A 55,818-nucleotide genomic window follows, 5' to 3' on the forward strand; every position below is an offset into this window, starting at 1 on the left:
CAGCGGCACAAAGAGAACGAAAAAGCTCTGGCCGACAAGCTGAAGGGCATCGATTCCAAAGCCGACGGCAATGGCCCCGGTAATGCCTCTACCGGCGGGGTGAACAGTCCGAGTGCAGGTGGCAAGACGTGGAACCGGCCCGGTTCCAACGTCAACCTGTCCGAGGCAGAGCTGTCGGCCAAGGCGCGTGCCGCGAAGGACAAGTGTCTCGACGGCGATCCGATCGACATGGCCACGGGGGAGATGTTCCTCTCCCAAGACGACTTGGAGCTCCCAGGCGTCCTGGCGCTAACCGTGACCCGCACCCATCTGTCGTCCTACGGGCACGGTCGCTTCTTCGGTCGGCGCTGGACCTCCACCTTTGACGAGCGCCTGGAGCGCGGCAACGGCGGCATCTGGTGGCACCGCACCGACGGCTCCTCACTGATGTTCCCCCGCGAACCGGACATGCTCGGCGACCAGGTCTTCCCTCTCGAAGGCGAGCCCATACCGCTGACCTGCATTCAAGAGGGGAACTCCTACGCGTTCGCCGTCGCCGAACCCCGCACCGGTCTCACCCGACTCTTCGACCCGGCCGCCGACGCGGAGGGCGTGTGGTGGCTGACCGACGTCAGCGACCGCAACGGCAACCACTACAGCATCGACCGCCACGGTGACGGCACCCCGCACGCGATGGTGCACAGTGGCGGCTACCACCTTGAGATCCACTCCGACGACGACTCGGGCAAGCCGTCGAAGCTCTGTCTGCGTCACGAGGGCGGTCTCACCGAGGTTGTCTCCTACGGATACGACAGTGCGGGCAACCTCGACCGGATCACCAACTCCAGTGGCCTGCCGTTCCGTTTGGGGTACGACGCAGAAGATCGCGTAACCAGTTGGACCGACCGCAACGACTCCACTTACCAGTACGTCTACGACGATTCAGGCCGCGTCGTGCAGACCGTCGGGCCGGACGGCTACATGTCCTGCCGACTGGAGTACGACCGCGCCGAGCGCACCACGCGCTACATCGACTCCACCGGCGCCGTCACGACCTACCGCATGAACGAACGCGGTCAGGTCATCGCCGAAACCGACCCCCTGGGAAACACCACCGTCAGCGAGCGGGACCGCCACGACAACCTCCTCTCCCGCACAGATCCACTCGGTAACACCACCCGCTACGAGTGGGACGAGCACCACGCAGGTCTCACCGCTGTCCACTTCGCCGATGGCACCACCGCCCGCACCCACTACAACCGTCTCCACCTTCCCGTGGAGACGGTCCTGTCCGGGGGTGAAGCCTGGCGTCAGGAATACGACGCGCGCGGCAACCGCACCAGCGTCACAGCGCCCGACAACACCACGACCGGCTTCACCTACGACGAACACGGTGCGCTTGCCTCCGTGACCGACGCCCTGGGCGGCGTACGGCGCTTCACCAACGACGCCGCCGGCCTGCCGCTGACCGTCACGGACCCAGCGGAGAACGCGACGACAGTCACGCGCGATGCGTTCGGCCGTGCGGCAGCCCTGACCGATGCCCTCGGCGCGCGCACCGAGTTCGAGTGGACCGTAGAGGGACACCCCAGACGTCGCACTCTGCCGGACGGCAGCGTCGAAACCTGGGAGTGGGACGGCGAAGGGAACTGCCTCTCCCACACCGACCCTGTCGGCGGGGTCACCACCTCCGAGTACACCCACTTCGACCAGCCCGCGGCCCGGACGGGCCCGGACGGCACGCGCTACCAGTTCACATACGACTCCGAACTCCGCCTGGTCCAGGTCCACGACCCGCGGGGCCTGTCGTGGGACTACACCTTCGACCGGTGCGGCCGCCTGGTGGCCGAGTCGGACTTCGACGACCGCGTCCTGACTTACACCCACGACGCCGCAGGCCGTCTGCAGATGCGCACCACACCACTTGGCGAGCGCATCAGCTACGGACACGACGCCATGGGCCGCACGCTGTGCAAGGACGTGGAAGGTCAGCGAACCGAGTACGCCTATGACACTTCCGGGCGTATGGTCCGTGCCGCATCACCCACCTCCACCGTCACGATGGAATGGGACGTATCCGGCCGACTCCTCTCGGAAACCGTCGACGGAGCCACGACCAGGTATCGGTATGACGTACTGGGACGCCGCACTCAGCGCGTCACCCCCACGGGCGCGTGCACCGATCTCGCCTACGACGGCGTAGGGAACCGCACCACCCTGACCGCCTCCGGACACAGCATCGGCTTCCAGCACGATGCGCTCGGCAGAGAGCTGGGCCGCAGCTTCGGGCCGGGGGCGGACCCGGTGACCTTCGCGACGACGTACGACCTCGTCGGTCGGCCCGTCCAGCGCACTTTGGGCAAACGAGACCGCACACTCCGCTCCCGCGCCTACACCTTCCGAGCCGATCACCACCTGACGACCGTCACCGACCAGCTCACCGGCGCCACCCACCGTTACGAACTCGATCCTGGTGGCCGGCCTCTCTCGGTCACCGCTGAGAACTGGTCCGAGTCCTACGCGTACGACGCGGCCGGTAATCAAACGGACGCGAACTGGCCCAACAACGCACCTCACCAGGAAGCCCGCGGCCGACGCACATACGAGGGCACCAGGCTGCTCACCGCCGGACGCATCCGCTACGAGCACGACGCCGCGGGCCGCACCGTCCTGCGGCAGAAGACGCGGCTGTCGAACAAACCCGACACCTGGCGCTACACCTACGATCCGGAAGACCGACTGACCTCGTGCGTCACCCCGGACGGTGCGGTCTGGCGATACGAGTACGACCCACTCGGCCGCCGAACCCGGAAGCAGCGGCTCTCCGACACCGGCGAAGTGGCCGAGGAGATCCGCTTCACCTGGGACGGCACCCGCGTCGCGGAGCAGACCGACAGCCGCACACAGGTAGCGCTCACCTGGGATCACGACGGCCACCGGCCGCTGGCCCAGACCGAGCGCCGGCTCGATCCAAGGAATCAGGAAGAGGTCGACCGCCGGTTCTTCGCCATCGTCACGGACTTGGTCGGTACACCTACCGAACTCGTTGACGAGACCGGCCATATCGCCTGGCACTCCCGAACCACGCTGTGGGGCACCACTGCGTGGAACAGCGGCGCCACCGCCTACATACCCCTGCGGTTTCCCGGGCAGTACGCCGACCTCGAAACCGGTCTGCACTACAACTACCACCGCAATTACGACCCCGATACCGCCCGCTTCACCTCCCCCGACCCCCTGGGTCTGGTTCCCGCGCCCAACCCCGACACCTACGTCCACAATCCACACACCTGGTGCGACCCGCTCGGCCTCGCACCCGCCACCGGAGACGAGAACCAGGGCCTCAAGAAGGAACTGATGGACCTGGGCAAGGCACGGGTGAGCCACGTCCAGGAGGGCCTCGGCGACGACGACACCGTTCCCGGCGCCTACGCAGTGGGCAAGGACCGCACCACCGGTAAGATCTACTACGGTGAGAGCGGGCCGGGAGACGGCCACGAGAAGGCCGTGAACGACGCCATGCCAAGCGAATCCCAGCATCCTTCCGGCCGTCCGCCGGGCGTCTGCGCCGAGCCACGCATGTTCACGAACGCCATCAACGACGGCGCCGACCCCAAGAATCTGGACCTGGTGACGGTCAACCCCAAAGGCAAGAAGTTCAAGATGTGCGACAACTGCAAGACATGGGTTCCCGGCTTCGGAGGAGACGTACTCACGGGATGAACAGCAACCACGAACTACCGGCCGTCCGGGCACTGCAGGAGCGCCTCGCGGGTACCGCACGGATCGAGTCCTACCCACTGGATGTCGAGGAAGCCTGCAAGCAGTACACCGAAGCGGGCTACGACGTCAGCGCAAGGCTGCGTGAGCACCTCCAGACTTACGGAGAGTTGACCGTCACCTGGCCCTTCCGGGCCGGTGAGACTTACCTCAAGGCAGCGGTCGAAGAAGCGCTTGACGTCCCGGACAGAAACGTCCGCATCTACGGCAAGCGCCTCGGGCAGCCGGTCCTCCCGCTGGGCATCGCATTCTCCACCGAGGAAGCAGTCCTGCTGGCGGACAACGGCGACATCCTCTTCGGTGGGGACGCCGGAATGCAGCGCGTGGCCAATGGGTTCGGCACGGCCATTGAGGCGCTCGTAACAGATACCTGGGACAAGACCTTCTTCTAGGTGTTCCCGACGGCTCGATCAGTCGTGGCGAAAAGGTGGGCAGTCGTCACGAGCGACCGCTGGATCGTAGGCGTTCCCCTACCTCTCGGACGCACGAGAACCCACCCGCCGCGGCCGACCTGCCAGGGTGCCGAACCCCACCGACTGGCGCACCTCACGGCCAGCAGCAGTCCGCACCAAGTCCGCAAGACACCCACTCAAGACCGTCGCACCCCATCGCCACCAATCACCAAAAGGCCAGGTCAGCGACCCACAGGTAAGATCCCCGCAGGTCACCGACCCTGCCGATTACTTGGAGACGAAGAAGGCCTGACCTTCGCGTTTCGTCGAACGATCCGGCGAACCCATTCGTCGACGGAGAACACCCGGCATCCGCGCGGAGCCGGGTGTTTTTCGTTGCCGACAACGGGACGTACGTCCGGCTCTGGGCGTACGTGCATCGTGCAGGTACCGTGGCCGGTTCCCCGTCCGGGCGCTCCGCGCGCCCCGCGTCCCCGCACCACCCCATCCCCCGCAGGAGAACCATGACCACCGCCGCCCGCCCCCGACTGCTCTACGTCACCGACCTCGCCTACGAGGCGCGGGGGCGGCGGTACTGCGACGAGGACATCTTCCTGACCTCGCGGCTGCGCGCGGACTTCGGGTTCGACCTCGCGCTCTGTCACCCCGCGGACGCCGCCGCGCTCATGGACTCCTTCGACCTGGTCGTCATACGCAACAGCGGCCCCGTCATCAACTACCTCGCCGCGTACGAGGAGTTCAGGGCCCGCGCGCTCGCCTCCGGGACGCCCGTCTACAACCCGTTGCACGGCCGGGCGGACATGGCGGGCAAGCAGTACCTGCTGGATCTGACCGCCGCCGGGTTCCCCGTGATCCCGACCGTCGACCGCGCCGCGCACCTCGACCGCCTGCCCGAGGCGGCGGAGTACGTGGTGAAGCCCTCGCTCGGCGCCGACTCCATCGGGCTGCGCGTCCTCCCCCGGGCCGAGCTCGCCTCCGCCCTCGGCGACACCGGGTCCGAGTCCGAGTCCGGCTCCGGGCTGCTCGCGCAGCCGCGGATCCCGTTCTCGTACGAGGTGTCCTTCTACTTCGTCGACGACGACTTCCAGTACGCGCTGCGCACCTCCGACGGGGGCGAGCGCTGGAAGCTGCAGCCGTACGAACCCACCGACGCCGACCTGGAGTTCGCCCGGCGGTTCGTCGCCTGGAACACCCTCGACCACGGCATCCAGCGCGTCGACGCGTGCCGTGCTCCCGACGGCGAGCTGCTCCTCGTCGAGCTGGAGGACCTCAATCCGTATCTCTCGCTCGACCTCCTCGACTCCGAGGTGCGCGAGCGGTTCGTGGGGCGGATGGCCCGGTCACTGCGGGAGTGCCTGGCGGCGGCGGCCACCGCGCGTACTCGCTGATCAGTCCGCCCCTGCGCCCGTTTCCCGCTCCCCCAGGCGCGCCGCGCGCCCCCGCAGGTAGCGCGCCTCGGGGGCGCTGAGCGTGCGTCGCGACGCGAGGGCGAAGGCGGCTCGGGCGGCCTCCCGGTCGCCGGCGCGCTCCAGGAGGTGGGCGCGGACGGCGTGCAGCCGGTGGTGGTCGCCCAACGCCCCTTCCAGCGCGGCGAGTTCGCGGAGGCCCGCGTCCGGGCCGTGCACCATGGCGACGGCGACGGCCCGGCCGAGCTGGGCCATCGGCTCCGGGGCGTGCCGCACGAGGATGTCGTACAGGCCGAGGATCTGCGGCCAGTCGGTGTCGGCGGCGTGCTCCGCCTCGTCGTGCAGGGCGGCGATCGCGGCCTGCAACTGGTAGGCGCCGACGGGCGGTTGGGCCAGGGACTCCTCGACCAGCTGCAGGCCCTCGGCGATCGCCGCCCGGTCCCAGCGCGTACGGTCCTGCTCGTCGAGCGGGATCAACTCGCCGTCGGCCCCGGTGCGCGCCGGCGTGCGCGCCTCGGTGAGCAGCATCAGGGCGAGCAGCCCGGTGACCGCCCCTTCCGTGGGCAGCAGCCGGCGCACCGCCCGGGTCAGCCGGATCGCCTCGCGCGCCAGGTCCGCGCGGTGCAGGGCCGCTCCCGAGGTGGCCGTGTAGCCCTCGTTGAAGATCAGGTACAGCACCTGGAGGACGGCCGCGAGCCGCTCGTCCCGGTCCGCGCCCGTCGGCAGCCGGAACCGTACGCCTCTGACCTTCTGTTTCGCCCTGCTGATGCGCTGCCCCATGGTCGCCTCGGGCACCAGGTGCGCGCGGGCGATCTCGGCGGTGGTGAGCCCGCCGACGGCCCGCAGGGTCAGCGCGACCTGCGCGGGCGGGGTGAGTTCGGGGTGGCAGCAGAGGAAGAGCAGGGTGAGCGTGTCGTCCTCGGAGGGCGCGCGGCTCTCGCCGGGCGCGGGCGCGGTGAAGGCGTCGCGGGGCGTGAGCGCGGCCGCGGTCTCCTCCCGCCGGCGGCGCGCCTCCTCGCTGCGCAGCAGGTCCGTGAGGCGCCGGGACGCGACCCGGATCAGCCAGCCGAGCGGATTCTCGGGCGCCCCCTGCCGCGGCCACTGCTCGGCGGCGGCGAGCAGCGCTTCCTGTACGGCCTCCTCGGCGAGGTCGAAGTGCCCGTACCGCCGCACCAGCGCGCCGAGGACCTGCGGCGCGTTCCCACGCAGCAGGTCCTCGACGACTGCGGCCGACGCCAGCTGTGGGTGTGGCTGCGGCTGCGGCTGCGGCTGCGGCTGCGGCTGCGGCTGTGGCGACGCCGGAGAGGACGGCGGCGGCATGGGCTAGAGGTGTCCGCCCGGACGGGCGACTCTCAGCACACGCCGCCCTCGGCATCCTGGATGGGCCTGATGACCACCGGGTAGTCGGGCGCGCCCGCCGGCTGCGGGCACTCCATGATCCGGTGGGCGATCTCGGTGACCCGCTCCAGGCTCTCGCAGTCGAGCACCCAGTACCCGGCGAGCACTTCCTTCGTCTCCCCGTACGGGCCGTCGGTGACGACCGGGCGGCCGTCCTTGTCCCGTCCGACGAACCGCGTCTGCGCCGGTTCCGTGAGCCCCTGCCCGTCGACCATCTCGCCGGACTCGGCGAGGTCGTTGTTGAGGTTCTCCATGAACGAGAACATCGCCTGCAGGTCCTGCTCGCTCCAGGCCGGGCTGTGCTCGTTCGGCTTGCCGCTCATGGCCTCGTAGTCGGCCTGCGCGCCCTGAACCATCACCAGGTACTTCATGGTCTGCTCCTCGCTCGGGCCCCTATGGGGCGGCTGTCACAGGGGACGTCGGAGCGCCCCTCCCGTTCTCGACAGCTCCCGGCGAACTTTTTCGTTCCCGTTCCCGTTCCCGTTCGTGTTCTCGTGCGCGTTCGCCTTCGCGGTCGCGTTGGCGTGCACGGTCGCGTTCGCGTTGGCGGTCGTGTTCACGATCGCGTTGGCGCTGGCGGTCGTGTTCACGATCGCGTTGGCGTTCGCGGGCCCTTGCGCAGGGCTCGCCGGGTCGGATCTTCGGCGGGCCGACGGCTCCGCCGCCGGGTTCACGGGTTGTTCAGCCTGTCGAGGCGCTCGCCGCGGCTGGGCTTCCAGGCCGGCTTCTCGGCCTCGCCCTCGTCCACGCGCGCGGGGCATCCTTCGTGGTGGCACGGGCCCGGACCCCAGCTCGGGACGTACGCCCCGAGTACCTTGCGGCGCTTGACGACCGTCTCCACCGGCTGCTTGCACACCGGGCACACATGCTCGGCACGGCGTGGTTCGACCTGGTCTTCTCCCTTGGCCATACGTCCAGGTTATTCCGGTTCGCCACCCCCGACCAGCCGCCCGCGGACTGCCGTACCCGAACCGCCCCTTGCCGCCGGACCCGGACCACCCCCTTCTGTCGTACGCCGCCTAACGCTTCCTGCTGTACGTCGTGATGACGACGCCGCCGTCGAACGACTTCACCGACTCCAGCGCGAAGTCCCTGATCTCGAACCCCGCCCGGGTGAGCGGCATGCCGGACCCCAGGAAACAGGGGTACGTCTTGATCACCAACTCGTCCATCTCGTCGAGGAGTTGACCGGCCAGGTCGGCGCCGCCGCAGAGCCAGATGTCGAGCCCGTCCTGCCGCTTGAGCTCGCGCACCTTGGCGACGACGTCACCGGCGACGACCTCCACCTCCGGTGCGGGCGCCTCCTCCATGCTGCGCGAGACGACGTACTGCTTCAGATGCGCATACGGGTTGGTGAACCCCTGCGGCAGGCCCACCTCGTAAGTGGCGCGCCCCATGAGGACCGTGTCGTACCGACGGTTCGGCCGGTCGTCGATCCCGAAGTGCCGCCGCGCGAAGGTCGGCAGCGTATCGGGCAACTCCTCCAGGCTGTGCGCCAGGTACTTCTCGTCGATGTACTTCGTGAAGAACTCCGCCTCGCCGTCCACGTCGCCGATGAATCCGTCGATCGAGGTGGCGATCAGGTACGAGAGCTTGCGCAAGGCGACCCCTTGTCCACTCGACTGCTGCCTTCCTCGACAGCCGCCTTCCCCAATTGCACTGCGATCGCAGCACTGCACCCATACTGCTTCAGGTGCAGTGGTTAAGCAAGGTGTTTCTGTCGCCTACCGGGACTCCCGCGGCTCCCGCCACATCGGGAACATGCGTGGCCCGTCCGGGAGTTGGACCGGCTCACCTCTGGGGGCGAAGCCCAGCCGTTCGTAGAGCCCTCTGCTGCGCTCGCTGCTCGCCTCCAGGTACGCGGGCATGCCGGTGCGGTCGCAGCGCTCCAGTACCGAGGTGATCAGTGCCGTGCCGAGCCCCTCGCCCTGCCGCTCCGGGGTCGCCGCGATCAGGAGCAGGTAGTGGTGCGCCCGGTCGTGCGGGTGGACGGCGCCGGTCAATCTGCCGACCAGCTCGGCCCGTTCGTTCTCCGGGTCGGCGATCTCCCGCATGCGCGCCGGGGTGTCGTCCTCCTCTTCCGCCTCTCCCGCCGGCACATGGAGCCAGAGCGCGGCCGCGGCCCCGTCCTCCGTGACGTCGACCCAGCCCTCGCTCAGCGCCACGTCCAGGAAGACCCCCATGAACACGCCGTGCACCTTGCGGCGGTGCGCCTCGTCGGGGAAGACCCAACTGCTCACCGGGTCGTACTGGAACACGTCGTCGAGCAACCGCACCAGGTGTTCCCTGTCGCCCTCGCCCGCCCTGCGCATCGCCACGCCCATCCGCTCCACTCCCCCATCTTCCGCTGCCCATCGAGCCGTTGCAGCGTAGACACCGCTCCCGGGTGACGGGCCGAGCAGCCGACACTCTGGCGCGAACCGACCGGGTCGGGTTCGCGGGGGGGGTGGGTGGGGCCCCTTGCGGACGGGCGCGGGAGCCCGGCGGGCGGGCTCGGCTGTCGGGCCCCTGCGGGCGGGCGCGCCCATTGGGTCTTTGCGGGCGGGCGCGCGCATCGGACCCCTGTGGGTGGGCGCGCGCATTGGACCTCTGCGGGCGGGCGGCCGTGGGCGAGCCGGGCGAGGGCGCGCGCTTCCGCCGGGCGTACGCCGACCGCTTCTCGGCGACGCTCACTCACCCCCTCCCCCGGCGCACCGGGTGCTGCTCACCTCACCGCGCCCCGCCTCCGAGCTCTCACCCCGGCGCGCCCACCTCCCGGCACTCATCTCACTTCGCCCACCTCCCAGTTCGCCTCCACCGCCTTCACCTCCGGCACGTCTCCCTCCACCGCATATCCCTCCAGCGCCTCTCCCTCCACCGCGTCCGCCTCCCGGACTCGCCTCCTCCGTACGCGGGGACGCACCCGCTCAGAATGAGCGCCGCGTCACGAACTCCGCGAGGGCCAGGAGGCCGCCCGCCGCCTCCGGGTCCGGGACCGCGCGGGAGAGTTGGGCCACCGCCTTGGCCATCCGGTCCGCCGCCTGCGCCTGAGCCCAGTCACGGCCGCCCGCGCGGTCGATCGCGTCCGCGGCCTTGCCGACGTCGGCCGGGCCCAACCTCGGGTACAGCTCGGCCAGTTCCTCACCGGCCGCCGTGCCCGAGGTGAGCGCGGCCACCACCGGCAGCGACTTCTTGCCGGCCAGCAGATCCGCGCCGACGGGCTTGCCCGTACGAGCCGGGTCGCCCCAGATCCCGATGACGTCGTCGATCAGCTGGAACGCCAGCCCCGCCTCTCTGCCGAAGGCGTCCATCGCCTCCACCTCGTCGAACCCCGCACCCGCGTACAGCGCACCCAGTGCACAGGCGCATCCGAGCAGCGCGCCCGTCTTCGCCTCCGCCACGCCCAGGCACTCGTCGAGCGTGACCTGGTCGCAGGACCGCTCTTCGAGGGCCGTGTCCACGTGCTGGCCCTCGCAGAGCTCCATCACGCACGAGGCGACCCAGGCGGCCGCGCGTCCCGCAGCGGGATGCTGATCGTCCGCGAGCACCCGCAGGGCCAGCGCCTGCAGGGCGTCACCGGCGAGGATCGCGTCGGCGTCGCCGAACACCGTCCACGCGGTGGGGCGATGTCTGCGCGTGCTGTCACGGTCGATGACGTCGTCGTGCAGAAGCGTGAAGTTGTGGACCAACTCCACTGCCGCGGCCCCCTTCACGGCCGCCGTGGGCGATCCGCCGAGGGCGCGCGCCGCCGCGAGGACGAGCCCCGGCCGGATCGCCTTGCCGCTCTGCCCGGACGCGGGCCGCCCGTCTGCGTACTCCCAGCCGAAGTGGTACGCGACGACCCGCCGCATCGTCCCGGGCAGCGAGTCGACCGCTCTGCGCAGCTCCGGCTCGACGGCCTCCCGGGTGCGGTCGAGCAGCGCCGCCGCTTCCTGACTCCCGGCCCCCAGGTCTGCCTCCGCACCCGCGGCCCGCCCGTCGTGCACGGCCCCGCGGGCCTGAGGGACGGCGCCCCGCATGTCGCCGACGGTGTGGGGTGCCTCGCCCACCGCCAGCAGACGCTCGCTCACTGCCGGCGTCCGATCTCGACGTTCTCCAGGACCCCCAGCGCATCGGGCACCAGGACCGCCGCGGAGTAGTAGGCCGTCACCAGATACGACATGATCGCCTGCTCGTCGATGCCCATGAACCGCACCGAGAGGCCCGGCTCGACCTCGTCCGGGATGCCGGACTGCCGAAGCCCGACGACGCCCGCGTCGTCCTCGCCCGTACGCATGCAGATGATCGAGGTCGTACGGGCCTCGCTGATCGGGATCTTGTTGCACGGGAAGATCGGCACCCCGCGCCAGGAGGGCACCGCCTCGCCCTCCACCTCCACGCTCTCCGGGTACAGGCCGCGCCTGTTGCACTCCCGGCCGAAGGCGGCGATCGCGCGCGGGTGGGCGAGGAACAGCTTCGATCCGCGCCTGCGGCTCAGCAGCTCGTCCATGTCGTCCGGGCTCGGCGCGCCGTCGTGGGGCTGCAGCCGCTCGTCGTACTCGCAGTTGTTGAGGAGGCCGAACTCGCTGTGGTTGACCAGCTCGTGCTCCTGGCGCTCCCGCAACGCCTCCACCGTGAGCCGCAGCTGCTGCTCGGTCTGGTTCATCGGCTGGTTGTAGAGGTCCGCCACGCGCGTGTGGACGCGCAACACGGTCTGGGCGACGCTCAGTTCGTACTCGCGCGGGGCCGGTTCGTAGTCCACGAACGTGCTCGGGATGACCGGCTCGCCGACATGGCCCGCCGAGAGGTCGATCTCCCTCTCGCCGTACTTGTTGGTGCGCTGCTGCGGGATGGCCTGCACGCGCGCGAGGTGGGCGCGCAGCGACTCAGCACGCTCCGCGACCGCCTCGAACTCCCGCCGGGGCAGGACGAGGACGGTGCAGCTCGTCACCGCCCGTGTCGTGTACTCCCAGATCGCCTCCGGGTCGATCACACACGCATCGCCGAAATACGCACCGTCGGCGAGGACGTCGAGCACCGCGTCGTCGCCGTACGGCCCCGTGCCCAGTTTCTCGACGCGGCCGTGGGCCAGCAGATGGACGCCGTCGACCTGGCTGCCGAACGAGGCGAGGGTCTCGCCCGGCGCGAACTCCCGCTGCTCGCACCGGCGGGCCAGCTCGCCGAGCACCTCCTGGTCCTCGTACGCACGCAGCGCGGGCAGCTCGCCCAGCTCGGCGGGGATCACCTGCACCTGGTCCCCGGTCTTGACGAAGGTGACCCGGCCGTCACCGACCGCGTAGCTCAACCGACGGTTCACACGGTACGTACCGCCCTGCACCTGCACCCAGGGCAAGCGCCTGAGGAGCCAGCGCGAGCTGATCTCCTGCATCTGGGGGATCGACTTCGTGGTCGTGGCCAGATTCCGCGCGGCGCCGGTGGCCAGACTCTGTTGAGCCCTGACCTCTTCCGCGCGGATCTCTTCGCCTACCGACATGTTGTGCCCTCTCCATCAGTCGTGGCCCTGCACCGGGCAGGTGTCCGGCTCGATCAACCACCTTTCCATCACGGAGAGTTGCAACGCCATCACACAAACGAGCGGGAATGGATCACCCATCGGCTGGGCACGTGCAGGAAATCCCCCATTCCGCTTGGGCGTTGGGCCGCGCTCGGCCGGACCCGGGCAGGCGCAGGGCAGGCGAGGGGAACTCGAAGATCGCGCCGCCCGTTCAACTCCACGGAACCGAGCCCACGCCGGAACCACCGGCACCACGACAGGAGACGAGCCATGGCAGGCTTCCTGGACCGCGCCAAGGAGCAGGCGCAGCGCGGCATCACACAGGGCAAGCAGAAGCTCGACGAGGCCCAGGCGCAGCGAGCCGGCGGGGACCTCCTGAAGAAGCTGGGCGCCGCCTACTACGCGGAGCGGAACGGCACGGGCGACCCCCGGGCGACGCTGCAGGCCCTGCAGGCAGTGGAGACGCACATCGCGACGCACGGCGACGGCATCCTCCGCAGCTGACCCCTGCCCGACCGACCGCCCCGGCCCGCCCGACGTGCCCGGCCCGTGCAATCGGCGCGACCGGCCTGACCGGCACGACCGGTGTCCGGATCAAGTCGCACGCCACGTCGAAAGTGCTCGAACTACTGGCCCCCGTACCGACGTTCCGGTACAAGCGGGACAACAGGCGGTGCGCATTCGGCCGCCGCCGCGGCCCAAGACGGAGGAGTCATGTCCGACCCCATGTCCGCGGGAACCCTCGTCGACGCGCTCAAGGACGAAGGGCTCACAGTCGTCGAAGTGCGCGAGTGGCGCACCCACAACCGCAACCACAAAGGGCCGTGGGGTCAGGTCCACGGCGTGATGATCCATCACACCGTCACCACCGGCAGCGCCGAGACCGTCCGCCTCTGCTACGACGGCCACGCCTCGCTGCCCGGCCCGCTCTGCCACGGCGTGATCACCAAGGACGGCAGAGTCCACCTGGTGGGCAACGGCCGCGCCAACCACGCCGGCCTCGGCGACGACGAAGTGCTGCGCGCCGTCATCGCCGAACGTCGCCTGCCGCACGACAACGAGGCGAACACCGACGGCAACCGCCACTTCTACGGCTTCGAGTGCGAGAACCGCGGCGACGGCGAGGACCCCTGGCCGAAGGCCCAACTGGAAGCCATCGAGAAGGCAGCCGCAGCGATCTGCCGCCACTACGGCTGGAACGAACGGTCCGTGATCGGACACCTGGAGTGGCAGCCGGGCAAGGTCGACCCGCGTGGCTTCGACATGGACACCATGCGGCAGCGCATCGCCGAACGCCTCAAATAACCCACCACGCGCGCGTGGGAGCCGCCCGCACGCGAAACCACCCACCACGCGCGCGTGCGTGCCCCGCGGCGACAATGGCGAAGTGAACGCTCCCGACCCAACCGACCCAACCGATCAGGCCGATCAGGCCGCCGGGACCGACCCGGCCGACCGAGCCGCCCTGGCCCGACTGCAGCCCCGACTCCCCTCCCCGCTGCAGTGCCTGGACGACGAGCGCTTCACCCGCCACGGCGTCCGCCTGCTCCTCAAGCGCGACGACCTGATCCACCCCGACCTGCCCGGCAACAAGTGGCGAAAGCTCGCCCCCAACCTGCAGGCCACCGCCGGACGCCCCGTCCTGACCTTCGGCGGGGCCTACTCCAACCACCTGCGCGCCACCGCCGCGGCGGGCCGCCTCCTCGGCTTCGCCACCGTCGGCGTCGTCCGGGGCGACGAGCTGGCCCACCGCCCCCTCAACCCGTCCCTCGCCCAGTGCATGGCCGACGGCATGCGGCTGCACTTCATCGACAGATCGATGTATCGCCGCACGAGCGAGCCGCAGGTGCTCGCCGACGTCCTCGCCACGGTCGGCGTCGACCCGCAGCAGGTCCACGTCGTCCCCGAGGGCGGCTCCAACTCCCTTGCCGTACAAGGCTGCACAGCGCTCGGCGCGGAGCTCCGGGACACCGCCGACGTGGCGGCCGTCGCCTGCGGCACCGGCGGCACCCTCGCCGGTCTGGCGGCAGGACTCGCCCCAGGTCAGCGGGCCATCGGCGTCTCCGTGCTGCGGGGCGGCTTCCTCACCGCGGAGGTGGAGCGGCTGCAGCGCGAGACGTTCGGCGCGCGCACCGGCGACTGGCGCCTTGAGGACCGCTTCCACTGCGGCGGATACGCCCGTACGAGCCCCGAACTCGACGCCTTCGCCGAGGACTTCGAGCAGCGCCACGGGCTGCCGCTGGAACGTCACTATGTCGCCAAGTTGCTGTACGCCCTGAAAACCCTCACAGAAGAGGGGGCTTTTCCAGCCGGTACGCGGCTCGCCGCAGTGATCACCGGCCGTCCCTGGGAACCGGCTCAGCCGGCCTCCTCCCGATAGGCGGCCGCCTCTTCGAGATCGAGGCGGCGCAGCAGCGTACGCAGCATCTCGTCGTCGATCCGCCGCTGGTCCCGCAGCTGCACGAAGACGGCGCGCTCGGCGGCGAGGGTCTCGCGGGAGAGCCTGCGGTAGGTGTCGTCCGCGGACTCCCCGGTGATCGGGTTGGCGGCGCCGAGCCGCTCCCACACGGCATTGCGGCGCCGCTCGAGGACCGTGCGCAGCCGGTCGGCGAGCGGCTGCGGAAGGGCGTTGCGCTCGTCCGCGAGCAGCTCCTCCAGGCGCTGCTCGGCCGCCCGTGAGGCCTCGCTCTGCGCCTGCGCCTCGGCGAGCGTCTCGGCCTGCTCGTCCCGCCCCGGCACCTTCAGGACGCGGATGAGGCCCGGCAGGGTGAGGCCCTGCACCACGAGCGTCCCGATGACCGTGGTGAACGTCAGGAACAGCACCAGGTTCCGGCCCGGAAACGGCTCCCCGTCGTCCAGCGTCAGCGGAACGGAGAACGCGATCGCGAGGGACACCACCCCGCGCATCCCGGCCCAGCCCACGATGAGCGGCCCGGTCCAGTCCTGGTCGCCCTCCCGTTCCCTGATCCGCGACGACAGCACGCGCGGCAGATAGGTGGCCGGATAGACCCACACGAACCGCGCCGCGATCACCACGAGGAACAGCGCCACCGCGTACCAGAGCGCCTGCAGACCCTCGTACTCGCCGAGATCCCTGAGGACGACGGGGAGTTGAAGCCCGATGAGGGCGAAGACGGTGGACTCCAGGATGAACGCCACCATCTTCCAGACCGCCGCCTCCTGCAGCCTGGTCGCGAAGTCCACCTGCCAGGACTGGTGCCCCAGATAGAGCGCGACGACCACGACGGCGAGCACCCCGGACGCGTGCACCTCCTCGGCGGCCGCGTAGGCGACGAACGGGATGAGCAGCGACAGCGTGTTCTGCAGCAGCGCCTCTTTGAGGTGCGTGCGCAGCCAGTGCAGCGGGACCATCAGGACCAGGCCGACGCCCACACCGCCGAGCGCCGCGACGGCGAACTCCCCGACCCCGCCCGCCCAGCTGGCGCCCTCGCCGACCGCGGCGGCGAGGGCCACCTTGTAGGCGGTGATCGCGGTGGCGTCGTTCACCAGGGACTCGCCCTGCAGGATCGTGGTGATCCGCGAGGGCAGGCCGACGCGGCGCGCGATGGCCGTCGCGGCGACCGCGTCCGGCGGCGCGATCACCGCACCGAGCAGGAACGCGGCGGTCAACGGCAGGTCGGGCACGAGCAGATGCACCACGTAGCCGACCACCAGCGTCGCGAACAGCACGTAACCGACCGACAGCAGCGCCACAGGACGCCAGTTGGCCCGCAGATCGAGGTACGAGCTCTCCACGCCCGCGGTGTAGAGCAGCGGCGGCAGCAGCAGCGGCAGCACGATCTGCGGGTCGAGTTCGTACTGCGGCACCCCCGGCACGTACGACACCGCGAGGCCGGCGGCGACGAGCAGCAGGGGCGCGGCGACCGGCGTGCGCCGGGCCGCCCCGGCCACCGCGGCACTGCCGGCGACCAACAACAGCAACGGCAAGACATGCATGACTCGGGCTCGTCCCCTTCGGCAGGTCCACTGTCAGAGGTGCGTCGTAACCTGGCCATCATGAACGAGTGCCCGCACGTCCCCCTGCTGCCGCACCCCGAGCCCGCGCCCCTCACCGACACCTGCCCCGAGTGCGAGGCCATCGGCAGTCACCCCGTGCAACTGCGCCTCTGCCTGACGTGCGGGCACGTGGGCTGCTGCGACTCTTCCCCGTTCCAGCACGCCTCGGCCCACTTCAAGGAGACCGGCCACCCGGTGATGCGCACGCTCGAAGAGGGCCAGAACTGGCGCTGGTGCTTCGAGGACGCCCTGATCGTCTGACGGCGACGGACAGTGACGAGCAGCGAGACGACTTCGGACGGTTCGACCGCCCGCCACCTGGGTACGTCAACCCGGCGCGCGCTCTTTCCAATTGGGACCGCGAAACCCCTAGCCACTGTCCGTACCCGTAGGCTTACTATGAGTAAACAGACGGGTCCGGGATCCGCCGGGACAGGGAGCGTGGGAGCGCGATAGCGTCACCTGCTGAACACACAGCGCATCAGCCGTGCGACGCTGTGCCGGACCGCCGCCGAGCGGCGGGCCGAACCCCGAACGTGCTTGTACCACCTTGGAGGTGAGGGTGTCCCAGATCGCAGGCGAGCCCGGGACTCAGGACTTCGTGGAAGTCCGGCTGCCGGCTGCGGGTGCCTACCTGTCGGTGCTGCGGACGGCCACGGCCGGCCTCGCGGCACGCCTTGACTTCACCCTGGACGAGATCGAGGACCTGCGCATCGCGGTCGACGAGGCCTGCGCGATCCTGCTCCAGCAGGCCGTGCCGGGCTCCGTGCTCAGCTGCGTCTTCCGACTCGTCGACGACTCACTCGAGGTCACGGTCTCGGCGCCCACGACCGACGGCCGCGCGCCCGAGCGCGACACCTTCGCTTGGACTGTCCTGTCGGCCCTCGCGGGCAAGGTCGACTCCACTGTCGCCGACGACAAGACGGTCTCGATCAGCCTGTACAAACAGCGCGGCGCGGGACCCGGGCCGGCGTGAGGAACGGGGACGGGCCGGTGCGTGACGAAGAGCGCAGCACAAGGAGTCTGCCCGCCGAGAACACCGACGGCAGCGACGGAGTGCCCAGGGCGCGGCGCGCCCCGGACATCCCCGAGCGACAGGCCAGGCCGCACCCGGAAGAGCCGGGCACGACGGAGTGGGCACAGGCCGATGACAGGAGCGAGCGCCAGGTCGGCGGCGGGCGACGGGCGGGACACATGACAGAGCACGGGCACCACCACGATCCGCAGGACCGCAGCGGCGCGCGGGCGATGTTCATCGAGCTGCGCAAGCTGCCCGACACCAGCCCGGAGTACGCGGAGCTGCGCAACCAGCTGGTCCGCATGCACCTGCCCCTGGTCGAGCACCTGGCCCGCCGCTTCCGCAACCGCGGCGAGCCGCTCGACGACCTGACGCAGGTCGCGACGATCGGCCTGATCAAGTCGGTGGACCGCTTCGACCCGGAGCGCGGCGTCGAGTTCTCCACGTACGCGACGCCCACCGTCGTCGGCGAGATCAAGCGGCACTTCCGCGACAAGGGCTGGGCGGTGCGCGTGCCGCGCCGGCTGCAGGAGCTGCGCCTGTCCCTCACCACCGCGACCGCGGAGCTCTCCCAACAGCACGGCCGCTCCCCCACGGTGCACGAGCTGGCGGAGCGGCTGAGCATCTCCGAGGAGGAGGTCCTGGAGGGCCTGGAGTCGGCCAACGCCTACTCCACGCTGTCCCTGGACGTCCCGGACACGGACGACGAGTCACCGGCGGTGGCGGACACGCTCGGCGCGGAGGACGAGGCGCTGGAGGGCGTCGAGTACCGCGAGTCCCTGAAGCCGCTTCTGGAGGATCTACCGCCGCGCGAGAAGCGCATCCTGCTGCTGCGGTTCTTCGGGAACATGACGCAGTCGCAGATCGCGCAGGAGGTCGGCATCTCGCAGATGCACGTCTCCCGCCTCCTGGCCCGCACGCTCGCGCAGCTGCGCGAGCGCCTGCTCGTCGAGGAGTAGACCGGCCGACAACAGCGCGGGCCCGCCCCGGACCCGCGCATTCCCCCTACGAGACCGCTCGCGGCGAGCGCCTAGGCGGCGTCGCGTCGGCCGATGCCCAGCGCCTGCGTCGTCTCCGGATTCACGAGCAGCACCAGCGAGGTCACCGCCACCACGGCCAGAGCGATGCCGCCGGGGATCGCGACGCTGTTCGTCTGCAGCAGCTGCCAGGCCACCGGCAGCGCCATGATCTGCGTGATGATCGCCGGGCCCCGGCTCCAGCTGCGCAGCTTGAACAGACCGCGCGCGGCGATCAGCGGCAGCAGCGCGAGCGCGATCATCGTCAGGCCGCCGGTCACCGCGGTCTCCTTGCTCCCCGCGCCGCCGGTCAGCCCCTGCACCGCGAGATAGCCGCCCGCGGCGACGAGCACCAGGCCTTCGAGCGCGGCGAGCGCAGCGGCGGCGGTCAGCCGCGGCGGGCGCGGACCTTCGGGCTTCGGGTTCTGCTCAGCACTGCTCACCCTTGCAGGGTAGCCCCGCCCCGCAGTCGCCCCCGGGGCCAGGTCAGAGCAGCGCGCGGACCTCGGTCTGGGTCGTACGGAGAGCGATGGGTACGCTGCTTCGCATGCGTGCACTTCTCGTGGTCAACCCGGCAGCAACCACCACCAGTGCCCGTACCAGGGACGTTCTGATCCATGCGCTCGCCAGTGAGATGAAGCTCGAGGCGGTGACCACGGAGTACCGGGGTCACGCCCGCGACCTGGCCCGGCAGGCGGCGGAGAGCAAGGACGTAGAGATGGTCGTCGCCCTCGGCGGCGACGGCACGGTCAACGAGGTCGTGAACGGCCTGCTGCACAACGGCCCGCGCCTCGAGTCGCTGCCCGGCCTCGCCGTCGTCCCCGGCGGCTCCACCAACGTCTTCGCCCGCGCCCTCGGCCTGCCCAACGACCCGGTCGAGGCCACCGGCGCACTGCTCGACGCCCTGCGCACCGGCAGCGAGCGGACGGTCGGGCTCGGCCTGGCCGCCGGCACCCCGGGCACCGAGGACGAGGGCGTGCCCGAGCGCTGGTTCACGTTCTGCGCCGGCCTCGGCTTCGACGCCAGCGTGATCGGCCGGGTGGAGAAGGAACGCGAGCGCGGCAAGCGTTCGACGCATGCGCTCTACGTACGACAGATGGTGCGGCAGTTCCTCGACGAGCAGAACCGCAGGAACGGCACGATCACTCTGGAGCAGCCCGGCGAGGACCAGATCAACGATCTTGTGCTCGCCATAGTCTGCAATACCTCGCCGTGGACCTACCTGGGCAATCGCCCGGTGTACGCGTCCCCACAAGCCTCCTTCGACGCCGGCCTCGACGTGCTCGGCCTGAGCAAACTGTCGACCCCCGCGATGGCCCGTTACGCGACCCAGCTGCTGACTTCAAGCCCGGAGCGCGGCCCGCACGGAAAGCACGCCGCGACGCTGCACGATCTGACGGACTTCACCTTGCAATCCAAGGCCCCGCTCCCCTTCCAGATGGACGGAGACCACCTGGGACTGCGCACGAGCGTGACGTTCACAGGCGTACGCCGTGCACTGCGTGTGATTGTGTGAGCGGAAGACGCTAAAGTCCTTGCACTCGAACGTTTAGACCAGGATCCACCCCATGGAATGACGGCTGTGACCTAGCCGACACCGAGGAATCAAAAAAAACTTTCCAGAAGGGGTTGTATCCGCAGCCGAGGTTTGCGAATCTCTTCTTGGCGCTCAGGACGGCCCGCAACACCGGCCCCACAGAGAGCCCGAACCCCCTCTCTCACACAGGACCTGCACCGGTTTCATCTGGTGGTTGGCCCTTCCCGTGCGAGGGGATTCGTGAAAGCGTTCACATTCACAAGCAACTTGCACGTAATACCAAGGAGAGGTAGCAGCCATGGACTGGCGTCACAACGCCGTTTGCCGCGAGGAAGACCCCGAGCTCTTCTTCCCCATCGGCAACACCGGTCCTGCGCTGCTGCAGATCGAGGAAGCCAAGGCCGTCTGCCGCCGCTGCCCCGTCGTGGAGCAGTGCCTGCAGTGGGCGCTCGAGTCCGGCCAGGACTCCGGCGTCTGGGGTGGCCTCAGCGAGGACGAGCGTCGCGCGATGAAGCGCCGCGCCGCCCGCAACCGGGCCCGCCAGGCCAGCGCCTGACACCCACGCCCCTAACGAGCCTGAGCCCGGCGGCGCGTACGGCGAGTACGCATCTCCCGCCCCCGAGCCGCAGCGCGCAGTACCCCCCGATGCGCTCAGCAACGTGAGCAGTAAGCCCCGGACCCACCAGAGTCCGGGGCTTACTGCTGTTCGGGCTTCGTACAACCGCTTGTTCGTGCAACCGCCTTACGGGAACGCCGAGTTGAGGCCGCCCCGCCCGGGGGTCGCGCTCGTGATCTGTGTTACTTCTCGCCGTGCACCGGGATGTCGAGGATCACCTGGGTGCCCTTCTCGGGGGCCGGGACCATGTCGAACGTGCCGCCCAACTCGCCCTCCACCAGCGTCCGTACGATCTGCAGGCCGAGGTTGCCGGCGCGGGTCGGGTCGAAGTCGGCGGGCAGGCCCACGCCGTCGTCCTGGACGGTGATCAGCAGGCGGGCGTCCTTGCGGGTGCCGCCGCGGACGGCGGAGACCTCGACCGTGCCGTGATCACCCTCACGGAAGCCGTGCTCCAGGGCGTTCTGCAGGACTTCGGTGAGGACCATCGAGAGGGGCGTGGCGACCTCGGCGTCGAGGATGCCGAAGCGTCCGCTGCGGCGGCCGGTCACCTTGCCCGGGGAGATCTCAGCCACCATCGCCAGGACGCGGTCGGCGATCTCGTCGAACTCCACGCGCTCGTCGAGGTTCTGCGACAGCGTCTCGTGCACGATCGCGATCGAGCCCACGCGGCGCACGGCCTCTTCGAGGGCTTCGCGGCCGCGGTCGGAGTCGATGCGGCGGGCCTGCAGGCGCAGCAGGGCCGCGACGGTCTGCAGGTTGTTCTTCACCCGGTGGTGGATCTCCCGGATGGTGGCGTCCTTGGTGATCAACTCGCGCTCGCGGCGGCGGAGTTCCGTGACGTCGCGCAGCAGTACGAGGGAGCCGATGCGGGTGCCCTTGGGTTTGAGCGGGATGGCGCGGAGCTGGATCACGCCGTCCTCCCCCTCCACCTCCGTCTCGCGCGGGGCCCAGCCGCTGGCCAGCTTGACCAGGGCTTCGTCCACGGGGCCGCGGGACGGCGCGAGTTCGGCGGTGGCCCGGCCGAGGTGGAGGCCGACGAGGTCGGCGGCGAGGCCCAGGCGGTGATACGCGGAGAGGGCGTTGGGCGAGGCGTACTGCACGATGCCTTCGGCGTCCAGGCGGAGCAGGCCGTCGCCCACGCGCGGGGACGCGTCCATGTCGACCTGCTGGCCGGGGAAGGGGAAGGAGCCGGCGGCGATCATCTGGGCGAGGTCGGAGGCGCTCTGCAGGTAGGTGAGCTCCAGGCGGCTGGGCGTGCGCACGGTGAGGAGGTTGGTGTTGCGGGCGATGACGCCGAGGACGCGGCCCTCGCGGCGCACCGGGATCGACTCGACGCGGACCGGGACCTCCTCGCGCCACTCCGGGTCGCCCTCGCGGACGATCCGGCCCTCGTCGAGCGCGGCGTCGAGGAGGGGGCGGCGGCCGCGCGGGACGAGGTGTCCGACCATGTCGTCCTGGTACGACGTCGGGCCGGTGTTGGGGCGCATCTGGGCGACCGAGACATACCGCGTGCCGTCGCGCGTGGGGACCCACAGGACCAGGTCGGCGAAGGAGAGGTCGGAGAGCAGCTGCCACTCCGAGACCAGCAGATGCAGCCACTCGAGGTCGGTGTCGCCGAGGGCTGTGTGCTGGCGTACGAGTTCGTTCATGGAGGGCACGTGTGCGAGCGTACCTTTCGGCACGGACAGTGCGGGTCTCGGTGCTTTCGGCCCTGGGGGGGGGCGGCCCTTGGAGACGGCCCTGAGAACACCCGCGGGCCGCGGCGCCCGAGAGGGACCCTCAACCCTCACCGGCACCGCAGCCCGGAGCTGATCCGGTCGTCGGGTGTGCGGTCCCGTGCGACCGGGAGGCGCCGACGCGGTCAGGGCAGAGAGCGTCGGGCGCCTCAATCCGCTCTCCTGTGCGGGAAGAGCGGAAGCTTTTGAAGCTTTACCTGTTACCCGTGCATTGTGGACTAGACCATTATCCGATGTCCATGCGTAGGCAGAGGTTTGTTCTGGTCTATTTCTCCGAGGTGGCCACCGTTGTTGTCAACTGGTGCGCGATCACTTCGGGTTCGAGTTCGACTTCGAGTCGGGTCGACGGTGGTCAACCGTCTCATGGAGCAGGGGGCCATGCGGCCATCGCGAGTTCGGCCACGCTTTCCAGCTCCTCCTGGCTCGCACCGTCCTTGGCCTGCTGGGACATTCCCTGGAAGACCGCGGCCGTGTAGCGCGCGAGGGCGGCGGCGTCGCAGCCCTCGGGGAGTCTGCCAGACGCCATGTCCGCGCGGATACGGGACTCGAATGCGGCGATGTTGGCATTGCGCCGCTCCCGCAGAGTCTGCTCGACCTCCGGTGTCGTGCAGTTGGTGGCCGCGTGAATGACCAGGCAGCCGTGCGGCCGGCCCGGGGCGGCGAACTCGCCGGCGGCCTCGCGCAGCATCCGGCCGAGGGCGGCGCGGGCGGTCGGCTCCTCCTCCAGGGCTCGGTCGCCGAAGGAGCCGTACGTCTTCACGTACTCCGTGAGGACCTCTTCGAAGAGCGTGCGCTTGTCGCCGAAGGCGGCGTAGAGACTCGGGGGGCCGATGCCCATGGCCCGGGTGAGGTCGGAGACGGACGTGGCTTCGTAACCGCGCTCCCAGAACGTCCAGATCGCCTGGCGCAGGGCCTCCTCGCGGTCGAAGGAGCGGGGGCGGCCGCGCTGCTTCGGGGCGACCGCCGCCGGTTTCGACGGCCGGGTCGCGCCTCGCTCCGCTGCCGGGCTCGCGGGGTTCGTGGGGTTCGCCACCATGGGGGGAATTGTATAGCGGGCATTAGAAAAGGGAGCCGCGGGTGCGCGGATTCGCTGCGGCGGGCGGCCGGGGCCGCCCGAGTAGCCGGTGCGGCGCACGGGGTGTGGAGTGGTGGGGAGAGTGCGCTGATTCCTGGAGCGGGGCCGCACGGCTCTGTTAGATTGGTCTAAACCACTGCGACCCAAGCGTGTGCACCATCCACTACCTCAGATCGGCAGGCCCAGCGTGGAAGTTGTCATCGTCAAGGACGCCGAGGCGGGCGGGGATCTCATCGCGGGGGCCATCGCGGACCTGCTCGTCCGCAAGCCCGACGCGCTGCTCGGCGTGGCCACCGGCTCGACCCCGCTGCCCATCTACGACGCCCTGATCGCCAAGGCGCGGGCCGGCTCCGTGGACGCCTCGCGGGCACGGATCTGCCAGCTCGACGAGTACGTGGGACTGCCCGCGGGGCACCCGGAGTCGTACCGCGCGACGGTCCTTCGCCAGGTGGTCGAGCCGCTGGGGCTGCCCGCCGAGCAGTTCATGGGTCCGGACGGCAGCGCGGCGGACGTGCAGGCGGCGTGCGTGGCGTACGACCGGGCGCTGGCCGAGGCCGGTGGGGTGGACCTGCAGATCCTCGGGATCGGGACCGACGGGCACATCGGGTTCAACGAGCCGTGCTCGTCGCTCGCCTCGCGTACGCGGATCAAGACGCTGACCGAGCAGACGCGGATCGACAACGCGCGGTTCTTCGACGACGACATCGAGCAGGTGCCGCACCACGTGATCACGCAGGGCATCGGGACGATCCTGGATGCGCGGCATCTGGTGCTGCTTGCGACGGGTGAGGGGAAGGCGGAGGCGGTGGCTCAGACCGTGGAGGGGCCGGTGGCTTCGCTGGTGCCGGCTTCGGCGTTGCAGTTGCATCCGCATGCGACGGTTGTGGTGGATGAGGGGGCTGCTTCGAAGTTGAAGCTTGCGGATTATTTTCGGCATGCGTTCGACAACAAGCCGTCCTGGCAAGGGATTTGAGGGGGTCCCCCTCTCCTCTCCCTTCCCCTTCCTGTGCTTTTGGCGCCGGGTCCGTTCGGGCCCGGCGCCTTTTTCTTCCCCTCCCCGCCCCTTCCCGAAAGTCCTGCGGACAGCTCCGGGGGCTCCGCCCCCGGGCCCCCTGCCCGGGGCTGCCGCCCCTGGACCCCGCTTCGGGGGCTGGCCCCCGGGCCCCGTTTCGGGGGCTGGCCCCCCGGACCCCGTTTCGGGCGCTGGCCCCCCGGACCCCCGCTCCTCAAACGTCGGAGGGGCTGAATTTGCCCCCGCCCCTGACATCCCGCAGAGGCTGAATTTTACGGCTGCGGCGGGATTCAGCCCCGGCAGGGGCTGGTCTTTTAGGGGCGCGGGGAACTGCGCGAGCGGCCACGACGGCGCGGCAGCCGAAAGACGGGCGGGGCGAGTGGATGTCAGCCCGTCAGAGCCTCTGCTGCCGCTGTTGCGCAGACTCTTGCTGCTCCGTGGGTGGCGATGTGGATCGCGCCTTGGGGTGGGGACTGGGGGACGCCCATTTCGATCACGATCGTGTCGGGGCGGGCAGCGAGGAGGGCGGTCACGGTGGCCGACATCCACGCGTGGCGGTGGGCGTCGCGGACGACGGCGACGATGCGGCGGTCGCCGGCGGCCGTCAGGATCTCGGCAGGGGCCGAGTCCGTCGTGTAGCTGCCGGTCTCCGTGCCCGGGAGCAGGCGGGTGAGTTCGGCGGCGACGCCCCAGGGGGTCTCGTCGCCGACCGCGATGTTGGCCATGGGCGTCAGCGCGGCCACGTACGGGGGTGAAGTGAGCCTTTCCCGTTCCCCGTTGACGGTGACGGCGAGGGCTCGGCGGGCAGCCGCCTGGCCGATGTCGTGGCCCAGGCCGTTCTCCACGCGTACGGCCGAGGCGGACCACTCCCCCAGGGCGCGGACCCGGGCGGCGGCGTCCGCGAGGCGGTCCTCGGGGAGTTCGCCGGAGCGGACGGCCGTGACGAGGGCGTCGCGCAGGCGCAGGACGGTCTCCTCGTCGGCGAGGCCGCCGCCCACGCAGATCGCGTCGGCGCCCGCGGCGACGGCGAGGACGCTGCCGCGTTCGATGCCGTACGAGGAGGAGATGGCGCGCATTTCCATGCCGTCCGTGACGATCAGGCCGTCGAAGTTCAGCTCCTCGCGGAGCAGGCCCGTGAGGATGCGACGGGAGAGCGTCGCCGGGTGGTCCGGGTCGAGGGCCGGGAGCAGGATGTGGGCGCTCATCACGGCCTTGGTGCCGGCGGCGATCGCGGCGCGGAAGGGGGGCAACTCCCGTTCCCGCAACACCTCTACGGACGCGTCGATACGGGGCATCGAGTGGTGCGAGTCGACGGCCGTGTCGCCGTGGCCGGGGAAGTGCTTGGTGCAGGCAGCGACGCCGGTGGACTGCAGGCCCTCGACGTACGCGGCGGTGTGCCGGGAGACGAGCTCGGGGTCGGCGCCGAAGGACCGTACGCCGATGACCGGGTTGTCGGGGTTGGAGTTGACGTCCGCGGACGGCGCCCAGTTGAGGTTGACGCCGCAGGCGGCGAGGCGGCGGGCGAGCTCGGCGGCGACCGCGCGGGTCAGGTCCGGGTCGTCCACCGCGCCGAGAGCGTGGTTGCCGGGGAAGGAGGAGCCGGAGCGGACCTCCAGGCGGGTGACGTCGCCGCCCTCCTCGTCGATGGCGACCAGGACGTCGTCCCGCTCGGCCCGCAACTGGGCGGTGAGCGCGGCGAGTTGCTCGGGCAAGGCGATGTTGCGGCCGAACAGGCCGACGGAGTGCAGGCCCTCGCCGATACGGCGGAGCAGCCAGTCGGGCGCGCTGGTGCCGACGAAGCCGGGCTGCAGGACGGTCAGGGCGTCCCGGGTGAGCGTGTCGGTGGCGCGGGCGATGGTCGTCATACGGCGTTATCCCTTCACGGCGCCTGCGGTGAGGCCGCTGACGGCCTTGCGCTGCAGGAAGAGGAAGAGGAGCAGGATCGGTACGGCGAAGAGCGAGGAGGCGGCCATGGTGGCGCCCCAGTCGTCGCCGAAGACGGTCTGGAACTTGGAGATCCACAGCGGCAGGGTCTGGGCCTCGGCCTGCTTGTTGAGGATCAGCACCATCGGGAACTCGTTCCAGGCGGTGATGAAGCCGAAGAGCGAGGTGGACATCAGGCCGGGCGCGAGCAGCGGCAGGATCACCTTGACGAAGGCCTGGGGGCGGCTGCAGCCGTCGACCATGGCCGACTCCTCCAGGTCCTTCGGTATCGCCCCGACGAATCCGCGCAGGGTGAGCAGCGTGAAGGGCAGCACCATCATCATGTAGAAGACGGTGAGCGGGATCAGGCTGTTGAGCATGTCGGCGTCGCGGACGATCAGGTAGATCGCGATGACCATGACCTCCCAGGGCGCCATCTGCGCGAGCATGAACGCGACGATGAAGCCGCGCCGCCCCCTGAACCGCATCCGGGCCAGCGCGAACGCCGCGAGCAACCCGATGACCAGGGAGAACAGCACCGCGAGCACGGTCACGGTCACCGAATTCCGTACCAGCGTCCAGAAGTTGTCGGCGGTGACGGCGGTGCGGAAGTGCTCGAAGGTGAAGTCGACGGGGAACCAGACGGGGTCCTCGGCGACGATGTCGCCGGTCGGTTTGAAGGCCGTGGCGAACATCCAGTAGACGGGGAAGACGAAACCGGCGAAGAGGACGACGGCCAGGGCGTTCGGCCACACGCGGCGGAGCGCCGATGCCTTCGACGCAGCAGATCGGGGGCGGCTCACAGCTCGTCCTCCTCTTGCTTGAGCACGATGCGAAGGTAGTACGCAGTCAGGGCGAGCAGGATGACGATGGTGAGCAGCGCGATCGCGGAGCCCATGCCGAAGTGCTGGTTGCCGAAGCCCTCGATGTACGCGTAGACGGGCAGGATCTCGGTGAGCCGGTCGGGGCCGCCCTCGTTGATCGCGAAGACCTGGGTGAAGGCCTTGAAGACCCAGATGACCTCCAGGAACGTGGTCGCGTAGAGGAAGGGCCTGAGGAACGGCACGGTGACCGAGGTGAAGCTCTGCCAGGCGCCGGCGCCGTCGAGTGCGGCGGCCTCGTAGAGCTCCTTGGGGATGGTGGTCGTGGCGGCGTACAGGTTGATCGCGACGAACGGGATGGACTGCCAGACGATCAGCAGGGTGACCACGGCGAAGGTGGAGAACTGGGTGGCGAGCCAGTTGTGGTCGGCCATGGAGTGGAAGCCGAGCCGGTCGAGCACCCAGTTGACGACGCCGTAGCGCTGGGCGAAGAGCCACTTATAGACGGTGACGGCGGCGATCGGCGGCATCGCCCAGGCGAGCACGAGCCCGATGAGCAGGGTGAGCCGCATCCGCTTGCCGAGCCGGGCGAGGAGCAGGCCGACGAGGGTGCCGAGGACCATGATCAGTACGACGTTGGCGCCGGTGAACAGGATGGATCTGCCGGTGACCCGCCAGAAGTCCGAACTGCCGAGCACCTCGGTGTAGTTGGCGACGCCGTTCCACTCGGTGAGGTGCAGGATCAGCTGCCTCATGTTGAGGTTCTGGAACGACAGGAGCGCGTTCTTGACCAGGGGCCAGCCGAGCAGCAGCAGGGTCGCCGCGAGGGCGGGAAGCAGCAGCAGGTAGGGCGCTAGTGCGGTGGTGCGGGCGCGGGGCGCGGTCATGCTCGCCATCTCTTCCGTACGAAAGCGTGTCGGTGCGTGCCGGGGGCTAGGTCGTGTCACGGACACGGCCTGGGCGGGGAGGCCGGTTTCGCCCCCGGCGCGCGGGTCACTGCTTCTGTGCCAGGCGCTTGTTGAACTCGCCCTCGACCTGCCGGGCGGCGGCCGCGTGCGACTTACCGTTCAGGACCGCGGTCATGTACGTCTTGATGGGGTTCGGCGGGTTCTCCACCGCGGCCCACTCGGGGATCAGCGGGGTGGTGCCGCCTGCGGCGACGGCGGGCGCCGCGGCCTCGCCGGCGGGCTGGCCCTTCAGGTTCTCCTGCAGCGACTCCTTGTTGGGGATGACGCCGAGCTCCTTGGAGAGCTGTCCCTCGAACTTGTCGGAGAGCGCGATCTTCAGGAATTCCCGGGCCAGTTCCTGCTTCTCGCTGCCCGCCGCGATCGCAAGGTTGGAGCCGCCGAGGAAGACGCCCTCGGGCTTGTCGGCGCTCTCGCCGGGGATCGTGAAGTAGCCGATGTCCTTCTCGATCTTCGGGTTGGCCTTGATGGCGACGCCGGACTCCCAGCCCATGCCGATGAAGGCGCCGACCTTGCCCTTGGCGAAGACCTCGGCCTGCTGCGGGGTGGCCTCGTCCTTGTCCTTGGGGGCGGTGGAGTACGAGGCGTACTTCTGGTAGATCTCCATGGCCTCGCCGACCTTGGGGTCCGCGAGGTTGGAGACCCACTTGCCGCCCTTCTTCTTCACCAGGTCGGCGCCGGTGCCGATGGTGAGGCCGTCGAAGAAGTACCAGTTCTGGCCGGGCATGTAGACGGGCTCGGCCTTGCCCTCGGCCTTGATCTTGTCGAAGGCGGCGAAGAGTTCGGCGCGGGTCTTGGGGATCTCGGTGACGCCGGCTTCCTTGAAGACCTTCTTGTTGTAGACGACGACGCGGTTGGCGGCGAACCAGGGCGCCGCGTACTGCTTTCCGTCGTAGACGGAGGGCGCGTTGAGCGTCTCGGTCCAGTCGGCGCCGATGGACTTCTTCAGGTCGTCCAGTTCGGCGAGGCCGCCGGTCTGCGCGTACGCCGGGGTCTGGGTGTTGCCGATCTCGAAGACGTCCGGCGGGTTCTCCTCGGAGAGCGCGGTGGTCAGCTTCTGCTGGATGCCGTTCCACTGCTGGATCTCGAACTTGAGCTCGGCGCCCGTCTTCTTCTCGAAGGCGGCCTCGACGTCCTTGGTCCAGCCGTCGGGCGTGGAGCCGTCCATGGCCCACACGGTCAGGGTCTCCCCCTGGAAACCGTCCGCCCCCGAGCCCTTGCCGTCGTCCGAGCCACAGGCGGCGACGGACACCAACAGGCCCGCTGCACCGATCGCGGCTATGAGCTTGCGCTTCACGTACCCCTCCTCAAGATGCCACCAACCCCCCACCCACCAAGGCGACATGGCAGTGCACTGTTCGTGGGACCGGGACCTGGTCTTTAATGGTGTAGACCAGTACGGGGAGCTTGGCCTAGACCTTTAGGGGTGTCAAGGGTGTATAAGAGGGGTCCCACATCCCGTTACCTGACCGACACCTGAGGGAGAGCGACCGGTCCCGGCCGGGGCGTGCCACCATGTGAGCCGCGAAAGACGGAGGAGCCGGTGACGGCAGCAGCACAGGAGCCGCAGCAGGGCGCCGCGCGGAAGGCGTCCGCGCAGGGCCGCGGCCGGGAGACGGGTGGGCGAGCGATGGCGACCGAGGCGGGCAGCACGCCGAGCGCGACGGGAACGGAGGCGGCCGAGCCGCAGGGACCGACCCGCACCGCGCGCGTGCCCAAGTACTACCGCCTCAAGAAGCATCTGCTCGACATGACGGAGACGCTGCCGCCCGGCACGCCCGTGCCGCCCGAGCGCACGCTCGCCGCGGAGTTCGACACCTCGCGGACCACCGTGCGCCAGGCGCTGCAGGAGCTCGTCGTCGAGGGCCGCCTGGAGCGGATCCAGGGCAAGGGCACCTTCGTCGCCAAGCCGAAGGTCTCCCAGACGCTCCAACTCACCTCGTACACCGAGGACATGAGGGCGCAGGGCCTCGAACCCGCCTCGCAGCTCCTGGACATCGGGTACGTCACGGCCGACGACCGGCTCGCCGAGCTGCTCGACATCGCCGCCGGCGGCCGGGTCCTTCGCATCCAGCGGCTGCGCCTCGCCAACGGCGAGCCGATGGCCATCGAGACCACGCACCTGTCCGCGAAGCGCTTCCCCGCGCTGCGCCGCTCCCTCGCCAAGTACAGCTCGCTCTACACCGCACTCGACGAGGTCTACGACGTCCACCTGGCCGAGGCCGAGGAGACCATCGAGACCTCGCTCGCCACCCCGACCGAGGCGGCGCTGCTCGGCACGGACGTCGGCCTGCCGATGCTGATGCTGTCGCGGCACTCCCTGGACGCGTCCGGTAAGCCGGTGGAGTGGGTGCGCTCGGTGTACCGGGGCGACCGCTACAAGTTCGTGGCCCGGCTCCAACGCCCCTGACACACCTGCGCGTTGGGCCTTTCCGTACCCCTCCTGCCCACCGGTCGGCCAGATTTGTGGCCGTACCGATATGCGGACAGGGGGTGACTCATGGCGAGACGGTCACCTAGATTTCCTGCGCATTGACACGTAGTAACAGGGTGATCTAGGGGACGGAGCCCACCATGCCGGAGTCGGCGCCCGCCGAGGCGCGGAGCACGCGAAGAATCACACCCAAGTCGGCCGTCGTCTGGACGCTGGTCGCACTCGTCGGCGCCGCGGGCTGGACCATGCTCGCCCTGGCGCGCGACGAGGAGATCTCCGCGGCCTGGATGCTCGCCGCCGCGCTCGGCTCGTACGCCATCGCGTACCGCTTCTACGCGAAGTTCATCGCCAACCGGGTCCTGAAGGTCGACAAGACCCGGGCCACCCCGGCCGAACGCCTCAACAACGGCGTGGACTTCCACCCGACCGACCGGCGCGTGCTGTTCGGGCACCACTTCGCCGCGATCGCCGGCGCCGGTCCGCTCGTCGGGCCCGTGCTCGCCGCGCAGATGGGCTACCTGCCGGGCACGATCTGGATCGTCGCGGGCGTGATCTTCGCCGGCGCCGTCCAGGACATGGTCACCCTGTTCTTCTCCACCCGCCGCAACGGCCGTTCGCTCGGCCAGATGGCGCGGGACGAGATCGGGCCGTTCGGCGGCGCCGCGGCCCTGGTCGCGGTCTTCGTCATCATGATCATTCTGCTCGCGGTGCTCGCCCTGGTGATCGTGAACGCCCTCGCGCACTCGCCGTGGGGTGTCTTCTCCATCGCGATGACCATCCCGATCGCCCTGTTCATGGGCTTCTACCTGCGCATCCTGCGGCCCGGCCGGGTCACCGAGGTCTCCGTCATCGGTGTCGCGCTGCTGCTGCTCGCCATCGTCTCCGGCAGCTGGGTCGCGGACTCCTCGCTCGCCGAGACGTTCACCCTGGAGCCGGGCACCCTGGTCATCTGGATGGTCGTCTACGGCTTCCTGGCCTCGGTCCTCCCGGTGTGGATGCTGCTCGCGCCGCGCGACTACCTGTCGACGTTCATGAAGGTCGGCACCATCGTGCTGCTCGCCCTCGGCGTCGTCATCGCGCTGCCCAGCCTGAAGATGCCCGCCGTCACCGAGTTCGCGACCAGCGGCACCGGGCCGGTCTTCGCCGGCTCGCTCTTCCCGTTCGTCTTCATCACCATCGCCTGCGGCGCGCTCTCCGGCTTCCACGCCCTGGTCTCCTCCGGCACGACGCCGAAGATGATCCAGAAGGAGACGCAGGTCCGCCTCGTCGGCTACGGCTCCATGCTCACCGAGTCGTTCGTGGCGATCATGGCGGTCATCGCGGCGTGCATCATCGAGCCGGGCCTGTACTTCGCGGTCAACTCGCCCGCGGGCTTCCTCGGCACCACCGTCGAGTCGGCCTCGCAGGCGGTCAACGGACTCGGATTCTCCATCTCCGCCGAGGAGTTGACGGCCGCGGCCAAGGCCGTCGAGGAGCCGTCGCTGCTCTCCAAGACCGGTGGCGCGCCGACCTTCGCGCTCGGCATGTCGGAGATCTTCTCCGCGGTGATCGGCGGTGCCGGGCTCAAGGCCTTCTGGTACCACTTCGCGATCATGTTCGAGGCGCTGTTCATCCTCACCACCGTCGACGCGGGCACCCGCGTGGGCCGGTTCATGCTGCAGGACACCCTCGGCAACGTCTACAAGCCGCTGCGCGACGTCAGCTGGAAGCCGGGCGTCTGGATCACCAGTGCGCTCGTCGTCGGCGGCTGGGGCTACTTCCTGTGGGTCGGCGTGCACGACCCGCTGGGCGGCATCAACCAGCTGTTCCCGCTGTTCGGCATCGCCAACCAGCTGCTCGCCGCCGTCGCCCTCGCCGTCTGCACTACGCTGCTCGTGAAGTCCGGCCGCCTCAAGTGGGCCTGGGTGACGGCGATTCCGCTCCTCTGGGACGCGGCGGTGACGCTCACCGCGAGCTGGCAGAAGGTGTTCTCGGACGACCCGAAGGTCGGCTTCTTCGCCCAGCGGTCGGTCTACCAGGACGGCATCGAGGCCGGGAAGGTGCTGCCGCCCGCCAAGTCCATGGACGACATGAACACGGTGGTCACCAACTCCACGGTGGACGGCGTTCTTTCGATCCTGTTCGCGGTCCTCATCCTGGTCGTCCTCGCGGACGCGGCGCGGGTCTGCCTCAAGGCGATCCGCAACCCCGGCACCGCCGAGCTGACCGAGGCGCCGTACGTCGAGTCCAAGGTGGTCGCCCCGGCCGGGCTCTGGCCCACCAAGGAGGAGAAGGCGGAGCTCGCGGCCGTCGGCGCCTCCTCGGGCGGTGACCGGTCGGGCGACAGCGACGACGACGGCGTCGCCGCCGGCTCCGGGGCGCACTGATGAACTCCCTTGCCGGGAAGGTCCGTTACTGGTGGCGCGAGCTGTCCGGTGAGGCGGTGTACGACCGGTACGTCGCCCACACCCGGGCCTGCGACCCGGACGCGGAGGTGCTGAGCCGCTGGGAGTTCGAGCGCAAGCGGATGGACGAGCGCGAAGCGGATCCCCGGGAGGGTTTCCGCTGCTGCTAGGCCCTCCGTGACGAGGACGGGGGCGGTACGGGAGGAGATCCCGTACCGCCCCCGTCGTCGTTTCCGCCGCGCCCCCCGCCCGCGTACGACACAACATATGGGGGCCGCCGCAAGCATCTCCCCCCACATGTATGCTCGTCCTCGCTGTCGCCGCAGGGGAATCCGGTGCGAATCCGGAACTGTCCCGCAACGGTGTATCGGTGCGCATTCGCGTACCCGTCGAGTCCGAGGACCTGCCGACGGCGCACCCGTGCCGACCGGTCCGGGTGCCCATGTCGTCCGGGCCTCGCGGAATGGGCCGGTGGACGCGTCACGGTGTGCCGTCGTTGCGGCGCCGTGCGCCCACTCCCGCCCGCAGCAGGCCCCGAGCCGAGCGAGGGAGTGCCCCACGTGACCATCGCGCCAGCCGAGTCCGAGACAGGCCGGTCAGCCGAAGACGCCCCAGGAGCCCGCCCGTCTCCCACCACCGCCCTCAACGGAGATCCTGCGGATCGCCCCTCGGTTTCGCTGCTGCGGACCCTGACCGAGCTGACCGCCGACCTGCCCGACACCGACCCCGGACGGGTCGCCGCCGCCGCACTGCGCGGCCGGCACGCGGGTTCGGACGCGGCGGAGCTGCGCGACCTGGCCACGGACGCCGCCGCGGGCCTGATCTCCGAGGACCCGTCCTACTCCCGTCTCGCCGCCCGGCTGCTCACCCGCGCCATCGCCGACGAGGCCGCCTCGCAGGGCGTCACCCGCTTCACCGAGTCCGTGGCGGTCGGCCACCGCGAGGGCCTGGTCGCCGACCGCACCGCCGCGTTCGTGACCGCGCACGCCGCCCGCCTCGACGCGCTCATCGACCCGGCCGCCGACGACCGCTTCGGCTACTTCGGCCTGCGCACCCTCTACAGCCGCTACCTGCTTCGGCACCCGCTCACCCGCAAGGTCGTCGAGACCCCGCAGCACTTCATGCTGCGCGTCGCCGCAGGGCTCGCCGAGGACGAGAGCGAGCGCGCCCTCGACGAAGTCGCCGCGCTCTACGGCCTGATGAGCCGCCTCGACTACCTGCCGTCCTCGCCGACGCTCTTCAACTCCGGTACGCGGCACCCACAGATGTCGTCCTGCTACCTGCTCGACTCCCCGCTCGACGAGCTGGACTCCATCTACGACCGCTACCACCAGGTCGCCCGCCTCTCCAAGCACGCCGGCGGCATCGGCCTCTCGTACTCCCGGGTCCGCAGCCGCGGTTCGCTGATCCGCGGGACCAACGGGCACTCCAACGGCATCGTGCCGTTCCTCAAGACGCTCGACGCCTCCGTGGCCGCCGTCAACCAGGGCGGCCGGCGCAAGGGCGCGGCCGCGGTCTACCTGGAGACCTGGCACCTGGACATCGAGGAGTTCCTGGAGCTGCGGGACAACACCGGCGAGGACGCCCGGCGTACGCACAACCTCAACCTCGCGCACTGGATCCCCGACGAGTTCATGCGCCGGGTCGCGGAAGACGGCACCTGGTCGCTGTTCTCCCCGGCCGACGTGCCGGAGCTCGTCGACCTGTGGGGCGAGGAGTTCGACGCCGCGTACCGGAAGGCCGAGGCCGCGGGGCTCGCCCGTAAGACGCTGCCCGCGCGGGAGTTGTACGGGCGGATGATGCGCACCCTCGCGCAGACCGGCAACGGCTGGATGACGTTCAAGGACGCCGCCAACCGCACCGCCAACCAGACCGCCGAGCCCGGCAACACCGTGCACTCCTCGAACCTGTGCACCGAGATCCTGGAGGTCACGGACGACGGCGAGACCGCGGTCTGCAACCTGGGCTCGGTCAACCTGGGCGCGTTCGTCTCCGACGGCGACATCGACTGGGACCGGCTCGACGCGACCGTCCGCACCGCCGTGACGTTCCTGGACCGCGTCGTCGACATCAACTTCTACCCGACCGAGCAGGCCGGCCGTTCCAACGCCAAGTGGCGCCCGGTGGGCCTGGGCGCGATGGGCCTGCAGGACGTGTTCTTCCAGCTGCGGCTGCCCTTCGACTCGGCCGAGGCGAAGGCCCTGTCCACCCGGATCGCCGAGCGCATCATGCTCGTCGCGTACGAGTCCTCCGCCGAACTCGCCGAGCGCAACGGCCCGTTGCCCGCCTGGGAGAAGACACGTACCGCGCGCGGTGTGCTGCACCCGGACCACTACGACGTGGAGCTGAACTGGCCGGAGCGGTGGGCCGCGCTGCGGGAACGGATCGGGGAGGTCGGCCTGCGCAACTCGCTGCTGCTCGCCATCGCGCCGACCGCGACCATCGCGTCCATCGCCGGTGTCTATGAGTGCATCGAGCCGCAGGTCTCCAACCTGTTCAAGCGCGAGACGCTCAGCGGGGAGTTCCTGCAGGTCAACGGCTACCTGGTGGAGGAGCTTAAGCGGCTCGGCGTCTGGGACGCGCAGACCCGCGAGGCGCTGCGCGAGTCCAACGGCTCGGTGCAGGGCTTCAGTTGGGTGCCCGAGGAGGTGCGCGCCCTTTACCGCACGGCCTGGGAGATCCCGCAGCGCGGCCTCATCGACATGGCCGCCGCCCGTACCCCGTTCCTCGACCAGGCGCAGTCCCTGAACCTGTTCCTGGAGACGCCGACCATCGGCAAGCTCTCCTCGATGTACGCGTACGCCTGGAAGTCGGGCCTCAAGACCACGTACTACCTGCGGTCCCGTCCCGCGACGAAGATCGCCCGCGCGGCCCGCGCCGCCACCCCCGTACCCACGCAGGCCGCCGACCCCGAGGCCGTCGCCTGCTCCCTGGAAAACCCCGAGTCCTGCGAGGCCTGCCAGTGACCACCGAAAACCGTAAGAACCTACTCGACCCCGGCTTCGAGCTGACCCTGCGCCCCATGCGCTACCCGGACTTCTACGAGCGCTACCGGGACGCCATCAAGAACACCTGGACCGTCGAGGAGATCGACCTCCACTCGGACGTCGCCGACCTCGCGAAGCTCTCGCCCGGCGAGCAGCACATGATCGGCCGGCTCGTCGCGTTCTTCGCGACCGGCGACTCGATCGTCGCGAACAACCTGGTGCTCACGCTCTACAAGCACATCAACTCCCCCGAGGCGCGGCTCTACTTGAGCCGGCAGCTCTTCGAGGAGGCCGTGCACGTCCAGTTCTATCTGACGCTGCTCGACACCTATCTGCCCGACCCGGACGACCGCGCCGCCGCCTTCGCGGCCGTCGAGAACATTCCGTCGATCCGTGAGAAGGCCGAGTTCTGCTTCAAGTGGATGGATTCGGTCGAGTCCATCGACCGCCTGGAGACCCAGGCCGACCGGCGCCGCTTCCTGCTCAACCTGATCTGCTTCGCGGCCTGCATCGAGGGCCTGTTCTTCTACGGCGCCTTCGCGTACGTGTACTGGTTCCGCTCCCGCGGCCTGCTGCACGGCCTGGCCACCGGCACCAACTGGGTGTTCCGGGACGAGACGATGCACATGAACTTCGCCTTCGAGGTCGTGGACACCGTCCGCAAGGAGGAGCCCGAGCTCTTCGACGACAAGCTGCGGGAGCAGGTCACCGACATGCTGCGCGAGGCGGTCGAGGCCGAGCTGCAGTTCGCCCGTGACCTGTGCGGCGACGGACTGCCGGGCATGAACACCGAGTCGATGCGGCAGTACCTGGAGTGCGTCGCCGACCAGCGCCTCACCCGGCTCGGCTTCGCCCCGGTCTACGGCTCCGAGAACCCCTTCTCGTTCATGGAGCTGCAGGGCGTTCAGGAGTTGACCAACTTCTTCGAGCGCAGGCCGTCCGCGTACCAGGTGGCGGTGGAGGGCTCGGTCTCCTTCGACGACGAGTTCTGATCCTTCTTCGGAAGGGCTCCCCGCTCGGCGGCCCTCAACTGCCGGTCCACGCGCCGGTCGTGGAGGTGGCCGACGAGCGAGGGCAGGGCCAGGAGGACGAAGACCCCGAGGACGCCGAGGGTGTTGAGAAAGACGCGTGTGGTTTCCATGCCCCTTACTCTCGCGCTCCCGACCCCTCGGGGTCAGTGGCAGGACTGACATGAACCATCGACATCCTGCCAAGCCTGCGCCACACTGACGGCCATGCTGAAGAACGTGGCGGCCGTCGTCCTGGACCAGGTGCACCCCTTCGAACTCGGCGTGGTCAGCGAGGTGTTCGGCCTCGACCGCAGCGACGAGGGCCTGCCCGTGTACGACTTCGCGGTGGCCTCCGCCGAGGGCCCGGTCCTCGGCACCAACGCCGGCTTCACCATCTCCACGCCGCACGGCCTGGACCGTCTGGACGAGGCCGACCTGATCGCCGTCCCCGCGGTCCGCCCGCAGACCGCGGAGCGGCCGTACCCGCCGGAGCTGCTCGACGCGCTGCGCCGCGCGGTGGACCGGGGCGCCCGCGTCCTGTCCGTCTGCTCCGGGGTGTTCCTGCTCGGCGAGGCCGGCCTCCTGGACGGCCGCCGCTGCGCGGTCCACTGGCGGTACGCGCGCGAGCTCGCCGTCCGCTACCCGCGCGCCCGGGTCGAGCCCGACGTCCTCTACGTCGACGAGGACCCGGTGATCACCTCGGCCGGCACCGCCGCGGGCATCGACGCCTGCCTGCACCTCGTCCGCAAGGAGCACGGCACCGAGGTCGCCAACGCCATCGCGCGCCGCATGGTCGTCCCGCCGCACCGCGACGGCGGCCAGGCCCAGTACGTGCAGCGGCCGCTGCCGGCCACGCCCTGCGACACCGTCGGCGAGGTCCTGGTCTGGCTGGAGCGGCATCTCGACGAGGACGTCACCGTCGACCAGCTCGCGCACCGCGCCCATATGTCGGCGCGCACGTTCGCCCGCCGCTTCCTGCAGGAGACCGGCACCACCCCGTACCGCTGGCTGCTCCGCCAACGCGTGCTGCGCGCCCAGGAGTTGCTCGAAACCACCGACGAGACGGTCGACGCGATCGCGGGCCGCGTCGGCTTCGGCACGGCCGCCGCGCTGCGCCACCACTTCCTGCGCACGCTCGGCACCACCCCGCACGCCTACCGGCGTACGTTTCAGGGGCCGGCCCGCGTGGCGTGACCGACCCCTGAACTGCCTTGTGCGGCTCAGTCGTTGGGCACGACCTCGTAGCGCGGCGTGCCCTCCTCCATCTGCTTCAGGGCGTCCTTGCGGTCCCGCTTGGAGAGACGGTCGATGTACAGGTAGCCGTACAGGTGGTCCGTCTCGTGCTGCAGGCAGCGGGCGAAGAAGCCGGTGCCGCGCACGGTGATCGGGTTGCCCTTCTCGTCCTGGCCCTTCACCACGGCGTAGTCGGGGCGGGCCAGCTCGGCGTACGCGGTGGGCACCGAGAGGCAGCCCTCGTTGCCGTCGTCAAGGCGGCGCTGCTCGGCCGGGAGGTCCTGCAGGACGGGGTTGCAGACGACGCCGACGTGCCGCTTGCCCTCGTCGTCGGGGCAGTCGTAGACGAAGACCTTCTTGTCGACGCCGATCTGGTTCGCGGCCAGGCCCACGCCCTCGGCGGTGCGCTGGCTGGCGAACATGTCGTCGACCAGCTGGGCCAGCTCGTCGTCGAACTCGGTGACGTCCTTGCACTCCTTGTGCAGGACCGGGTTGCCGACGACGGTGATCGGCCGGGACGTGCCGCGGCCGCGGTAGGCCGCCTCGCGCTCCTCGGGGTTCTCGGTGTCGACGACGAAGCCCTCGTCGTCGACCGGGAGCACGCCGCCCGCCTTAGCCGCCGTCTGCTGATCGGTGTCCTGCTGCGCCATGTCCGACGTACGCCTTCCTCAACATGCCAAGTGTGGGAGTACAGCCTACGGGGACGAGGCTGAGGCGCGTCTCGCGTCAGCAGACCTCTTCCAGATCCCGCCAGTCACGGGAGTCCGGGCTGTCCGCCACCCAGCCGTCGAGCAGGCCGCGCACCAGGCCCGCGGGTGCGGCGATGCCGCACTCCCGCTCGGCGACCCAGAGCGCACCGGGGCTGCGGTGCCCGAGCGGTCCGGGGTGGCCGGGCTCACTGTGGTCGTGCGGATCGAGGTGCTCGCCGTCGCCCTCGTCGCTGGGCATCCGGCTCTCCGAGCACATCCGGCAGAGCAGCCGCACCGAGGACGACCAGTCCTCGGCGGCGAAGCCGGCGTCGGCGGCGAGCCGCTCAAGGGCGTCCCGGTCGCCCTCGGTGGCCGCCTCCAGGAGCACCACCCAGGTCGGCACGGGCGAGGGCGCCCACAGCTCGATCTCGTCGAAGACGGGGTACGACTGGCCGTCGGCCGTGGTCCGCTCGCCGTGCGGAACGCCGTCGTGCAGCACGACCTCGCCCCAGCGCCGCCCGGACGACGGCAGCGGGATGGAGAGGACCTCGATCCGCGCCGGGTCGAGCCGCCTGCCCCACACCACCTCTGCCTCGCCCTCCGGGGACAGCCGCACGGCCGCGCTGCCCAGCTCCATGCCGAGCGGCGCCTCACCGCCGACGGCCCCGCCGGGCACCTTCAGTCCGTACGCCTGCCAGGCGCGGCGGGCCAGCGGCCAGTCCTGCAGGGCAGTCGCGGCGATGCCCACGTTCCACCAGTCCGGGGCGCCCGTCTCGCGGTCGAGCAGCGCTACGGCGCGCAGGCCCGCGGCACGCGCCTGCTCCCAGTCGTGCCGGAACTTGTGCAGCAGGGCGAGGTTGAACCAGGACTCGGACAGCCAGGGTTCCAGGTCGGCCGCGCGGGTCAGAAGCGCCCCCGCGTCCTCGTACCGGCCGTCGCCGATGAGCGTGAACGCCCGGTCGGTGGCCTGCCGCCAGGAGGCGGAGGGCCGGTGCCGTCCCTTGCCGAAGATCCTCACGATTCCCGCCTGCCCAGGTCGTTCCACAATCAGTGCAGCATCGGGCCTTTGCCCCCGGACACCCTGCACTTCGCATCCAACCATGCCCGGTCGGACGCCCGCTCATTACCCATGGGTTACCCAGGTGGGACCGGGGAATCCCTGCTCGGGGCAGCAGATCCGGGGCGTCTTTCGGGGGCCGGTCCGGGGTGCTTTTCGGGGGCCGGTCCGGGGCGTGCTCCGGAGGTCGGTCCGGGGTCTGTTCCGGGGGCCGGTCCGGGGGCCGGTCCGGGGGCCGGTCCGGGGCGCGTTCCGGGGGTCGGTTCGGAGTCTGTTCCGGGCGCCGGTCCGGGGCGCGTTCCGGGTCCTGTTCCGGGGGCCGGTCCGGGGCGCGTTTCGGGGCCTGTTCCGGGGGCCGGTCCGGGGCGCGTTTCGGGGCCTGTTCCTGCAACCGAAACCGGTCCTGCCCCACAAGCCGACCCGGACCATGCCCCAGCCACCGAACCCGGCCACGTTCCCACCGCTTCGCAGCCCGCGCGGCTCATCCGCCGGCCGGGGCCAGGCCACCCCGGGAGAGCACTCTGGCCAGGGATTCCACGACCTCGGGCTGGTAGTCACGCCCGGTGGCGAGCCGGAGTCTCTCCAGGGCGGCGAGCGGCCCTCCCGGCCCCTCTCCCCTGGCCATCTCGTCGTACGCGTTCGCCGCCCGCACGATCCGCGCGGTGAGAGGTTGGTCACGGTACGGATCGGCCTGCCGCTCGACCACCACCGCGACGTCGGCGGGCACCCCGGTCTGGCGCACGACGGCCCCGCCCAGCAGGGCGATGCGGCGCTGCTCGACGGCGGGCAGGTCGGCGGTGGCGCCGTGCCGCACCGGGTCGACCAGGGAGAGCTGCCCGATGTCGTGCATCAGGGCCGCGTACTCCAGGACTACGAGATCGGCCCCCGAGAGCCCCAGGTCGTGACCGACGGCCCGGCTCAGGGCGGCGACCCGGCGAGCGTGGCCCTGCGGGGTGTACCCGGCGATCTCGGTGGCCCGCGCGAGCGAGGTGATGGTCTGCCGGTAGGTGGTGCGCACCGCCGCGTACCGGCTGAAGGAGAGCTGGGTGAGCAGCAGCGGCAGGCAGAACAGCGGCAGTGCCCACAGTCCGGCGACGGCCACCGCGAGCGCCATCACCGCGCCGCTCGCCCCGACCGCAGACCCGATCCCGCGCTTGGCCCGCAGCTCGTCGCGGAGCAGCGGCCCGAACGGCCAGCGGGTGCGGGCACGCACCAGGGCGGCGGCGAGCACGGCGTCGCAGAGCCCGGTGAGCGCGACGATCACGACCAGCCACAGCGCGTAGTACGGGCCGTGGCCGATCAGTTCGGCCGACTTGCCGGAGTTGTAGAGGGGTTGGAAGAGGACGGCGGCGAACGCGATGGTCAGGACGCGGCGCGCCATGTGGTCGAGCGTGGGCGCCCGGCCGCGCGCGAGGTGCGGCACGGCCCCGGCGAGGAACGCGGCGGCGGCCACGGCGACCACCTGCAGCACTCCGTGGTGCGTGGCGTGCCCGGCGTTCTCCCCGAGCAGGGCGTACGCGAGCGCGCCGGCCGCCCCGAGCGGTGCGGGCTCGCGCTCCCGGACGGCTCCGCCCCGGTCGTCGCCCCGGGTGGCGTCGCTCCTGCGGGCCAGCTCGCCGACGAGGACGAGCGCGCCGAAGGCCAGCGCCACCCCGCGCTCGTGCAGCCCGGACCACAGCACGTGCGCGAGCGCGCCCGCCGCGAGCAGTGCCGCTCCGGCGTGCACGGCCCGCACCGTCAGCGGCACCCGGAGCTGTCGTGCGGTCTGCCTGCGGGTCATCGCGGACGGTCCCCGGCGAGCGGCGCGTGGTCGCCACGCGGGCGCGGTACGGGCGCCGGCGTGGGCATGGGTGCGGGAGCGGCCTGCGCCGCCGCCCGCTGCTGCGGTTCGGGCTCGTCGGAGGTGACGGCGGGGCACCAGCCGTGCCGGCCGAGCGCGCGCACGAGGGCGCGGACCATCTGCGGGTCGAACTGCCGCCCCGCGCACCGCTTCAGCTCGGTGAGCGCATCGGCGACGGGCCGCCCCCGCCGGTACGACCGGGTCGAGGTCATCGCGTCGAAGGCGTCGGCGACGGCCACCACGCGCGCGAACTCCGGGATCTGCCGCCCCACGAGCCCGTACGGGTAACCGCTGCCGTCGAGCCGCTCGTGGTGGTGCAGGATCGCCGAGCGGGCCTCGCCGAGGAAGCCGATGCCGCGCACCATCTCGTGCCCGTACTCCGGGTGCAGCTCGATGACGCGCCGCTCCTCGGGGGTGAGCGGGCCGTCCTTGCGCAACAGCCGCGTGGGGACGCCGAGTTTGCCGACGTCGTGCAGGATCCCGGCGAATCTGAGGACCTCGACGCGCTCGTCCTCCATGCCGAGCTCGCGCGCGATCAGGACGGAGGCCTCGCCGACGCGTTCGCTGTGCCCGCGCGTGTACTCGTCCTTGATGTCGACGGCCTGCACCAGGGCCCGGATCGTGGCCTGGTGAGCGGCGCGCTCGCGGTGGTACTGGGCGAACACCCAGCACGAGACGTACATCGGCAGCAGCACGAGCAGCGCGGCCAGCGGTCCGTACGGGCTGCGCCACAGCACGGCCATCATCAGACCGGCGAAGCCGTGCACGAGGACGGGCGCTAGGGAGCGCGGGAAGAGCCCGCGCCAGGCGCTGCGCAGCGGGACCCGCTCGGCCGTCGCGAGGACGCCGCCGTCGAGCGCCGCCACGACGAGGGCGAAGACGAGCGCGGCGGCCGCGGCGGGGGCGAGCGCCACCGGGAAGTCGGGGGCCGCGGGCGATCCTGCGGCCAGCAACTGCCGCCCGCCGAGGGCGACATGGACCTGGGCGGCGGCCCAGCAGGCGACGGCGTACCGCGCGGGCCGCCAGATCCGGCGGGGCAGCACGGGCCGGCGCTCGACCCGGGCGAGGGCCGCGCCGGGCACGGCGACGAGGGCCGCCGCGGCGGGCGGCATCAGGAACACACCGGCGAGCAGCACGGGGAAGAAGCCGACCATGCCGCGCGGCGCCCTGCGGCCGACGAGCCGGCTGCGGGTGATCTGCTCGCAGCCCGTGTACAACACGGCGAGCAGCGCGAACTCGCTCCAGGGCGTGCCGGCCGACGAGTCGAAGGCCGGCGCCGCACACAGGGCGGCGCCGATCGCGAGCAGGCCGATGTAGACACCCGCCCAGAGGGGAACAGACCGCATCACGCTCACCTCCCCCTGCGCGCCCGCCGTGCCGTTCAGATTCCGGAGAATAGGACGGCTACGCGGACGGGGAGAGAGGATCGGAGCATTCCGCGGCTTATGCGACCGCGGATTCGCACCATCGGGTGACGGGGCCGCACGGATACCCACAGCGCGCCCCGGAGAGCCTCAACTCTCCGTGACCGAACCGGAGTTCAGGATTCCTGAGGCGAGGGGGAAGCGGTGGAGCGGCGCTGCGCGACCGGCTCCTGCGGCTCGGGCGGGGCGGCGGTCAGGTCGTGCTCGGGCACGGCCTGGCCGGCGCGGATCAGGTCGATCCGGCCCATCACCTTGGCGCGCAGGTCCGTGGGCACGTCGTCGTGTCCGCAGCACCTCTTGACCAGCTTCTTCACGGCCTGCTCCAGGCCGTACTTCTCCAAGCACGGGGAGCACTCCTCGAAGTGCGTCTCGAACTTGGTGCAGTCGCTGTCGGGCATCTCGTGGTCCAGGAACTCATAGAGATGGTCCAGGACCTCAGAGCAGTCCGTCTCGTGCGGCTCTCCGCAGCTCATGAGCCTGAGCCTTTCGTTCCGTTCGACGACTCCGTCGCGCCGGTAGCGGCGCCCGCGGGCACGAGGCCGCGGTCCTTCGCGTAGTCCTCGAGCATGCCGCGCAGCTGTCGCCGGCCGCGGTGCAGCCGGGACATGACCGTACCGATGGGGGTTCCCATGATGTCCGCGATCTCCTTGTACGCAAAGCCCTCGACGTCCGCCAGATAGACGGCGATTCGGAACTCCTCGGGGATCGCCTGCAGGGCATCCTTCACATCCGAGTCGGGCAACCGGTCGAGCGCCTGCGACTCGGCGGAGCGCAGACCCGTCGACATGTGCGACTCGGCACGCGCCAACTGCCAGTCCTCGATCTCCTCGGCAGCGCTGCGCTGGGGCTCGCGCTGCTTCTTGCGATACGAGTTGATGAACGTGTTGGTGAGGATGCGGTAGAGCCACGCCTTGAGATTGGTGCCCTCACGGAACTGGTGGAAGGACGCGTACGCCTTCGCGTACGTCTCCTGCACCAGGTCCTCCGCGTCCGCGGGGTTGCGCGTCATCCGCAGCGCGGCCGAGTACATCTGGTCGAGGAACTCGAGCGCGTCGCGCTCGAAGCGGGCGTTGCGCTCGGTAGAGGTCTCCTCCACCGTCTCCTGCGCACGGCCCTCGTCGGTCCCAGTGACCTGACCCACCTCCTCCAGCGACGGGGCGGGATCGAGGCCGACCCCGCTCGAATCGGAGGATAGACGACGATCCGGTCCGCCCGCCGCCCGAATAGGGGCGGTCTTGGCCGCAGCCAGCATCGACCTTCCCAGGTCAGCGGCGCTGGCGCGGCTCGGGCAGGCGATCGAACCCATGCGGCGGACTCCCTCACACTCTGCTGCGTATCTGACTGACGTCCGCCACAACAGCACGCAGCGCCGCAACATTCCCGGCGCCGTCCCGCCGAGCCCGAAGTCCCTTGCCCCGGGCGGCTACCCCCGAAGTCCCTTGACCCAGGCGGCGACCGCGTTCGTGATCAGCGCCACGGCCTCCTCCTGCCCGATCTCCGCCCGCTTCGGCACGGCGAAGCCGTGATCGCCGTACGGCACTTCCACCAGCTCGTACGAGCCGTCCTCCGGGAACTCCGCGGGCTTGCCGAAGGGATCGTTGCCGCCCTGCACGACCAGCGTCGGCACTCCGCTGTCGAGCAGCTCCTCGGCCCGCGACTTCTCCGGCTTGCCCGGCGGGTGCAGCGGGAAGCTCAACGCGAGCACCGCGTGCGCGCCCAGCTCCTTCGCCGTACGGCAGGCCACGCGCGCGCCCGCGCTGCGGCCGCCGGCGATCACGGGCAGGCCCGGCTCCCGCAGCGCGGGCCAGAGCGCCCGCCAGCCGGTGTCGAGGGTCTTCGGGGCGGGGGCGACCTTCTTCCCGGCCACTCGCCAGGGCTGCTCCACGAGGGCCACGGTCACGCCCTGTGCGGGCAGTTCGGCGGCGAGCGCCTGCAGGTCACGTGCCTCGATGCCGCCGCCGGCGCCGTGGCTGACGGCGAGGACTAGCTGCGCCTTCTTGCCGGGGAACCAGGTGATCCTGGCCGGGCCCGCCGGGGTGTCTACGGTCTGCGTCTTGGCCATACGCCCATCCTGCCGCGCGTGGAGGGGGTTTTCCTCGCTCACCGGGCGGCCCCCTATAAAGAGCTGGATAGAGCGCGACACATAGAGCCGGACAGAGCGCGTTATGGAGCGCTTCCCAGAGAGCGCGCCCTAGAAGAGCGTCCCTTCCTCCGGGCCCTCCAGCTCCTTCAAGAGCTCGGGCCCGTTGTTGCGGACGTTGCTCACCGCCGTCGACACCGGGTACGCCCGCATCAGGCCCTCCGGCGGCGGGACGAGGAGCGAGCGGAGGTCCTCCACGTCGGTGTGCCGGGGGTCGAGCCACGCGTCCCAGCGGTCCGGGGTCAGCATCAGCGGCATCCGCGGGTGGATGTCCGCGAGCGCCTGCGGGCCCTCCGCGGGAGCGACGCCGAGGGGGCCGGTCTCCGCCTCCGTGGTGATCACCGAGCACGTCACCCACCAGGCCTGCGGGTGGTCGTCCGGCAGCGTGCGGTCGCGCCAGAACTCGTACAGGCCGGCCATCGCGAAGACCGAGCCGTCGGCCGGGGTGACGAAGTAGGGCTGCTTGCGCGGGCGCTTCTTCTTGCCCTCGACCTCCAGGTCCCGCTCGGCCGCTCCGGTCACCCACTCGTAGTAGCCGTCGGCCGGGAGGATGCAGCGGCGGGCGGCGAAGGCCCTGCGGTAGGCGGGCTTCTCGTGCACCGTCTCCGCGCGTGCGTTGATCATCCGGGCCGCGCCCTCGGGCGACTTCGCCCAGGACGGCACGAGCCCCCACTTCAGGGTGCGCAGCTGGCGAACCGGAGTGCGGTCGGCTGCGTCTTTGAGGGGACGGTCGAGGACCGCGTAGACGTCCTTGGTCGGGGCCACGTTGTAGTCGGCGGCGAGCGCCTCCTTCGGCTCCCACTTCTCGACCTCGAAGACGTCTGCGAGATCCCCGGGCCCACGACTGGATGAATACCGTCCGCACATACGTGCCACACTGCCAGATCGCCGCACCGAGACGGGAGCCTGTTCCGCGTATGCACACCACCTCAGCCACGGCCGCCGACCTGTGGGACCGCGTCTTCGGCACGCAGCCGGACCCGGACCTGTGGCTGGTGATCGCCACGGCGGTGGCCGCCCTCGCCGTTGTCGTACCGCACGGCCTCTGGCGGCTCAGCCGCAACGCCATCACCATCGCGCACGAGGGCGGTCACGGGCTGGTCGCCCTGCTCACCGGCCGCAAGCTCGACGGGATCCGGCTGCACAGCGACACCTCGGGCCTGACCGTCAGCCGCGGCAAGCCCACCGGGATCGGCATGATCCTGACCGCCGCCGCGGGCTACACGGCCCCGCCGCTGCTCGGCCTCGGGGGCGCCTGGCTGCTCGCCGCGAACCACATCACGCTGCTGCTCTGGCTGGCGACGGCCCTGCTCGTCGCCCTCCTCGTGATGATCCGCAACGCCTACGGCGCGGTCTCCGTGCTCGTCACCGGCGGCGCGTTCGTGCTGATCTCCTGGCTCGCCGCCCCCGAGGTGCAGGCCCTGTTCGCGTACGTCGTGGTCTGGTTCCTGCTGCTCGGCGGGGTGCGCCCGGCCTTCGAGCTGCAGGGCAAGCGGCGGCACGGCGGGGCCCCGGACTCCGACGCCGATCAGCTCTCCCGGCTCACGCACGTCCCGGCCGGGCTCTGGCTGTTCCTCTTCCACGCCGTCTCGCTCTGCTCGCTGCTCGGCGGCGGACGCTGGCTGCTCGGACTGTGAGACGCCTCTGACCTGGGGCGGTACGGCTCCTCGGCCGGTGCGCGCGAGTTATCCACAGGCAAAATCCCGGCGCGAGCTCAGCGATTAAAGTGTGGGCATGACCGAGAACGCCGCGCACAACGCCCTCTGGCCCGCCCCGACCGCAAGCGGAGCCGTCGACGCGACCGTCCACGTGCCCGGCTCCAAGTCGGTCACCAACCGCGCCCTCGTCCTGGCCGCCCTCGCCGCGGAGCCGGGCGTCCTGCGCCGCCCGCTGCGCTCCCGCGACACCCTCCTGATGGCGGCCGCGCTGCGCTCCATCGGCATCGACATCGCGGAGGAGACGGACGCCGACGGCGCCGAGGCCTGGCGCGTCACCCCCGCCCCCCTGAAGGCCCCGGCCACGGTGGACGTGGGCAACGCGGGCACGGTCATGCGCTTCATGCCCCCGGTCGCGGCGCTCGCCGACGGCCCGGTGCGGTTCGACGGCGACCCGAGGTCGTACGAGCGCCCGCTGCACGGCGTGATCGACGCCCTGCGCGCGCTCGGCGCGGAGATCGACGACGAGGGCCGCGGCTCCCTCCCCATGACGGTGCACGGCAGCGGTGCCTTCAAGGGCGGCCGGGTCGAGATCGACGCGTCCTCGTCCTCGCAGTTCGTGAGCGCGCTGCTGCTCTCCGCGCCGCGCTTCGAGGAGGGCGTGGAGGTGCATCACGTCGGCAGCAGCCTGCCGTCCATGGCGCACATCAGGATGACGGTCGACATGCTGCGCGAGGTCGGCGCCCAGGTGGAGGAGCCGGAGTCGGGCGGCGAGCCGAACGTCTGGAAGGTCGCCCCGGGCGAGCTGCGCGGCCGTGACCTGACCATCGAGCCGGACCTCTCCAACGCCCAGCCGTTCCTGGCGGCGGCCCTGGTCACCGGCGGCAGCGTCACCATCCCCGACTGGCCGGAGCGCACCACGCAGCCCGGCGACCAGCTGCGCGAGATCTTCACGGCGATGGGCGGCAGCTGCGAACTGACCGAGAAGGGCCTGGAGTTCACCGGCTCCGGCAAGATCCACGGCATCGACGTGGATCTGAGCGAGGTCGGCGAGCTCACCCCGGTGATCGCCGCCGTCGCCGCGCTCGCGGACGGCCCGTCGACGCTGCGCGGCGTGGCCCACCTGCGGCTGCACGAGACGGACCGCCTGGCCGCGCTCACCAAGGAGATCAACGGCCTCGGCGGTGACGTCACCGAGACCGCGGACGGTCTGCACATCCGCCCCCGCGCGCTGCACGGCGGCACGTTCCACACGTACGACGACCACCGCATGGCGACGGCGGGCTCGGTGATCGGGCTCGCGGTCGAGGGCGTGCAGATCGAGAACGTCGCGACGACGGCGAAGACCCTGCCGGACTTCCCCGACATGTGGACGAAGATGCTCGGGAACCGGCAGGGATAAGGCACCGCGATGCGCCGCTACGGCAAGAACCCCGACGAGGACGACATCCGGGTCCGCCCCAACCGCAAGGGCAACCGCCCCCGAACCCACATCAGGCCCAAGCACGAGGACGCAGCCGAGGGCATGGTCCTCACCGTGGACCGGGGGCGCCTGACCTGCCTCGTCGAGGACCGGGTCGTGATGGCGATGAAAGCCCGCGAGCTGGGCCGCAAGGCGGCGGTGGTGGGCGACCGGGTCGCGGTCGTCGGAGATCTGTCCGGCAAGAAGGACACCCTGGCCCGCATCGTCCGCATCGAGGAGCGCTCCTCGGTCCTGCGCCGCACGGCGGACGACGACGACCCGTACGAACGCGTGGTGGTCGCCAACGCCGACCAGCTCGCGATCGTCACCGCCCTCGCCGACCCCGAGCCGCGCCCCCGTTTGATCGACCGCTGCCTGGTCGCGGCGTACGACGCGGGGCTGGAACCCCTCCTCGTCCTCACCAAGTCCGACCTCGCCCCGGCCGACAAGCTCCTGGAGGCCTACGGCGCCCTGGACTTCCCGTACGTGGTGACCAGCCGCGAGGAGCTGGCGCACGGTGAAGCGGCGGACCGGGTGCGGGAGTTGCTCGACGGACACGTCACGGCGTTCGTCGGCCACTCCGGCGTGGGCAAGACGACGCTGGTCAACGCCCTGGTGCCCGAGGATCGTCGGCGTACGACCGGCCATGTCAACGCCGTCACGGGCCGCGGCCGGCACACGACGACGTCGGCGCTCGCGCTGCCCCTGACCGACGCCGAGGGCTGGGTGATCGACACCCCGGGCGTGCGTTCCTTCGGCCTGCACCACGTCGACCCGTCCCGTGTCATCCACGCCTTCCCCGACCTGGAGCCGGGCACGGCGGAGTGCCCGCGCGCCTGCAGCCACGACGAGCAGGACTGCGCGCTCGACGCGTGGGTGGAGGAGGGGCACGCCGACCCGGCCCGGCTGTACTCGCTGCGGCGGCTGCTCGCCACCAGGGAGCGGCGCGAGGGGGACTGACGTCGCGGTGGTTTGCCACGTGGGCCGAACAGTGCATGCATAATCGCACCGAGCCGGACACCCGGCGCGTGAGCGGATAAAGCGGACACCGGGGCGCGGGCCACGCGGATCACCGGAACCGAGGCGCAGGAGGCGGACAACCATGGCGTGGCTGCTGGTCATCGTCGCCGGATTCCTGGAGACCGGCTTCGCGGTCTGCCTCAAGCTCTCGCACGGTTTCACCCGCCTCTGGCCGACGATCTCCTTCGCCGCCTTCGCGCTGAGCAGCTTCGGTCTGCTGACCCTCGCCCTGAAGCGCCTCGACGTGGGCCCGGCGTACGCGGTGTGGACCGGCATCGGCGCCGCGGGCACGGCGATCTACGGCATGGCCTTCCTCGGCGACGTGGTCTCCACGCTGAAGCTGGTCTCGATCACGCTGGTCATCGTGGGCATCATCGGACTCCAGCTCTCCGGCGGAGCACACTGACCCACCAACCCACCGCAGGCCCCTGACTCGTCGCCCCGGCACGGAAGTTCAGGACGAGCGCGGCGACGACGCGCGTACGCCGACCACATCCCGTACGAGCCCGGCCGCGCCGCGCTCCCCCGCCGGCGCGAGCAGGCACGACAGGGCCAGGCGGAGCGCCACCTCGCACTGCCACGCGAGGGCGGCGCGGTCGGCGGCGGTGGCCGCCGCAGGGGCGAGCGCGCCGACCGCGCGGTCGCGGATCAGGGCGACAACCTCGGCCGGCGAGGGCAGCGGCCCGTCCGCGCGCCGCTGGGCCGGGACCCGTGAGGTGGAGGGCACCGCGGCGAGCGTCGGCGCGGGCAGGCCCTCGGCCCTGTATCCGGTGAGCACGGCCCTGAGCAGCGGGTTCTCGCCCGCCCTCGTCACGGTCCAGTCGGCCGCGGCGGGCAGTCCGCCCTCGGTGAGGGCCCGTTCGAACCCGGCGAGATACGCGTCGGTCTCGCGGCGCACCAGCGACCGGGCCAGGCCGTCCTTGCTGCCGAACTCGTTGTAGAGGGTCTGCCGGGACACCCCGGCGAGCGCGGCGACGTCGACCATCCGCACCACCGGCCACGGCCTGCGCGCGAGCGACGCGCACGCCGCGTCGAGCAGGGACTCCCGCGCTGCCGACATCGTTGCCTCCCCGGCCGGGCGACGCCCCGGCGTAGGTTGCGGCTTCGTAGGCAGAGTTGACGCGGCCGTGCGCACTGTCAAGGGTCGGCGTGTGAGCCCGGTGCGCGTGGGCGCTACGGGACCGAGGGCCCTGTGGTCCCGCTCGGGCTCGGTCGATACTGTTCGGTCATGCCCGACTATCTCGATGATCTGCGTCTCGCCCATGTCCTCGCCGACGCGGCGGACCGCGCGACCATGGACCGGTTCAAGGCCCTCGACCTGAAGGTCGAGACCAAGCCGGACATGACTCCGGTCAGCGAGGCGGACAAGGCGGCCGAGGAGCTCATCCGCGGTCAGCTCCAGCGCGCCCGCCCGCGCGACGCGATCCTGGGCGAGGAGTACGGCATCGAGGGCACGGGCCCGCGCCGCTGGGTGATCGACCCGATCGACGGCACGAAGAACTACGTACGCGGGGTGCCCGTGTGGGCCACCCTGATCTCCCTGATGGAGGCGGGCGAGGGCGGCTACCAGCCGGTCGTCGGCGTCGTCTCCGCCCCCGCGCTCGGCCGCCGCTGGTGGGCGGCGAAGGGCTCGGGCGCGTACACCGGGCGCAGCCTGACCTCCGCGACCAAGCTGCAGGTCTCGAACGTCACCAGCGTCTCGGACGCCTCCTTCGCGTACTCCTCGCTGAGCGGCTGGGAGGAGCAGGGCAGGCTCGACGGCTTCCTGGACCTGACGCGGGCCTGCTGGCGCACGCGCGGGTACGGCGACTTCTGGCCGTACATGATGGTGGCCGAGGGCTCGGTCGACATCTGCGCGGAGCCGGAGCTTTCGCTGTGGGACATGGCGGCCAACGCGATCGTCGTGACCGAGGCGGGCGGCAGCTTCACCGGGCTCGACGGCACCCCGGGCCCGCACAGCGGCAACGCTGCGGCGTCCAACGGCCACCTGCACGATGAGCTGCTCGGGTACCTCAACCAGCGGTACTGACCGCCTGGAGCTCAGTCGGCAGCACTGCGGCGACGGGGCGAGGGCGCGGACCGCGCGCCCTCGACTGGCCCCGCGCTCCCTCTTGTTGACCCTCCTTTGACCTGCCACCCTGAGAGTCCCCCCACTTGTGAACTTGTGAATCGTTTCTCTTTGAAGGGCGAATCACTTGTCGCATCCCTCAGGAGGTGGCTTCAGCCCATGCTCGTCCGCGACGCCATGAGCACGATGGTCCTCACGATCGGACCCGACCACACCCTCCGCCAGGCCGCCCGGCTGATGTCCGCCCGCCGGGTCGGCGCAGCGGTCGTCCTCGACACCGACGCGGGCGGCGTCGGCATTCTCACCGAGCGCGACATCCTCAACTCCCTCGGCGCGAACCAGGACCCGGACCAGGAGACCGCGGGCGCCCACACCACGACCGACGTCGTCTTCGCCGCACCGTCGTGGACCCTGGAGGACGCGGCCGACGCCATGGCGCACGGCGGCTTCCGGCACCTGATCGTGCTCGACGGCCGCGAGCCGGTCGGCATCGTCTCGGTGCGCGACATCATCCGCTGCTGGGCCCCGCGCCACCGCCACGCGGGCGCACTGCAGACCTGAGCCCCCAAGCTCTGCAGACCTGAGCCCCCGAGAACGCGCGCAGCACGAACCAGGAAAGCCCGAAGGGCCGGACCCCCGCAGGGATCCGGCCCTCAGGCCTGCGGCAAACGGCCGGGTCAGCCGCGCAGGGCCTGGACCGCGGCGTCCAGCCGCTTGCCGAAGTCTCCGTCCGCCCGACGGAAGTTCTCGATCGCGCGCTCGGCGATGTCGTCGCGCGAGACCTTGGCGATGAAGCCGGCCAGGTTGCCCACCAGACGGCCCTTCTCGTCCTCGGACATCAGGCGGTAGAGGTCGCCCGCCTGCACGAAGTCGTCGTCCTCGGCGTGCACGGCGGCCGCGTGGTTGCCGGTGCCGCCGGTCACCGCGCTCGACACCCACAGCGGGCGGTCGGTCTGGCGCGGGCCGCCGAAGGAGTTCGGCTCGTAGTTCTTCGCGCCCTTGTGGCGGCCGTCGTAGAGGAAGCCGTCCCGGGAGTTCGTACGCGCCTCGGTGGCGTGCGGGCGGTTCACCGGCAGGTGGTCGGCGTTGATGCCGACGCGGTAGCGGTGCGCGTCGCCGTACGCGAAGAGGCGGCCCTGGAGCATCTTGTCCGGGGACGGGCCGATGCCCGGCACGAAGTGCGCGGGGCTGAAGATCGACTGCTCGACCTCGGCGAAGATGTTCTCCGGGTTGCGGTTGAGCTCCAGCTTGCCGATCTCGATCGGCGGGTAGTCCTCGTGCGGCCAGACCTTGGTGAGGTCGAAGGGGTTGAAGCGGTACTCGGCCGCCTCCGCCGCCGGCATGATCTGGACCTGCACCGTCCAGGTCGGGAACTCGCCGCGCTCGATGGACTCGCGCAGGTCGCGCTGGTGGGAGTCGGGGTCCTCACCGGCGAGCTTCGCGGCCTCCTCCGAGGTCAGGTTCTTGATCCCCTGGTCGGTCTTGAAGTGGTACTTGACCCAGAAGACCTCGCCGGCCTCGTTGTTCCACTGGAAGGTGTGCGAGCCGTACCCGTTCATGTGGCGGTACGAGGCGGGGATGCCGCGGTCGCCGAAGAGCCAGGTCACCTGGTGCGTGGCCTCGGGCGACAGGCCCCAGAAGTCCCAGACGTTGTCAGCCTCCTGCGAGCCGGTGTACGGGTCGCGCTTCTGGGTGTGGATGAAGTCCGGGAACTTGATGGCGTCCTTGATGAAGAACACCGGGGTGTTGTTGCCGACGAGGTCGTAGTTGCCCTCCTCGGTGTAGAACTTCAGCGCCCAGCCGCGCGGGTCGCGCACCGCGTCGGCCGCACCGAGGTTGCCCGCCACGGTCGAGAACCGCAGGAACGTCTCGGTCTGCTTGCCGACCTCGGAGAGGAACTTCGCCCGCGTGTACTTCGTCACGTCCGCGGTCACCGTGAAGGTGCCGTAGGCCCCCGCACCGCGGGCGTGCACGATCCGCTCCGGGATGCGCTCGCGGTTGAAGTGGGCCAGTTTCTCCAGGAGCAGCTGGTCCTGGACGAGCACGGGCCCGCCGACGCCGGCCGTCTCACTGTTCTGGTTGTCGGCGACCGGCGCACCGGCCTCCGTGGTCAGCGGTCCCTGCGTCACGTGCGCCTCCTGCGTCATTCCCGGCAGTTCCTGTCCCTTGGCCATCGCTGCACTCGATCCTACAATGGACATTGTCTAAGTCAAGCAAGCATCTACTTCGAGTAGCTATCCACATTCGGTAGCCATCCAGACTCACACCCCGTCGGGACTTGGGTCCCTTGACTGTTAGGCTGGCCCTCATGAGTGACCTGCTGGAAAGACTTCGCGGACGCGGCTGGCGCATGACCGCCCAGCGGCGCGTCGTGGCCGAGGTCCTCGACGGGGACCACGTGCACCTGACGGCTGATGAGGTGCACGCCCGAGCAGTGGCGAAGCTCCCGGAGATCTCCCGGGCCACCGTCTACAACACCCTGGGCGAGCTGGTGACCCTCGGCGAGGTGCTGGAGGTCTCCACCGACCGCAGGGCGAAGCGGTACGACCCGAACGCCCACCGCCCCCACCACCACCTGGTCTGCGCCCAGTGCGGCGCGATCCGGGACGTGCACCCCTCGGGCAACCCGCTGACCGACCTGCCCGACTCGGAGCGCTTCGGCTTCACGGTCTCGGGCGTCGAGGTCACCTACCGCGGCACCTGCCCGACCTGCGCGGCAGCCTGACCCACACGTCGAGCGAGGCCCCCGGCACCTGACAAGGCGCCGGGGGCCTCGCCGTTGCGCACTCACCGCCGCGTACTCGCCGTTGCACGTTCAGCCGCCTCGTACCGCACCCCTTCCACAAACTGACGGGTCGTCATATTCTCTGCCGCGCCCCTTCCGCCGCAGAGCACCACAGGAGCAACCGTGGGAGACGATCCGCACCCGACCCCACCCCCCAAACTCCACGCCACCCGCCTGACCCGCGCCTTCGGCCGCGGCAGCAAGCGGGTCGACGCGCTCGGCCCCGTCGAACTCGACGTCGCGCCCGGCGAGTTCACCTGCATCGTCGGCCCGTCCGGCTGCGGCAAGTCCACGCTGCTGCGCATCGCCGCAGGCCTCCTCCGCCCCAGCTCGGGCCGCCTGGAGATACGCACGGACTCCGCACGCCCAGCCGCGATGATCTTCCAGGACTACGGCATCTACGACTGGAAGACGGTCCTCGCCAACGTCCGCTTCGGCCTCGACATCCAGCGCGTCCCCCGCAAGGAGGCCGACGCCCGCGCCCACGCCCTGCTCGCCCGTATGGGCCTCGCCGACTTCGCGCAGGCCTACCCGAGCGCGCTCTCCGGTGGGATGCAGCAGCGCGTCGCCATCGCCCGCGCACTCGCCGTCGAACCGGAGATCCTGCTGATGGACGAGCCGTTCGCCGCCCTGGACGCCCAGCTGCGCACGATCCTCCAGGACGAGCTGCTCGAACTCACCCAGGCGACCCGCACCACCACCCTGTTCATCACCCACAGCCTCGAAGAGGCGATCGTCCTCGGCGACCGGGTCCTGGTGATGTCCTCGCGCCCCGGCCGCATCATCGCCGAACGCCGCCCGCCCTTCGCCCGCCCGCGCACCGGAGACATCCGCGACTCCCCCGAATTCACCGCGCTCAAGGGCGAGTTGTGGGAACTCCTGCGCGGCGAGGTACGCCCGGAGGTGGTGCCCGTATGACCACCACGACCAAGGCGCCCCAGCCCGACCTGCTGGTCAGAGAGCCGGGACCGCAGGAACTCGACCCGGCCCGCACCCACCGCCGCAGGCGCACCCTCGAAATCTCCCTCGCGGTCGCCGTCCCCGCGGTCCTGCTCCTCCTCTGGCAGCTCGCCGCCGTCCAGGGCTGGATCGACGACCGCATCTACCCCGCGCCGCAGACCATCCTGGAGGACGGCGTCGAGCGCGCGGCCGCCGGCGAGCTGTGGCCCGACGTGTGGGCCACCCTGAAGCGCGTCCTCGCCGGATACGCCGTCGGCACCGTCAGCGGCTACGCCCTCGGCCTGCTCATGGGCTCGCTCTCGCTGGTACGAGCCGCCCTTGAGCCGCTGCTCGACGCCCTCTACGTCGTACCGAAGCTCGCGCTCCTGCCGATCTTCCTCAACATGTTCGGCCTCGGCGAGGGCCCGCAGATCGCCCTGGTCGCCGCGACCGTGTTCTTCTTCGTGTGGATCTCCACCATGGCCGCCGTGCTCGCCGTCCCGACC

The 55,818-nt window shown here is 70.6% G+C and carries 53 protein-coding genes and 1 riboswitch (1 of these 54 only partly in view); of the genes, 27 read left to right on the plus strand and 26 right to left on the minus strand.

All coding sequences use genetic code 11. The features are described 5' to 3' along the window. The first annotated feature begins 99 nt into the window (after positions 1 to 99). The 3 genes from QIS96_RS33175 to QIS96_RS33185 all read left to right on the plus strand — a co-directional run bounded on the left by QIS96_RS33175 (position 100) and on the right by QIS96_RS33185 (position 5,560). Positions 100 to 3,702: a DUF6531 domain-containing protein gene (locus QIS96_RS33175; RefSeq protein ID WP_282546540.1), complete on the plus strand. Its 3,603-nt coding sequence runs from the start codon at positions 100 to 102 to the stop codon at positions 3,700 to 3,702. Continuing rightward, positions 3,699 to 4,151, plus strand: coding sequence for an SUKH-3 domain-containing protein (locus QIS96_RS33180; RefSeq protein ID WP_282546541.1), 453 nt, complete (start codon positions 3,699 to 3,701; stop codon positions 4,149 to 4,151). Before QIS96_RS33175 ends, QIS96_RS33180 begins: the two co-directional genes overlap by 4 nt. 524 nt (positions 4,152 to 4,675) lie before the next feature. Next, positions 4,676 to 5,560, plus strand: coding sequence for an ATP-grasp domain-containing protein (locus QIS96_RS33185; RefSeq protein ID WP_282546542.1), 885 nt, complete (start codon positions 4,676 to 4,678; stop codon positions 5,558 to 5,560). Here the strand turns inward: QIS96_RS33185 and QIS96_RS33190 are convergent, their stop codons facing one another. From QIS96_RS33190 to QIS96_RS33220, 7 genes are all read right to left on the minus strand, one after another. Next, positions 5,561 to 6,898, minus strand: coding sequence for an RNA polymerase sigma factor (locus QIS96_RS33190; RefSeq protein WP_282546543.1), 1,338 nt, complete (start codon positions 6,896 to 6,898; stop codon positions 5,561 to 5,563). Between the two features lie 32 nt (positions 6,899 to 6,930). Further along, a complete protein-coding gene (locus QIS96_RS33195) occupies positions 6,931 to 7,347 on the minus strand; it encodes a YciI family protein (RefSeq protein WP_282546544.1) in 417 nt (138 codons plus the stop codon). A 299-nt stretch (positions 7,348 to 7,646) separates the two neighbouring features. Further along, a complete protein-coding gene (locus QIS96_RS33200; protein ID WP_282546545.1) occupies positions 7,647 to 7,886 on the minus strand; it encodes a hypothetical protein in 240 nt (79 codons plus the stop codon). Positions 7,887 to 7,995: 109 nt separating this feature from the next. Then, positions 7,996 to 8,577, minus strand: a complete 582-nt coding sequence (locus QIS96_RS33205) for a dihydrofolate reductase family protein (RefSeq protein WP_282546546.1) — start codon at positions 8,575 to 8,577, stop codon at positions 7,996 to 7,998. A 123-nt stretch (positions 8,578 to 8,700) separates the two neighbouring features. Further along, a complete protein-coding gene (locus QIS96_RS33210) occupies positions 8,701 to 9,300 on the minus strand; it encodes a GNAT family N-acetyltransferase (RefSeq protein WP_282546585.1) in 600 nt (199 codons plus the stop codon). Positions 9,301 to 9,882: 582 nt separating this feature from the next. Further along, positions 9,883 to 10,974 carry a family 2 encapsulin nanocompartment cargo protein polyprenyl transferase gene (locus tag QIS96_RS33215; RefSeq protein ID WP_408907298.1) on the minus strand — a complete coding sequence of 364 codons (1,092 nt, stop codon included), beginning with the start codon at positions 10,972 to 10,974 and terminating at the stop codon, positions 9,883 to 9,885. A 47-nt stretch (positions 10,975 to 11,021) separates the two neighbouring features. After that, a complete protein-coding gene (locus QIS96_RS33220; protein ID WP_282546548.1) occupies positions 11,022 to 12,428 on the minus strand; it encodes a family 2B encapsulin nanocompartment shell protein in 1,407 nt (468 codons plus the stop codon). Between the two features lie 291 nt (positions 12,429 to 12,719). Here QIS96_RS33220 and QIS96_RS33225 point away from each other — a divergent pair, with 291 nt between their 5' ends. The 3 genes from QIS96_RS33225 to QIS96_RS33235 all read left to right on the plus strand — a co-directional run bounded on the left by QIS96_RS33225 (position 12,720) and on the right by QIS96_RS33235 (position 14,829). Beyond that, positions 12,720 to 12,953 (plus strand): hypothetical protein, encoded by a 234-nt coding sequence (locus QIS96_RS33225; protein WP_282546549.1) that lies wholly within the window; start codon positions 12,720 to 12,722, stop codon positions 12,951 to 12,953. Positions 12,954 to 13,163: 210 nt separating this feature from the next. Then, positions 13,164 to 13,754, plus strand: coding sequence for an N-acetylmuramoyl-L-alanine amidase (locus QIS96_RS33230; RefSeq protein WP_282546550.1), 591 nt, complete (start codon positions 13,164 to 13,166; stop codon positions 13,752 to 13,754). Between the two features lie 160 nt (positions 13,755 to 13,914). Continuing rightward, on the plus strand, positions 13,915 to 14,829 hold the full coding sequence (locus tag QIS96_RS33235; RefSeq protein WP_282546586.1) for a 1-aminocyclopropane-1-carboxylate deaminase/D-cysteine desulfhydrase: 915 nt from the start codon (positions 13,915 to 13,917) through the stop codon (positions 14,827 to 14,829). On the opposite strand, the gene QIS96_RS33240 is transcribed toward QIS96_RS33235, so the two are convergent. Beyond that, positions 14,808 to 16,406, minus strand: a complete 1,599-nt coding sequence (locus QIS96_RS33240) for a Na+/H+ antiporter (RefSeq protein WP_282546551.1) — start codon at positions 16,404 to 16,406, stop codon at positions 14,808 to 14,810. The genes QIS96_RS33235 and QIS96_RS33240 overlap by 22 nt on opposite strands. Positions 16,407 to 16,466: 60 nt before the next feature. On the opposite strand from QIS96_RS33240, the gene QIS96_RS33245 reads away from it, so the two are divergent. From QIS96_RS33245 to QIS96_RS33255, 3 genes are all read left to right on the plus strand, one after another. Next, positions 16,467 to 16,727 carry a UBP-type zinc finger domain-containing protein gene (locus QIS96_RS33245; RefSeq protein WP_282546552.1) on the plus strand — a complete coding sequence of 87 codons (261 nt, stop codon included), beginning with the start codon at positions 16,467 to 16,469 and terminating at the stop codon, positions 16,725 to 16,727. Positions 16,728 to 17,028: 301 nt separating this feature from the next. Further along, a complete protein-coding gene (locus QIS96_RS33250) occupies positions 17,029 to 17,442 on the plus strand; it encodes an ATP-binding protein (protein WP_161694748.1) in 414 nt (137 codons plus the stop codon). Continuing rightward, the gene (locus tag QIS96_RS33255; RefSeq protein WP_282546553.1) at positions 17,439 to 18,443 is read left to right on the plus strand and encodes an RNA polymerase sigma factor SigF; all 1,005 of its coding nucleotides are present in this window, start codon (positions 17,439 to 17,441) and stop codon (positions 18,441 to 18,443) included. The genes QIS96_RS33250 and QIS96_RS33255 overlap by 4 nt, the downstream gene beginning before the upstream one ends. Positions 18,444 to 18,514: 71 nt before the next feature. Here QIS96_RS33255 and QIS96_RS33260 read toward each other — a convergent pair whose 3' ends face one another. Continuing rightward, on the minus strand, positions 18,515 to 18,943 hold the full coding sequence (locus QIS96_RS33260; RefSeq protein ID WP_282546554.1) for a hypothetical protein: 429 nt from the start codon (positions 18,941 to 18,943) through the stop codon (positions 18,515 to 18,517). A gap of 104 nt (positions 18,944 to 19,047) precedes the next feature. Between QIS96_RS33260 and QIS96_RS33265 the strand changes: the two genes are divergently transcribed. Both QIS96_RS33265 and QIS96_RS33270 read left to right on the plus strand, forming a co-directional pair. Further along, positions 19,048 to 20,016 carry a diacylglycerol/lipid kinase family protein gene (locus QIS96_RS33265; protein WP_282546555.1) on the plus strand — a complete coding sequence of 323 codons (969 nt, stop codon included), beginning with the start codon at positions 19,048 to 19,050 and terminating at the stop codon, positions 20,014 to 20,016. 319 nt (positions 20,017 to 20,335) lie between these two features. Next, positions 20,336 to 20,593, plus strand: a complete 258-nt coding sequence (locus QIS96_RS33270) for a WhiB family transcriptional regulator (RefSeq protein WP_040248489.1) — start codon at positions 20,336 to 20,338, stop codon at positions 20,591 to 20,593. Positions 20,594 to 20,835: 242 nt separating this feature from the next. Here the strand turns inward: QIS96_RS33270 and QIS96_RS33275 are convergent, their stop codons facing one another. Both QIS96_RS33275 and QIS96_RS33280 read right to left on the minus strand, forming a co-directional pair. After that, complete coding sequence (locus QIS96_RS33275; protein ID WP_282546587.1) at positions 20,836 to 22,302, minus strand: sensor histidine kinase; 1,467 nt, start codon at positions 22,300 to 22,302, stop codon at positions 20,836 to 20,838. A 448-nt stretch (positions 22,303 to 22,750) separates the two neighbouring features. Next, positions 22,751 to 23,425: a TetR/AcrR family transcriptional regulator gene (locus tag QIS96_RS33280; protein WP_282546556.1), complete on the minus strand. Its 675-nt coding sequence runs from the start codon at positions 23,423 to 23,425 to the stop codon at positions 22,751 to 22,753. Between the two features lie 226 nt (positions 23,426 to 23,651). On the opposite strand from QIS96_RS33280, the gene nagB reads away from it, so the two are divergent. After that, on the plus strand, positions 23,652 to 24,437 hold the full coding sequence (gene nagB, locus QIS96_RS33285) for a glucosamine-6-phosphate deaminase (protein ID WP_282546557.1): 786 nt from the start codon (positions 23,652 to 23,654) through the stop codon (positions 24,435 to 24,437). A gap of 425 nt (positions 24,438 to 24,862) precedes the next feature. Here nagB and QIS96_RS33290 read toward each other — a convergent pair whose 3' ends face one another. The 4 genes from QIS96_RS33290 to QIS96_RS33305 form a co-directional block, all read right to left on the minus strand. Next, positions 24,863 to 26,341 carry a glycoside hydrolase family 3 protein gene (locus QIS96_RS33290; RefSeq protein ID WP_282546558.1) on the minus strand — a complete coding sequence of 493 codons (1,479 nt, stop codon included), beginning with the start codon at positions 26,339 to 26,341 and terminating at the stop codon, positions 24,863 to 24,865. 6 nt (positions 26,342 to 26,347) lie between these two features. Continuing rightward, the gene (locus tag QIS96_RS33295) at positions 26,348 to 27,202 is read right to left on the minus strand and encodes a carbohydrate ABC transporter permease (RefSeq protein ID WP_282546559.1); all 855 of its coding nucleotides are present in this window, start codon (positions 27,200 to 27,202) and stop codon (positions 26,348 to 26,350) included. After that, entirely contained in the window at positions 27,199 to 28,116 is a 918-nt protein-coding gene (locus tag QIS96_RS33300) for a carbohydrate ABC transporter permease (protein WP_408907297.1), read from the minus strand. Before QIS96_RS33300 ends, QIS96_RS33295 begins: the two co-directional genes overlap by 4 nt. A 97-nt stretch (positions 28,117 to 28,213) precedes the next feature. Further along, a complete protein-coding gene (locus QIS96_RS33305) occupies positions 28,214 to 29,482 on the minus strand; it encodes an extracellular solute-binding protein (RefSeq protein ID WP_282546560.1) in 1,269 nt (422 codons plus the stop codon). Positions 29,483 to 29,815: 333 nt separating this feature from the next. Between QIS96_RS33305 and QIS96_RS33310 the strand changes: the two genes are divergently transcribed. The 5 genes from QIS96_RS33310 (at position 29,816) to QIS96_RS33330 (ending at position 36,982) form a co-directional block, all read left to right on the plus strand. Then, positions 29,816 to 30,595 carry a GntR family transcriptional regulator gene (locus tag QIS96_RS33310; protein WP_282546588.1) on the plus strand — a complete coding sequence of 260 codons (780 nt, stop codon included), beginning with the start codon at positions 29,816 to 29,818 and terminating at the stop codon, positions 30,593 to 30,595. A gap of 164 nt (positions 30,596 to 30,759) precedes the next feature. Further along, entirely contained in the window at positions 30,760 to 32,985 is a 2,226-nt protein-coding gene (locus QIS96_RS33315; protein ID WP_282546561.1) for a carbon starvation CstA family protein, read from the plus strand. Next, the gene (locus tag QIS96_RS33320; protein ID WP_282546562.1) at positions 32,985 to 33,173 is read left to right on the plus strand and encodes a YbdD/YjiX family protein; all 189 of its coding nucleotides are present in this window, start codon (positions 32,985 to 32,987) and stop codon (positions 33,171 to 33,173) included. Before QIS96_RS33315 ends, QIS96_RS33320 begins: the two co-directional genes overlap by 1 nt. Positions 33,174 to 33,298: 125 nt before the next feature. Next, positions 33,299 to 33,428, plus strand: a riboswitch (cobalamin riboswitch). Positions 33,429 to 33,563: 135 nt separating this feature from the next. Next, positions 33,564 to 35,969: a ribonucleoside-diphosphate reductase subunit alpha gene (locus QIS96_RS33325; RefSeq protein ID WP_282546563.1), complete on the plus strand. Its 2,406-nt coding sequence runs from the start codon at positions 33,564 to 33,566 to the stop codon at positions 35,967 to 35,969. A gap of 56 nt (positions 35,970 to 36,025) precedes the next feature. Further along, the gene (locus tag QIS96_RS33330; RefSeq protein WP_282546589.1) at positions 36,026 to 36,982 is read left to right on the plus strand and encodes a ribonucleotide-diphosphate reductase subunit beta; all 957 of its coding nucleotides are present in this window, start codon (positions 36,026 to 36,028) and stop codon (positions 36,980 to 36,982) included. On the opposite strand, the gene QIS96_RS33335 is transcribed toward QIS96_RS33330, so the two are convergent. Beyond that, complete coding sequence (locus tag QIS96_RS33335; protein WP_282546564.1) at positions 36,895 to 37,131, minus strand: hypothetical protein; 237 nt, start codon at positions 37,129 to 37,131, stop codon at positions 36,895 to 36,897. The two genes, QIS96_RS33330 and QIS96_RS33335, sit on opposite strands and share 88 nt — an antisense overlap. A 94-nt stretch (positions 37,132 to 37,225) precedes the next feature. Here QIS96_RS33335 and QIS96_RS33340 point away from each other — a divergent pair, with 94 nt between their 5' ends. Continuing rightward, entirely contained in the window at positions 37,226 to 38,194 is a 969-nt protein-coding gene (locus tag QIS96_RS33340) for a helix-turn-helix domain-containing protein (RefSeq protein ID WP_282546565.1), read from the plus strand. Between the two features lie 26 nt (positions 38,195 to 38,220). Here the strand turns inward: QIS96_RS33340 and def are convergent, their stop codons facing one another. The 8 genes from def to QIS96_RS33380 all read right to left on the minus strand — a co-directional run bounded on the left by def (position 38,221) and on the right by QIS96_RS33380 (position 46,250). Next, a complete protein-coding gene (gene def / locus QIS96_RS33345) occupies positions 38,221 to 38,883 on the minus strand; it encodes a peptide deformylase (RefSeq protein ID WP_282546566.1) in 663 nt (220 codons plus the stop codon). Positions 38,884 to 38,959: 76 nt separating this feature from the next. Beyond that, positions 38,960 to 39,940, minus strand: a complete 981-nt coding sequence (locus QIS96_RS33350) for a tetratricopeptide repeat protein (RefSeq protein WP_282546567.1) — start codon at positions 39,938 to 39,940, stop codon at positions 38,960 to 38,962. A 520-nt stretch (positions 39,941 to 40,460) separates the two neighbouring features. Next, positions 40,461 to 41,759, minus strand: coding sequence for an HD-GYP domain-containing protein (locus tag QIS96_RS33355; RefSeq protein WP_282546568.1), 1,299 nt, complete (start codon positions 41,757 to 41,759; stop codon positions 40,461 to 40,463). Next, positions 41,756 to 43,165, minus strand: a complete 1,410-nt coding sequence (locus QIS96_RS33360; RefSeq protein WP_282546569.1) for an HD-GYP domain-containing protein — start codon at positions 43,163 to 43,165, stop codon at positions 41,756 to 41,758. Before QIS96_RS33360 ends, QIS96_RS33355 begins: the two co-directional genes overlap by 4 nt. Before the next feature lie 194 nt (positions 43,166 to 43,359). Next, positions 43,360 to 43,716, minus strand: coding sequence for a mycothiol system anti-sigma-R factor (rsrA, locus tag QIS96_RS33365; protein ID WP_282546570.1), 357 nt, complete (start codon positions 43,714 to 43,716; stop codon positions 43,360 to 43,362). After that, positions 43,713 to 44,384 (minus strand): sigma-70 family RNA polymerase sigma factor, encoded by a 672-nt coding sequence (locus tag QIS96_RS33370; protein ID WP_282546571.1) that lies wholly within the window; start codon positions 44,382 to 44,384, stop codon positions 43,713 to 43,715. The genes rsrA and QIS96_RS33370 overlap by 4 nt, the downstream gene beginning before the upstream one ends. Positions 44,385 to 44,666: 282 nt before the next feature. Then, entirely contained in the window at positions 44,667 to 45,305 is a 639-nt protein-coding gene (locus QIS96_RS33375; protein ID WP_282546572.1) for an alpha/beta hydrolase family protein, read from the minus strand. A gap of 129 nt (positions 45,306 to 45,434) precedes the next feature. After that, a complete protein-coding gene (locus QIS96_RS33380) occupies positions 45,435 to 46,250 on the minus strand; it encodes an SOS response-associated peptidase (RefSeq protein ID WP_282546573.1) in 816 nt (271 codons plus the stop codon). A gap of 50 nt (positions 46,251 to 46,300) precedes the next feature. Between QIS96_RS33380 and QIS96_RS33385 the strand changes: the two genes are divergently transcribed. From QIS96_RS33385 to QIS96_RS33400, 4 genes are all read left to right on the plus strand, one after another. Beyond that, complete coding sequence (locus QIS96_RS33385; protein ID WP_282546574.1) at positions 46,301 to 47,020, plus strand: M50 family metallopeptidase; 720 nt, start codon at positions 46,301 to 46,303, stop codon at positions 47,018 to 47,020. A 97-nt stretch (positions 47,021 to 47,117) separates the two neighbouring features. After that, a complete protein-coding gene (gene aroA, locus QIS96_RS33390; RefSeq protein ID WP_282546575.1) occupies positions 47,118 to 48,440 on the plus strand; it encodes a 3-phosphoshikimate 1-carboxyvinyltransferase in 1,323 nt (440 codons plus the stop codon). 9 nt (positions 48,441 to 48,449) lie between these two features. After that, the gene (gene rsgA / locus QIS96_RS33395) at positions 48,450 to 49,460 is read left to right on the plus strand and encodes a ribosome small subunit-dependent GTPase A (protein WP_282546576.1); all 1,011 of its coding nucleotides are present in this window, start codon (positions 48,450 to 48,452) and stop codon (positions 49,458 to 49,460) included. A gap of 142 nt (positions 49,461 to 49,602) precedes the next feature. Next, positions 49,603 to 49,926 carry a DMT family transporter gene (locus QIS96_RS33400; RefSeq protein WP_282546577.1) on the plus strand — a complete coding sequence of 108 codons (324 nt, stop codon included), beginning with the start codon at positions 49,603 to 49,605 and terminating at the stop codon, positions 49,924 to 49,926. Between the two features lie 48 nt (positions 49,927 to 49,974). On the opposite strand, the gene QIS96_RS33405 is transcribed toward QIS96_RS33400, so the two are convergent. Then, positions 49,975 to 50,580: a TetR/AcrR family transcriptional regulator gene (locus QIS96_RS33405; RefSeq protein ID WP_282546578.1), complete on the minus strand. Its 606-nt coding sequence runs from the start codon at positions 50,578 to 50,580 to the stop codon at positions 49,975 to 49,977. Between the two features lie 168 nt (positions 50,581 to 50,748). Between QIS96_RS33405 and hisN the strand changes: the two genes are divergently transcribed. Then, entirely contained in the window at positions 50,749 to 51,549 is an 801-nt protein-coding gene (gene hisN, locus QIS96_RS33410) for a histidinol-phosphatase (RefSeq protein ID WP_282546579.1), read from the plus strand. 198 nt (positions 51,550 to 51,747) lie between these two features. After that, positions 51,748 to 52,149 carry a CBS domain-containing protein gene (locus tag QIS96_RS33415; RefSeq protein WP_282546580.1) on the plus strand — a complete coding sequence of 134 codons (402 nt, stop codon included), beginning with the start codon at positions 51,748 to 51,750 and terminating at the stop codon, positions 52,147 to 52,149. A 116-nt stretch (positions 52,150 to 52,265) separates the two neighbouring features. On the opposite strand, the gene QIS96_RS33420 is transcribed toward QIS96_RS33415, so the two are convergent. Continuing rightward, entirely contained in the window at positions 52,266 to 53,735 is a 1,470-nt protein-coding gene (locus QIS96_RS33420; protein ID WP_282546590.1) for a catalase, read from the minus strand. 161 nt (positions 53,736 to 53,896) lie between these two features. Between QIS96_RS33420 and QIS96_RS33425 the strand changes: the two genes are divergently transcribed. The 3 genes from QIS96_RS33425 to QIS96_RS33435 form a co-directional block, all read left to right on the plus strand. Further along, positions 53,897 to 54,313, plus strand: coding sequence for a Fur family transcriptional regulator (locus QIS96_RS33425; RefSeq protein WP_282546581.1), 417 nt, complete (start codon positions 53,897 to 53,899; stop codon positions 54,311 to 54,313). A gap of 183 nt (positions 54,314 to 54,496) precedes the next feature. Then, the gene (locus tag QIS96_RS33430; RefSeq protein ID WP_282546582.1) at positions 54,497 to 55,291 is read left to right on the plus strand and encodes an ABC transporter ATP-binding protein; all 795 of its coding nucleotides are present in this window, start codon (positions 54,497 to 54,499) and stop codon (positions 55,289 to 55,291) included. Continuing rightward, positions 55,288 to 55,818, plus strand: the 5' portion of a protein-coding gene (locus QIS96_RS33435; protein WP_282546583.1) for an ABC transporter permease. Its footprint extends 333 nt past the window's final position; only the first 531 of its 864 coding nucleotides appear in the window; the start codon lies at positions 55,288 to 55,290; the stop codon falls past the right edge of the window. Before QIS96_RS33430 ends, QIS96_RS33435 begins: the two co-directional genes overlap by 4 nt.

Source organism: Streptomyces cavernicola (assembly GCF_029968035.1).
Lineage (GTDB): Bacteria > Actinomycetota > Actinomycetes > Streptomycetales > Streptomycetaceae > Streptomyces > Streptomyces cavernicola.

Excerpts from the sequence above, each read along its gene's own strand:
- QIS96_RS33180 (WP_282546541.1), top strand. The coding sequence starts at position 3,699 with ATGAACAGCAACCACGAACTACCGGCCGTCCGGGCACTGCAGGAGCGC.
- QIS96_RS33340 (WP_282546565.1), top strand. The coding sequence starts at position 37,226 with ATGCTGAAGAACGTGGCGGCCGTCGTCCTGGACCAGGTGCACCCCTTC.
- QIS96_RS33240 (WP_282546551.1), bottom strand. The coding sequence starts at position 16,406 with ATGCATGTCTTGCCGTTGCTGTTGTTGGTCGCCGGCAGTGCCGCGGTG.
- QIS96_RS33415 (WP_282546580.1), top strand. The coding sequence starts at position 51,748 with ATGCTCGTCCGCGACGCCATGAGCACGATGGTCCTCACGATCGGACCC.
- QIS96_RS33335 (WP_282546564.1), bottom strand. The coding sequence starts at position 37,131 with ATGGAAACCACACGCGTCTTTCTCAACACCCTCGGCGTCCTCGGGGTC.
- QIS96_RS33215 (WP_408907298.1), bottom strand. The coding sequence starts at position 10,974 with ATGCGGGGCGCCGTCCCTCAGGCCCGCGGGGCCGTGCACGACGGGCGG.
- QIS96_RS33280 (WP_282546556.1), bottom strand. The coding sequence starts at position 23,425 with ATGGTGGCGAACCCCACGAACCCCGCGAGCCCGGCAGCGGAGCGAGGC.
- QIS96_RS33210 (WP_282546585.1), bottom strand. The coding sequence starts at position 9,300 with ATGGGCGTGGCGATGCGCAGGGCGGGCGAGGGCGACAGGGAACACCTG.
- QIS96_RS33400 (WP_282546577.1), top strand. The coding sequence starts at position 49,603 with ATGGCGTGGCTGCTGGTCATCGTCGCCGGATTCCTGGAGACCGGCTTC.
- QIS96_RS33380 (WP_282546573.1), bottom strand. The coding sequence starts at position 46,250 with ATGTGCGGACGGTATTCATCCAGTCGTGGGCCCGGGGATCTCGCAGAC.
- rsrA (WP_282546570.1), bottom strand. The coding sequence starts at position 43,716 with ATGAGCTGCGGAGAGCCGCACGAGACGGACTGCTCTGAGGTCCTGGAC.
- rsgA (WP_282546576.1), top strand. The coding sequence starts at position 48,450 with ATGCGCCGCTACGGCAAGAACCCCGACGAGGACGACATCCGGGTCCGC.
- def (WP_282546566.1), bottom strand. The coding sequence starts at position 38,883 with ATGGCGCAGCAGGACACCGATCAGCAGACGGCGGCTAAGGCGGGCGGC.
- QIS96_RS33405 (WP_282546578.1), bottom strand. The coding sequence starts at position 50,580 with ATGTCGGCAGCGCGGGAGTCCCTGCTCGACGCGGCGTGCGCGTCGCTC.
- QIS96_RS33185 (WP_282546542.1), top strand. The coding sequence starts at position 4,676 with ATGACCACCGCCGCCCGCCCCCGACTGCTCTACGTCACCGACCTCGCC.
- hisN (WP_282546579.1), top strand. The coding sequence starts at position 50,749 with ATGCCCGACTATCTCGATGATCTGCGTCTCGCCCATGTCCTCGCCGAC.
- QIS96_RS33245 (WP_282546552.1), top strand. The coding sequence starts at position 16,467 with ATGAACGAGTGCCCGCACGTCCCCCTGCTGCCGCACCCCGAGCCCGCG.
- QIS96_RS33225 (WP_282546549.1), top strand. The coding sequence starts at position 12,720 with ATGGCAGGCTTCCTGGACCGCGCCAAGGAGCAGGCGCAGCGCGGCATC.
- QIS96_RS33300 (WP_408907297.1), bottom strand. The coding sequence starts at position 28,116 with ATGGCGAGCATGACCGCGCCCCGCGCCCGCACCACCGCACTAGCGCCC.
- QIS96_RS33330 (WP_282546589.1), top strand. The coding sequence starts at position 36,026 with ATGCGCTACCCGGACTTCTACGAGCGCTACCGGGACGCCATCAAGAAC.
- QIS96_RS33320 (WP_282546562.1), top strand. The coding sequence starts at position 32,985 with ATGAACTCCCTTGCCGGGAAGGTCCGTTACTGGTGGCGCGAGCTGTCC.
- QIS96_RS33230 (WP_282546550.1), top strand. The coding sequence starts at position 13,164 with ATGTCCGACCCCATGTCCGCGGGAACCCTCGTCGACGCGCTCAAGGAC.
- QIS96_RS33220 (WP_282546548.1), bottom strand. The coding sequence starts at position 12,428 with ATGTCGGTAGGCGAAGAGATCCGCGCGGAAGAGGTCAGGGCTCAACAG.
- QIS96_RS33420 (WP_282546590.1), bottom strand. The coding sequence starts at position 53,735 with ATGACGCAGGAGGCGCACGTGACGCAGGGACCGCTGACCACGGAGGCC.
- QIS96_RS33360 (WP_282546569.1), bottom strand. The coding sequence starts at position 43,165 with ATGCGGTCTGTTCCCCTCTGGGCGGGTGTCTACATCGGCCTGCTCGCG.
- QIS96_RS33355 (WP_282546568.1), bottom strand. The coding sequence starts at position 41,759 with ATGACCCGCAGGCAGACCGCACGACAGCTCCGGGTGCCGCTGACGGTG.
- QIS96_RS33375 (WP_282546572.1), bottom strand. The coding sequence starts at position 45,305 with ATGGCCAAGACGCAGACCGTAGACACCCCGGCGGGCCCGGCCAGGATC.
- QIS96_RS33310 (WP_282546588.1), top strand. The coding sequence starts at position 29,816 with ATGGCGACCGAGGCGGGCAGCACGCCGAGCGCGACGGGAACGGAGGCG.
- aroA (WP_282546575.1), top strand. The coding sequence starts at position 47,118 with ATGACCGAGAACGCCGCGCACAACGCCCTCTGGCCCGCCCCGACCGCA.
- QIS96_RS33315 (WP_282546561.1), top strand. The coding sequence starts at position 30,760 with ATGCCGGAGTCGGCGCCCGCCGAGGCGCGGAGCACGCGAAGAATCACA.
- QIS96_RS33270 (WP_040248489.1), top strand. The coding sequence starts at position 20,336 with ATGGACTGGCGTCACAACGCCGTTTGCCGCGAGGAAGACCCCGAGCTC.
- QIS96_RS33425 (WP_282546581.1), top strand. The coding sequence starts at position 53,897 with ATGAGTGACCTGCTGGAAAGACTTCGCGGACGCGGCTGGCGCATGACC.
- QIS96_RS33290 (WP_282546558.1), bottom strand. The coding sequence starts at position 26,341 with ATGACGACCATCGCCCGCGCCACCGACACGCTCACCCGGGACGCCCTG.
- QIS96_RS33385 (WP_282546574.1), top strand. The coding sequence starts at position 46,301 with ATGCACACCACCTCAGCCACGGCCGCCGACCTGTGGGACCGCGTCTTC.
- QIS96_RS33195 (WP_282546544.1), bottom strand. The coding sequence starts at position 7,347 with ATGAAGTACCTGGTGATGGTTCAGGGCGCGCAGGCCGACTACGAGGCC.
- QIS96_RS33265 (WP_282546555.1), top strand. The coding sequence starts at position 19,048 with ATGCGTGCACTTCTCGTGGTCAACCCGGCAGCAACCACCACCAGTGCC.
- QIS96_RS33190 (WP_282546543.1), bottom strand. The coding sequence starts at position 6,898 with ATGCCGCCGCCGTCCTCTCCGGCGTCGCCACAGCCGCAGCCGCAGCCG.
- QIS96_RS33200 (WP_282546545.1), bottom strand. The coding sequence starts at position 7,886 with ATGGCCAAGGGAGAAGACCAGGTCGAACCACGCCGTGCCGAGCATGTG.
- QIS96_RS33275 (WP_282546587.1), bottom strand. The coding sequence starts at position 22,302 with ATGAACGAACTCGTACGCCAGCACACAGCCCTCGGCGACACCGACCTC.